32 protein-coding genes (1 of these 32 only partly in view) are annotated in these 57,671 nt (G+C 63.6%); 14 read left to right on the plus strand and 18 right to left on the minus strand.

The window, feature by feature from the left end:
• On the minus strand, window positions 1-339 hold a 339-nt coding region (locus tag Pla111_RS17115), incomplete at its 3' end, for an IS3 family transposase (RefSeq protein ID WP_197524713.1).
• Window positions 336-614, minus strand: a complete 279-nt coding sequence (locus tag Pla111_RS03635; protein ID WP_146571431.1) for a transposase — start codon at window positions 612-614, stop codon at window positions 336-338. The genes Pla111_RS03635 and Pla111_RS17115, both read right to left, overlap by 4 nt.
• On the opposite strand from Pla111_RS03635, the gene Pla111_RS03640 reads away from it, so the two are divergent.
• Entirely contained in the window at window positions 602-2,092 is a 1,491-nt protein-coding gene (locus tag Pla111_RS03640; protein ID WP_146571433.1) for a C-terminal helicase domain-containing protein, read from the plus strand. The genes Pla111_RS03635 and Pla111_RS03640 overlap by 13 nt on opposite strands.
• Window positions 2,093-2,256: 164 nt before the next feature.
• On the opposite strand, the gene Pla111_RS03645 is transcribed toward Pla111_RS03640, so the two are convergent.
• Window positions 2,257-2,541 carry a hypothetical protein gene (locus tag Pla111_RS03645; RefSeq protein WP_146571435.1) on the minus strand — a complete coding sequence of 95 codons (285 nt, stop codon included), beginning with the start codon at window positions 2,539-2,541 and terminating at the stop codon, window positions 2,257-2,259.
• A gap of 58 nt (window positions 2,542-2,599) precedes the next feature.
• The gene (locus tag Pla111_RS03650; RefSeq protein ID WP_146571437.1) at window positions 2,600-3,667 is read right to left on the minus strand and encodes an integrase core domain-containing protein; all 1,068 of its coding nucleotides are present in this window, start codon (window positions 3,665-3,667) and stop codon (window positions 2,600-2,602) included.
• A 335-nt stretch (window positions 3,668-4,002) separates the two neighbouring features.
• On the opposite strand from Pla111_RS03650, the gene Pla111_RS17120 reads away from it, so the two are divergent.
• From Pla111_RS17120 to Pla111_RS03665, 4 genes are all read left to right on the plus strand, one after another.
• Entirely contained in the window at window positions 4,003-4,263 is a 261-nt protein-coding gene (locus Pla111_RS17120) for a hypothetical protein (protein WP_231930633.1), read from the plus strand.
• A gap of 11 nt (window positions 4,264-4,274) precedes the next feature.
• The gene (locus Pla111_RS17125; RefSeq protein ID WP_261342113.1) at window positions 4,275-4,514 is read left to right on the plus strand and encodes an integrase core domain-containing protein; all 240 of its coding nucleotides are present in this window, start codon (window positions 4,275-4,277) and stop codon (window positions 4,512-4,514) included.
• Window positions 4,515-4,855: 341 nt separating this feature from the next.
• Complete coding sequence (locus Pla111_RS03660) at window positions 4,856-6,916, plus strand: SPFH domain-containing protein (RefSeq protein WP_391581005.1); 2,061 nt, start codon at window positions 4,856-4,858, stop codon at window positions 6,914-6,916.
• Between the two features lie 494 nt (window positions 6,917-7,410).
• Entirely contained in the window at window positions 7,411-8,433 is a 1,023-nt protein-coding gene (locus Pla111_RS03665) for an FHA domain-containing protein (RefSeq protein WP_146571443.1), read from the plus strand.
• A 174-nt stretch (window positions 8,434-8,607) separates the two neighbouring features.
• Here Pla111_RS03665 and Pla111_RS03670 read toward each other — a convergent pair whose 3' ends face one another.
• On the minus strand, window positions 8,608-11,454 hold the full coding sequence (locus Pla111_RS03670; RefSeq protein ID WP_146571445.1) for a protein kinase domain-containing protein: 2,847 nt from the start codon (window positions 11,452-11,454) through the stop codon (window positions 8,608-8,610).
• Between the two features lie 250 nt (window positions 11,455-11,704).
• Window positions 11,705-12,772: an integrase core domain-containing protein gene (locus tag Pla111_RS03675; protein WP_146571446.1), complete on the minus strand. Its 1,068-nt coding sequence runs from the start codon at window positions 12,770-12,772 to the stop codon at window positions 11,705-11,707.
• A 286-nt stretch (window positions 12,773-13,058) separates the two neighbouring features.
• Between Pla111_RS03675 and Pla111_RS03680 the strand changes: the two genes are divergently transcribed.
• The 9 genes from Pla111_RS03680 to Pla111_RS03720 all read left to right on the plus strand — a co-directional run bounded on the left by Pla111_RS03680 (window position 13,059) and on the right by Pla111_RS03720 (window position 31,169).
• Window positions 13,059-13,367: a hypothetical protein gene (locus tag Pla111_RS03680; protein ID WP_146571448.1), complete on the plus strand. Its 309-nt coding sequence runs from the start codon at window positions 13,059-13,061 to the stop codon at window positions 13,365-13,367.
• Between the two features lie 347 nt (window positions 13,368-13,714).
• Entirely contained in the window at window positions 13,715-15,220 is a 1,506-nt protein-coding gene (locus tag Pla111_RS03685; protein WP_231930647.1) for a hypothetical protein, read from the plus strand.
• A 213-nt stretch (window positions 15,221-15,433) separates the two neighbouring features.
• A complete protein-coding gene (locus Pla111_RS03690; protein ID WP_146571452.1) occupies window positions 15,434-16,678 on the plus strand; it encodes a metallophosphoesterase family protein in 1,245 nt (414 codons plus the stop codon).
• Between the two features lie 3 nt (window positions 16,679-16,681).
• Complete coding sequence (locus tag Pla111_RS03695) at window positions 16,682-20,197, plus strand: YhaN family protein (RefSeq protein ID WP_146571454.1); 3,516 nt, start codon at window positions 16,682-16,684, stop codon at window positions 20,195-20,197.
• 306 nt (window positions 20,198-20,503) lie between these two features.
• Window positions 20,504-23,974, plus strand: coding sequence for an AAA domain-containing protein (locus tag Pla111_RS03700; protein WP_146571455.1), 3,471 nt, complete (start codon window positions 20,504-20,506; stop codon window positions 23,972-23,974).
• Window positions 23,975-24,011: 37 nt separating this feature from the next.
• Window positions 24,012-25,259: a hypothetical protein gene (locus tag Pla111_RS03705; protein ID WP_146571457.1), complete on the plus strand. Its 1,248-nt coding sequence runs from the start codon at window positions 24,012-24,014 to the stop codon at window positions 25,257-25,259.
• Window positions 25,256-27,592: an AAA family ATPase gene (locus Pla111_RS03710; RefSeq protein ID WP_146571459.1), complete on the plus strand. Its 2,337-nt coding sequence runs from the start codon at window positions 25,256-25,258 to the stop codon at window positions 27,590-27,592. The genes Pla111_RS03705 and Pla111_RS03710 overlap by 4 nt, the downstream gene beginning before the upstream one ends.
• Complete coding sequence (locus Pla111_RS03715) at window positions 27,589-28,692, plus strand: DUF2357 domain-containing protein (protein WP_146571461.1); 1,104 nt, start codon at window positions 27,589-27,591, stop codon at window positions 28,690-28,692. Before Pla111_RS03710 ends, Pla111_RS03715 begins: the two co-directional genes overlap by 4 nt.
• Window positions 28,689-31,169 (plus strand): hypothetical protein, encoded by a 2,481-nt coding sequence (locus Pla111_RS03720; RefSeq protein WP_146571463.1) that lies wholly within the window; start codon window positions 28,689-28,691, stop codon window positions 31,167-31,169. Before Pla111_RS03715 ends, Pla111_RS03720 begins: the two co-directional genes overlap by 4 nt.
• Before the next feature lie 317 nt (window positions 31,170-31,486).
• Here Pla111_RS03720 and Pla111_RS03725 read toward each other — a convergent pair whose 3' ends face one another.
• The 12 genes from Pla111_RS03725 to Pla111_RS03780 form a co-directional block, all read right to left on the minus strand.
• Window positions 31,487-35,341 (minus strand): protein kinase domain-containing protein, encoded by a 3,855-nt coding sequence (locus tag Pla111_RS03725; protein WP_146571465.1) that lies wholly within the window; start codon window positions 35,339-35,341, stop codon window positions 31,487-31,489.
• Window positions 35,342-35,681: 340 nt separating this feature from the next.
• Entirely contained in the window at window positions 35,682-36,749 is a 1,068-nt protein-coding gene (locus Pla111_RS03730; RefSeq protein WP_146571467.1) for an integrase core domain-containing protein, read from the minus strand.
• A gap of 243 nt (window positions 36,750-36,992) precedes the next feature.
• Window positions 36,993-37,928 carry a sigma-54 factor interaction domain-containing protein gene (locus Pla111_RS17605; protein ID WP_391581006.1) on the minus strand — a complete coding sequence of 312 codons (936 nt, stop codon included), beginning with the start codon at window positions 37,926-37,928 and terminating at the stop codon, window positions 36,993-36,995.
• 138 nt (window positions 37,929-38,066) lie between these two features.
• The gene (locus Pla111_RS03740; protein WP_146571469.1) at window positions 38,067-38,984 is read right to left on the minus strand and encodes an ArdC family protein; all 918 of its coding nucleotides are present in this window, start codon (window positions 38,982-38,984) and stop codon (window positions 38,067-38,069) included.
• A 191-nt stretch (window positions 38,985-39,175) separates the two neighbouring features.
• Window positions 39,176-39,616 (minus strand): HD domain-containing protein, encoded by a 441-nt coding sequence (locus Pla111_RS03745; RefSeq protein ID WP_146571471.1) that lies wholly within the window; start codon window positions 39,614-39,616, stop codon window positions 39,176-39,178.
• Between the two features lie 45 nt (window positions 39,617-39,661).
• Complete coding sequence (locus tag Pla111_RS03750; protein WP_146571473.1) at window positions 39,662-41,308, minus strand: HEAT repeat domain-containing protein; 1,647 nt, start codon at window positions 41,306-41,308, stop codon at window positions 39,662-39,664.
• 111 nt (window positions 41,309-41,419) lie between these two features.
• A complete protein-coding gene (locus Pla111_RS03755; protein ID WP_146571475.1) occupies window positions 41,420-41,587 on the minus strand; it encodes an SEC-C metal-binding domain-containing protein in 168 nt (55 codons plus the stop codon).
• Between the two features lie 73 nt (window positions 41,588-41,660).
• Window positions 41,661-42,431 (minus strand): family 16 glycoside hydrolase, encoded by a 771-nt coding sequence (locus Pla111_RS03760; RefSeq protein ID WP_197524717.1) that lies wholly within the window; start codon window positions 42,429-42,431, stop codon window positions 41,661-41,663.
• Window positions 42,432-42,499: 68 nt separating this feature from the next.
• Complete coding sequence (locus tag Pla111_RS03765) at window positions 42,500-44,716, minus strand: glycoside hydrolase family 2 protein (protein ID WP_146571479.1); 2,217 nt, start codon at window positions 44,714-44,716, stop codon at window positions 42,500-42,502.
• Between the two features lie 343 nt (window positions 44,717-45,059).
• Window positions 45,060-46,127, minus strand: coding sequence for an integrase core domain-containing protein (locus tag Pla111_RS03770; RefSeq protein WP_146571481.1), 1,068 nt, complete (start codon window positions 46,125-46,127; stop codon window positions 45,060-45,062).
• A gap of 302 nt (window positions 46,128-46,429) precedes the next feature.
• Window positions 46,430-49,132: a hypothetical protein gene (locus Pla111_RS03775; RefSeq protein ID WP_146571483.1), complete on the minus strand. Its 2,703-nt coding sequence runs from the start codon at window positions 49,130-49,132 to the stop codon at window positions 46,430-46,432.
• 646 nt (window positions 49,133-49,778) lie between these two features.
• A protein-coding gene (locus tag Pla111_RS03780; RefSeq protein ID WP_197524718.1) for an SdrD B-like domain-containing protein crosses the window boundary here: on the minus strand, window positions 49,779-57,671 show its final stretch. Its footprint extends 9,246 nt past the window's final position; 7,893 of the gene's 17,139 nt are visible here — the last part of the coding sequence; the start codon falls outside the window, past its right edge — the gene reads right to left on this strand; its stop codon occupies window positions 49,779-49,781.

Consider the following 57,671-nt stretch of genomic DNA (forward strand, 5'->3'; position numbering starts at 1 on the left):
CTCGCTCCCGCTTAGCGATAAACGCAGCCGTTTGTGGCGTTTCTTGGGCACCTGCATCCCGTGCTCTCGCCACAGGCGTTCGACCCGCTTGTGGTTCACCTCGCGTCCCTGCCGACGCAGCGCCTCGTAAACCTGAGGGCTGCCCCAGCAAGGACGTTTCTCCGCGATGCTCCGCATCTCCGTGAGCAACTCCGCGTCGAGCGTCTGACGCTTCGACTGGTAACGCTGCGTCGCACGCGGCTGGCCCAGCACGCGACAGACCCTCCTCTGCGACGCCTTCTTGGGCCCCAAGAGGCGGCGGACCGAATCGACGGTCCGCCGCTTACACTCGGGGCTCACCAGTTTCCCTTGGCGGCTTCCTTCAAGATCTCCATGTCGAGCGCCTGATTGGCCACCAGCCGCTTCAGCCTCGCGTTCTCCTTCTCCAGCGAACGCATCTGCTTCGCCAGGTCGGGGGCCATGCCCCCGTACTTCTGACGCCAGCGGTAGTAGGTCTGCTCGGTGATCCCGAGCGTCTTGCAGATCTCGGGGACCTTCGCCCCTTTACCAAGAGCCACGTCCGCCTGACGCAGCTTCTCGATGATCTGCTCCGTCGTGTGCCTTGTCCGCTTCATCGAAAGAATCCTCCAAAAACCGGGGACCGCCCGGCACGAGATTCTCTCACTCAGAGTGGCTCTGTTTCAGGGGGGAAGACCATCTCAACCAATACGAGGTCCGAAAGCTTGTACGCGACGTCGAGCAAGACGTCACGACGCTCAAGTCGCTCTACGGCGAGACTGCGCCGCTAGCCGACGCGGACGGCAAACTCGAACGGTTGAAGGAGCTGCTTGAGAACGAGCTCCGCGGCAAGAAGGTGCTGGTCTTTAGCTCGTTCAAAGACACGGCAAGATACGTTCACCGCGTGCTTACGTCCGAAGCGTGTAGCGAATGGCACGAGCGTGCGGGCGGGCCGGTGGTTCGCAGGATCGATAGCGGCAACCACCCGGAGGAGCGCGGGCACATCCTGGGATTGTTCGCGCCCGTCGCCAGCGGCCTCGGCGATGTCGTCGGCGAACCGATCGACGTGCTGGTCAGCACCGACGTACTCTCCGAAGGGCAGAACCTTCAGGACTGCGGCGTCATCATCAACTACGACCTGACGTGGAACCCGATCCGGTTGGTGCAGCGCAACGGCCGCATCGACCGGCTTGGCACCGAGCACACAGAGATCGGCATCTATAACCTCTTCCCCGAGGCAGAGCTGGAGGACATGCTGCGGCTGATCGAGAGGCTGACCGATCGCATTTCGACGATCGATGACCTCGGCCTCTTGGACGCCAGCGTGTTGGGCGAAGTCGTTCACCCGCGGACTTTCAATACGCTACGCCGTGTCCGCGAAGAAGACGGCGCGGTCCTCGACGAAGAAGAGGCGCGGGCTGAGCTGGCGGGGCCGGAACTGCTCTTGAAGCAACTCAAGGAATCACTTAGTCGCGATGGCGGCGAAACGCCTGAGTCGCTTCCTAACGGGATCCATTCGGGACTTCGCCGGCAGAACTGTAACGGGTTGTTCTTTTATTTCCAGGCGCCACGCAGCGATGGTGAGGGCGTACGGCACTTTTGGCGGTATGTAGACGCATCGACGGGGGCCATTAGGGAGAACCGCTACGAAATCGCCCAACTGATCGCCTGCCGTCCCGATGAGCCGCGCTACATCGGCCCGCAAGAAGTCTTCAAGCTCCAACAGCAAGTCATCGAGCACATCCTCGCCGGCGATAAAGAAGCCGCCGCCAAAGCCGCGGCGCCGACGACCGTCGATCCGATCCAACAAGTGGTCGCCGAACAGCTCAAAGATTTTCTACGCAAGCAGTCGGTGGACCGCGAAACGGCGAAGGCAGCTATCCGCTTCTTGTCGCAGCCCGTGGGGAAGTCAATTCACGCGAAACTTCGGTCTTCTCTCGATACGTGGCGTGAGAGCCAAGAGGACGACGCTCTCTGTGGCGCAATCAAAGCTTTAGCGGACGAGTTTTCAAGAGAAAGCCGGTACGGTAGCAAGAGCTCCGGGCTTCACCGTGACCAGCTCACGCTGATTTGTTTTGAGTACCTCTCCAGTTGAAGAAGGAAGGAATTGGCCAGGTTCTGTGGGATGGGCCAAGGGCTGATATCCGCTGGACCTTTGGTGAGTCGGCTACGGAGTGTATATTGGAACAAGAATTAAACTTGTTTAACCAATGGCCAACGTCCGACTAGGACTGGCGACAGCAGAGCCGCGGCTGCGGACTACGGCCCACCTAGGTCCGGAACCTCATATCGCGGCCGCATCACCGCTTCGTACTCCGCCCGATTTGCCCGGTGCACAGCGAGGCATTCTTCGATGAAGCGGCGACGCTCTGGCTTGGGGAGCCCGCGGAACGTTTGATAGCCGTCGCGGAGCGTGCTGACGACGTGCCGAATGACTGCGAGATCAGACTCTGCGACGTGGCAGTCGCGATCGATGATCTGGCGGACGATCGGATGGGCGTCGCGCTTCCTGGATTGGAGTATCTCGTAGGTGTCATCGGTCATCTCCGGGACACCCTGCCACACTGTGGCGGAGATGCCAAGCCTTTCTTACGCAAGGCCCTCAGGCTACCCGCCGCTCGTAGTGTTTGAGTACGCCGGCGAGCCGCTCTTCGCAGACCAGCGCCTGCAAGTCGTCGGGCGGGTCATCCAAGTCGGACCAGACGCCGACGAGCGGCTTGTTATCCTTCCGAGAATGCGGGCGTCGCTCGTTGTAGAAGCGGACGTATTCCTCCACGAGGTAGTCGAGGTGCCGTAGGCCGAAGGCGATGAAGCGGTTGAGGCACTCCCCCTTGATCGAGCCGATCCACCTCTCGATAAAGGCGTTCTGGTTCGGCGCGCGCGTAGCGGTCGCCTGTACCGCGACGTCGGCGGCTTCGAAGACGCCGTCGAACGCCTCGCGATACTTGAAGTCCTTGTCGCGCACCAGGTGCTCGATCGGTAGCTCGGCTGCGTCAGCTTGCTGCAGCATCGCCACGGCCTGCGTCTTCATCCAGGCGTCGTCCGGATGGAACGTTGCCGGCGAACAGATTACCCGCCGGCTGCGGACATGCAGGAAGGCCAAGACGTACACTTGCTTGAGGCCGGTCGCCGTGATGACCGGTTTGGTGAAGAAATCGACCTGCCAGAGCGTCTCGGCATGGATCTTGATGAACTCGTCCCAGGTCCCCTTGCCGCGCTGCGGGCCGGGATGGATGCCCTCTTCCTTGAGGATCGTCCGGACGGTGGTGCGGCCGACGCACTGGATGCGGAGCTTTTTGAGCTCGCCGACAATCCGACCGTACCCCCAAGTGTTCTCTTTGGCGAGCCGGACCACTAGCTGACGCAGCGTCTCGGGCGTCCCCTTGCGGCCCATCTTCTTGGCCGGCTTCTCTCCCTGGCTTACCCTCCTGCGCCACCGCTGATAGGTTCGGGGGCTGACGATCGTGATCAGGTCGAGAACCCCTTTGCCGATGGCTTCTCCCAAGGTCAACAGCCGTGCCTGCTCCTCGTTGGTGAGGAAGACACGCGACTTCTCGACGCGCTTGCGGAGCATCTCGTTCTCCGCCTTGAGGAACTCGACGTGGCGACGGAGTTGCTGCTCGGTCGAGCCGGCCAAGAGGAACAATAGCGGCGAGAACCAGCTCGTCATCGGTAGGCCACCCGTGCAGGAAACGCGTCGTTTCCAGGGCGACAACCTTTCCGAACCCCTGGTGTTGCCCGATTCTCGGCGCCGATTCAGGACCCGCAAGCGCCTACGGGTGGCGGCCGCGAATTTTGCTAATACTTGCTAACAGATGACAATCGTTGCCAACGATTGCAAGAGGTTGGGCGAAGTAGTAGGCTGCGTCTGATCCTACAAAACAAGCGTTTTCAGCTGGACGCGGGTTGTGCCTCATAACCTCGAGGTCGTCGCTGAAGGACCATTGCCGCGACTTAATTCTGCTGTCGGCGACCCCGCATCAAGGGGACCACTACCGCTTCTACATGCTGATGAAGCTGCTCGACCCGGCCATGTTCTCGTCGCCAGAGTACATGCTGGAGAACCGGCACCGACTCAACTCGATCATCTTCAGGCGCACCAAAGCCGACGCCTGCCGACCCGACGGTTCGACGCTCTTCGCTCGCCGCTCGGTGCACACCGAGTCGTTCATCATGTCGGAACCGGAGAGAGAGTTCTACAACGAACTCAACGTCTACCTGACCGGGGCTGCCAGTACACCTCGGACGACTACCAGAAGACGTTAAAGACGCTCGAGATCGAGTGCTCGATGAGCCACACGGGCGACTGCTACGATAACGCCGTGATGGAGCGGTTCTTCTGGAGCCTCAAGCACGAGTGGACCAACCACCGGGCGTACGCCACGCTCGACGACGCGCGGCTCAGCGTCTTCCGCTACATTGAGGCGTTCTACAACCCACGACGCCGACACCAGACGCTCGGCTACAAGTCCCCCGATCAGTTCGAAGCCGAACACGCCCCGGCACAAGCGGCGTAATTCAAGCTGGCCCCCCCGCTGTCCGAAAGTACTGGGCTACCGCACGGGGTGTTCTTGACTTGGCTGTCCACACGGTGGCGATTTCGAGAAGATTGGCAAATCGTGCCGGGTGCCTTGCGGGCTTTTTCCCAGCCCTACCTGGTCGCAAAGCCCCACTTGCGTCCGTATACTTTGCGGACACGCCGATGGGGGGCGGACGCCCTCGTATTTGCCCTTTTGCGGAGGGCAATAAGACGAAGAGACTTGCGAATAGCAGAATGCACCTTCGTCAGTAGCTTCAGCTACGGAATCTGCGGACTAGCTCGCCGTATAAGTAGCCAACTTCAATCAGGAACCGGGCTATGTCGACCGTGTCAAAATGCGACAACTGCGGTGCTGGCGTCGGCCACGCCGACAACTACTGTCAAAACTGCAGGCATCCCGTAGGTAAGGTCGCTTGTCGGGCGTGCGGGCGGAGCAACCCCCGTGCAGGGAAGTTTTGCGGGCACTGCAGCGCCTCCATCGGAGCAGACGGATCGCAGTCCTCCGACGTCAAGGTGGATAGGCGTCGAAGTGGTGTCTGGTCGCGGAGAAAGGGGGACTTTGCCGTCCTTCTTGAAGCAGAGCATCTCGATCGAGTGTTCACTCGGGGCGTGACGGTCGAAGAAGGGACTGTCGGGCTGTTCTTCCAGCACGGCGCCTACGCCGATTGTCTTGGGCCTGGAAAGCACACGACAGAGAATCTCCCCGAGAAACTCCTGACCCATCTCAAGCTTGACCAGCCGAGCGAGGTCGTCCTTATCGATGACGGCGACTTCGAAGTTGGTATCAGGATGCCGGAGGCGAGAGCGGCTGACGACACGCTTATCGAGCCCTTCCTTGTCGCCACTGTACGCCTTCACGATCCGCTGCAACTATACACCAACTTCATCCGCGGAAGCTCCTTGATCACGGAGCTAGACCTAGCCGAGCATCTTGGACGCCAACTCTTCAACACGTTCAGCGGGTTCCTTCAGGAGCACACCTCGAAAGACCTCCGGGGCAGGGATGGGCTCTCCAGCAAACTGGAATCGGGCCTCCGAACGAGTCTTGAACGCTCGTGCAAGCGGATCGGTCTTGAGTTCGTCGCCATCGAGCATGTTGAGTTTAGCGGCGCCGTAAATGACGACATACTTGCTAAGCGAGCGGACGTTAGGCGCCGCGGCGAAGAGTTTGAAGTTGACAAGCTAGACCACCGCCTGGAAGCGGAAGTCCGAGAGTACGGCTTCGAACGCGAAACGCAGCGCCTAGCCCTCGAGCGTGAGTTTGCGAATCTCTACGGAGGAGACAAACGCGAAGAGCTGCTCCGCGAAGATTCCTTCCGCGAATTCGTCGACGATGTTGAGTTCAAAGCAGGCGTTAGAGGGCTCTTGCGACAGAGCGAACGCGATGAGCTTGAAACGCGGCACCGACAATTCCGTGAAGACAAGGAGCTCGCCCGCGAACAACTCTTATCCCTACTGGGGTTCCAGCGGAAGCGAGATCGGCTCCAAGCGGAGTTCGACTACAAAAGCGACTGGCTCGACAAGAAAACGGATCTCGACGAGCGGCAACGGGAACTGATGCGAAAACGCCTGGCCGAAGAGTTGCAGGACCGGCTTAGCACCGAAAGGGCGGAGTACGAAGCCACTCTGCAACGCGAAGACCTGCAGCACGCAGCTGCTCTCGCCAGACAGAGCGCCGACGCCAACGCCGGTTTGTCGCAGAAGATTGCCGAGGATGGGGCGGCATTGTCCCACAAGGTGGCGACCGACAAGGCCGAGCACGACACAGACAGAGCAGCGGCTGAACTGGCGCTCGACGTCCTCTCCAAAGCCAAACGGCTGAAGCAGGAGCAGAAGGACGCCGATGCGGATCGGGAGATCCGCGTATCAGACGCCGAATCGGCGCGTGAGCAACTGCGGTTGAAGGCGATCGGAGAACTGTCGCCAACCGCATTGATGGCAGCTTCGCCGGCGGAGACCGCCAAGCTGATCGCGGACACGATCCGCACCGATACGCTCGCGAAGAGCGGGCTAAACGAGTCGCAGCTCTTGGCGATCGTCGCCGAGAACAGCCCGGCGGCGGCGGCGGCGCTTAGCGATAAGTTTAGGTCGGAGGGCCGTGAAGAACTGCTCAAGCAGATAAACGCTGAGCTTAAGCAGTCAACGGAGACCCAGCTTCAATCGGCTCACTCGTATGCCGTCATGATCAAGGAACTTGCCGAGAAATCGCTAGAGACCCAACGCGACGCCACGTCGTCCGTTGCGAAGGGGGCGGCGTCGCCACCCCCTGTTGTATACCCCCCAATCGGTATGCCTCACGCAACAGCCCTCGTCTGCGGCCACTGCTCGGCCGGCGGCCAATCAGGCCGCTTCTGCCGACAGTGCGGGGGAGCCATCTAGCACCGTCCGGTGAGCAAGGTCACCATCCGGATCAGGTTGAGGCGGAACTCTTATCGGAGCTATGCGTCGTGCGTGCGGACGAACCGACAAAGCCCTGCCCCCAATGCGCGGAACCATTGGGACCTGACGAGTTGAGGCTGTGGCTGGAAGCACTCCCTACAGCGAAGTTTTGCCTTTGGTGTAGGCAGCGACTCACTCACGGGAATGACCCGCGGCCTCCCGCCTCGGAGTCCGTCGGACAGCCCCAATCGGTTCCTCGACTTCATGTGCGAACTTCAAAAGAGCTTCGCTGCGGCGATGGCGCAATTCTTGACCTACGGGTTGATGGTGCGCCACCAGGGGCCGTAGCCGTGAGGTTCGCAGTACAGGCCACGGATTCAGTGCGGCTTGCCATTCAAGCCCCTGAGATATTGGAGTTTGGCGCCGACCGCGTGGCGGAGTGGTCAACGTCCTACACACCACGGCGGAGTGGCCTTCATCAGCTTAAGTTCCTCTTGGACATTCTTAGCCTCGAAGGTGTGCTGGCATTAGAAGGCTCTTGCCAGCTGACCGTTCTCGACAGGCCAACCGCCCGCCCCTCGGTACACATTCAGAAAATAAACATCAACAACCGCATCGTCGTGGATGACGGAGATATTGGAATCCAAGAAACCACGCCGACGTCGAGCTTCGTCTACGGCGACTTTGCCGAAGTCGCACTTCGTCCGCGGAACAGAGCGTCTAGGCTAAGGATCAAAGAGCTGGCCGACGACGTTGGGTCGTCTCATTCGAACTTGGATCGTATCTCGTTGTGCTTTGACGGCGTTAGCGGGCCACGCACAGTTTGCGTTGTCGCAGGGACACAGTTGCGGCTAGGCCGTCAAAAAAGCAAAGGGGAGATTGACGCAAACGATATTGTGATTAGGCCGATGGACAGAGGCGACTGCACCCGCATAAGCAGGCAACACGCCGTCGTGACGTTCGCTGATGGTGGCGCGATATTCTCAAATACTGATAGTTGCAAGAACGGATCGGTTGTTTCTGGCGCGAAGCTCGGGCCGGCTGAAAGCACACGGTTGAGTTCGAACGCCCAAATCTCCCTGGCCGGGGCGGTTGCGATTGCGGCACGGGTGCGACCACCGGCCGCGTACTTCCGACTTTCCGACTACACCCACCTTGTCGATGGAAGGCAGAGCCGTTCCAACACAATCCTCGGACGACATCAGTCGTTGGTCCTGCGGCGCGAAGATTCGGCATCTGATGAGGAGTATGTTCTGTTTCAAAGAGTGCTGACGATAGGGCGCGGGCCCCATTCCGACATACGGATCGCCCATCGCTCCGTAGCAATCAGGCACTGCTATCTGCATTTTCTAAACGGGCAGTTTTGGATCGAACCGGTGCAGGTCTTTAGCAACACCGCCGTCAACGGTATACATCCAAGGCTAGACCAGCTGGTTGGAGTTGATGCGAATACGCATCTGACTATAGGTGAGGTAGAGGTTGAGGTGACGAGCTTGCAGCAGCCATCAGTTACTTGAGTCGCGTATTGTGCCAGCTGGATCGCGTCGCAGTTCGCTGCTGTCACGCGGATCGCTTTGGGGTGCCGCGCGCTGATAGATGCCTCCCGACCGAAGGCCCTCTTACGCTTGCATGGAAAAGGCCCCGGTGCCGCCGGGTGCGACTCGGTGGACTGCCGTAGTTGCTGCGAATAGTCATTGAGGCGGCCCGTCGGCGCCGCAAGGAGTTCCAAGCTCGCGCATGTACAGAGAGTCTGTCGGGTCGTGGCGTAGGTCTCGCCATTCTGCGTAGTCCGGGAAGTCAAAGCCTTGGCCGTCAGGTAGCCCTAGCCCTAGCCCTACCCATCCCTGGCCGTCCATGATCCTGTAACGTGATACTATGGCCGCGCCCAACCGAGCCTTGCATGCGTCGTACTCGGCTTTAGTTCGAGGACGGAAAGGGCACCGGGTAGGCGAGGGAGCGTCTCCGTCGTAGTAACGCTTGTACAAGTCGGACCTGCGATAGCATTCAGCAAAGCCAATTAGAAGCATGGCCCACTTATTCCAGCCGTGCTGGGTGTGCCCAAGAGGAAATCGGCCGCGAAGATACTTCGTGAAATCTCCTCTCACATGCTGGCTGCTGTCAGTGTACGCGGTGCACTTTGCGAATAGCGCGTGCTCGTTTGCCAGGAACGCCAAGAGGTCGCGGCAGATACGGTCTCGCTCGAAGGCCTCTTCTATGAGTACTCGCATTTCCGCGATTGGAGGATAGAGCTGACCAAGGTCGGTCACTCGAGCTAGGGCGGATCGAGCTGTCTCGTAAGAGCCTGCCTTCAACGCTGAGCGCGCTCTTAAGAGCGGTAGCCTTGCCGCCGCTTCAGTTAAAGATTGCACAACTCGCCGCGCCAGCAGTGCTTCATGGGCCTCGGGCCGCGCGTCCAGATACGACTCAACTGCACTGTGAAGCGACGCTATCTGTGCAGTGACCGTGTCTAGCGATATTGATCCGATTGGCAGCCTTGCCAGACAGGTCATCGCCGCTTCGCGGCTCTCTGGAAACGCGTAGTAGCAGCCGAGCTGGTCGGCAAGGCAGATCCAGTGCACGATTGCATCGCTGTCTACGCCAGCTGTTGGCATCTTCGCCAGCAGTTGCAGAAGGGATGCGACACCCCATCCGTCTTCTTGCTTAGCGGCTCGAGTGTACAGCACTAGGGCTCGAGTAAGGTCGCGCTCAACACCCCGGCCTTCCTCGTACAGCGTGCCCAGCATTTGCTCGGCTGCAGAATCTCCTCGAGCAACGGCAAGGCGGAGCCACTCAATTGCTCCTGATGGATCGACCTTTGTGCCATCCCCACGTAGCAGGCGGTTTGCGACTCGCGTCATCGCGAGGGTGTCACCCGACTCGGCCGCGGCTATGTCGCTCTGCAGCTCGACACGAAGCTTCAATCGAGCAACGCTACCGTCGTTCGGGTTGAGCTTCAGATACTCGTCGACGGTGGCGAGAGGCACCGCCTCGATCCCGTCCTTGAGCTTGACCTTGATCTCTTCCCCCAGTGCGTCCCGCCGCGTCAGCTTGTCGCCGGCGTCACTGAGCAGCGTTGCGGCGCGGTCGGTACGAAGGGGGAGCGGAATAGCCTCCAGCAGCTTGACCGCCTTGGCGAAGTGGTGCTTGGCGACCGCGGCATCTGCTTCGTCACAGATCGAGTCGTGGTGCGTTCGGAGCGTCGCCAACTCTTGCTCAAGCTCGCGACGAAGCTCTTCACAGCGTTGTCGTCGACTCCGTAAGCGAGGGTGGTCCGGTTCGGTTTGCGGCTCCAGCAACTGGATCGCTTCCACGTAGTGGTGCGTGCCGCGCAGCGACTCCGCCTCGGTCCGTAAGCCGTCGAGGAAGCCGGCTCTTTCCTCGACCAAAGTCAGGAGGTCTGCGCCACACCAGCCGCAATACTTCTCCCAGCAGCAGTTGTCTTGCATGCAGCTGAGGCAGCGCTCGACGAGGTGCACGCCGCAAGAGCTGCAGTGGCGACGTTCGGTTGGGTTTACGTGGCCGCAGCTTCGGCAGGTGCCAGCATCGAGCCGCCCGCTGGCGATCGGTGTTCCAGATTGCAGTGCATCCGCTAGTTCGCGCGCCGACCCCGTTCGCTGTTCAGGGTCGTCTTCTAGCGCCCGCTCCAGCGCTTCCCGATACAACCGGGCGACGCGCTTTAAGTTGATCGTGCGCGGGGTCTTTCCCGTGAGCAGGAAGTAGGCGGTGGCGGCGATGCTGTAGACGTCGCTGCGGGCGTCCGCCTTGGACGCATCGCGACGCTGTTCGGGAGCGACGTAGTCGGGGGTCCCCAGCCCGATCCCCTCCCTCGTGTGCGCGACCTCGGATCCCTCGATCCGCACCAGCCCGAAATCGGCGAGCTTCGGCTCACCGCCGGCCGTGAGCAGGACGTTCGCCGGCTTGATGTCTCGGTGGATGACGCCGTTGTCGTGTGCGTGCTGCGCCGCCAAGCAGAGCTTCTCGATCAGCGTTAGGGCTTCTCGTTCCTCGAACGGCCCCGCATCGGCCAGTGATCCCCCTTCGACATACTCCAACGCCAGCAGCGGTCCCTGCGCGTCTCGGCCGTACTCGTACATCGTCAGGATGTGTTGGTGGCCTCCCAGCTTCGCGAGCGCTTTGGCCTCGGACTCGAACCGTGCGAGCGCTCGCCGGCTCTCCCGCTGCACCCGTTTAAGCGCAACCAAGCGACCGGTGCTCCGATCCCGCGCCTTGTACACCACCCCCATCCCGCCGCGGCCAAGCTCTTCGAGTACCTCGTACCTCGCCGGCGTGTCGATCCGCGGCAGGCCGGCAAGCCACTCACGGTCTACCGGTCCCGCCTCGCTGTCCGACAGCGACGAGTCGTCCCCCCTTGTTTCCGTCGCCTTGTCTCCGAGGCTCCTGTCGTAGGGGACGCCCGCCGGCTCGGAGGGAACGAGCGACTCCCCAACCGCCGTCTCCGCGTCGCCCACCAATGAGTCCGGTCCGCACCGCGGGCAATCCCCACCGCTGTGCTCTTGCTGGCAGGATGCGCAGATCATTGAGGCGATATCCGAAATACAGACCCAGGCCTATTTGCGGAAAGAATTCGACGCGGGAAGGGGTATCTTGGCACGTCCCGTTCAACAAGGTTGTCACTTGATGAACCTCCGACGATTGAAGTCTGATTCGGCGGTTGAGCCGCGTTCTCGACGTTGGTGATTGTCACGAATCACGCGGGCTTTGTCAGCAGCGCGAGACAGAGAATCGCGAAGAGCGCGGAATTGAGCCGAGGCACCGTTGCGTAACTTTTTAGGCCGCCGTTCGTTCGTAGTGCTTGAGCACGCCGCCGAGCCACTCGCGGCATACGAGCTCTTCGCCGCTGTTCGGCGGATCATCGACCTCCGGCCAGACGCCGAGCAGAGGCTTGTTCTTCTTCCGCTGATGCGGACGCGCTTGGTGATAATAATCTAGGTAGGAAGTAACAACGTGATCGAGATGCCCCAAGCCGAAGATGATGAACCGGATGAGGCACTCGCCACGGATCGAGCCGATCCAGCGTTCGATGAAGGCAATCTGATTCGGCGCACGTGGTGCGGTCGGCTCAACGGAGACGCCCGCGTCTGAGAAAGCCTGATCGAAGCGTTTCGAGTACTTCAAGTCGAGGTCTCGGATTAGGTAGCGAACCGGCAACTCCCTCCCACGCGCCTGCTCCAGCATAGACTCCGCTTGAGCCGTAACCCACGTATCATCGGCCTTGAGCGTCGCGGGCGAGCAGATCATCCGCCGCGAGTTGACGTGCAAGAACGCCAGCACGTAAGCCTGCCGCAACCCGGTGCTGGTCATGACCATCTTGCTAAAGAAATCGCACTGCCACAGGGTCTCGGCGTGGATCTTGATGAACTCGTCCCATGTCCCTGGGCCGCGCTTGGGGCCTGGATGGATCCCTTCTTCCTTGAGGATGGTCCTCACCGTCGTACGGCCGACGCAGTGGATCCGCAGCTTCCGAAGCTCGCCCACAATCCGACCGTATCCCCACTGGTTCTGCTTGGCGAGACGAACGACGATCTGGCGGATCGTCTCCGACGTTCCCTTCCGGCCCATCTTCTTGGTGGGAGGTTTTCCCTGGCTTCTCCGCTCAAGCCAGCGGCGGTACGTTCGGGGATGCACGATCGACACCAGCTTCAGCGCGTCCGAGCCGATGCCGTCACCCAGCTCTAGCAACCGCTGCCGCTCATCATCGGTGAGGAAGATCCGACTCAGGGGCACGCGAGCCCGGGTCAGCTCCAGCTCGGCCTTCAGGAAGAGGATCTGCTGGCGAAGCTGCTCGTCGTTTGACCGGGCGAAGAGGAAGAAGAGCGGCGAGAACCAGAGCGGCATCGAGGCAGCCTCCTTGCAAGAAGAGCGGCAGATCCGGGGTGACAACCTTTCTGCACCCCTGGGGTTGGCCCGATTCTCACTCGTTCGGCCTGAGGTGCAAGCATCTAATCGCGTCACCGGGCAGGCCACTCATCTCGGCCGCGCTTGCTACCCCGCGCCGTTACCTCTTTTGCATTCGCACTTCTGCGTGTGTTTGCGTGGACTTGCGACGATTTGCCTACGTTTGCAAACGCTTTAAGGCGGTAGTACGATTCCGTAAGTCCTGTCCTAGTAAGGCAGTTGCGACTTGGGAAAAGAGGCTCTCATAACCTCGAGGTCGTCGCTCGTTGGCGTAGCGGCCGGTGAACTCGATCGCACCGCAGTCGATGAGCGCCTCGTACACCCCTTCGTTATCCCGGTAGGTTTTGACAGCGAACTCGCCGTCGGCGAGGGGCTCATCGACCTAGCCCTCGTCCAGCTGGAGGAGCAGGGCGTGGTCGAGCGTGACGAGCTTGATTCCAAACTCGCCGACGGAGAAGCCGACTTAGTGATCCGGTGGGCGGAGGGGGGAGAGCACGCCAGTGTGAGCGACCTGCGATTCAGAGATATGGAGTGACCGCCGGTTGGGTCCGCGCGCCACGCCAATCCGGCTTGCTGGTTTGGCCGCTTGTTCTGTTTGCTGCGGACCCCTGACCGCCTCTCCCGCGCCCGGCGGCCTCCCCGCCGTCATCCGGCGGGTCCTCGCTTTGAAGTCTTCACCATGTTTGCGTTGCTAACCCTGTGATGAGATCGTCCGCTACGCGGCCGCCGAAGCGAATGGCTTCGGTCCTTGGAGACCCCGAGACGGCTCGGCTCACGACCTGCGCATCGCGTCGAGGGTCGCGCCGAACCGGCTTCGGCAGACGACTTGACCAACCGGGTACAATCGCCGCGGACATCCCGATCCCGATGGAGCGTCGATCCATGGACGAAGCAGGCGATTCCCCGCTGGCGGAGTTGATCGCGCGGCTGGGGGAGTTGGCGGCCAAGGACGCCGTGTGGCGCGACCTGCTGGGCCGGGTCGGGGCGGAGCTGATGGCGATCGCCGCGGAGGCGCCGGTGGCCCCGCCGAAAGAAGCCGAACGGTCCGCCCCGTCCCCAGCACACCGCGGCGACGTCGTGCCGGCCGAGCAGGCGGTCCGGATGCTCACCATCGGTGGGCCGGTCGAAACGGCCGAAGCGCTAGGGACCGTCGAGGCGCCGCCGGCGCCAGCGCCCCGTTTCGACCTGGGGCTCTTCGAGCGTCGCTGCCGCCTTAAGGCCGAAGCGTGTGACTGGGCCGAGCGTCGGCGGCGGCTGATCGACGAGGGCGCCGACTTCCGCAGCGAGGTGCAGCCGCGTGACAGCGAGCTGCTGGAATCGGCGGTGGCCTTGCCCGACTGCTTCCTCTGGATGGCCTCACCCGACGCCCCTGCGGCAAGCCCGGGCGCCTACGAGCTGCTCGCCCGCAACTTCGAGACGCTCGCCGACGTGCTGCAGCACGCCCGCGAGGCCGAAGAGCAGTCCGACGCCCACCCGGCGTCGTTCGAGCGGGCCGTTGATTTGCTCGCCGAGGCGCAGTCCGCGGTGCGTGCGGCGGTGGCCGCGACGGCGCGCGACCGCGACGACTACGACCAGAAGGGGGTCCACCTCTGGCTAAGGGAAACAACCAGCAGCCGCCAACTGTTTGTCGCCCGCCACATGCGGATCGACGACCCGGCGTCGCCGGAGGCTTGGTCCGACCTGGCTAGTCGCGTCGAGGCGGCAACGGCCGAGGCGGACCAGCAGCGCCGCGCCGCCTCGCAGCGCCGCAAGCTGCTCGGCAAGGTCCGCCACAAGGCGTCGCTGATCCAGTCGGGCGAGGACCTCGACGCCTCCTGGCGGGTGCTGGTCGACTCGGTCGAGACGCTCCTGGCGGGCGGCCTGGCCCCGAGCGACCGCCAGCTCCGCGAGTCGCTGACCGGCGTGCTCGAAGAAGCCCCCGACTGGGCGACCGAATCGGAGGCGGTCCGGCTCGTCGCGCGGGAGATCGACCGCCAGCTCGCGGCGCGACCCGAACCGCGTGAGGCGTCTCGGCCGGAGTACAACGAAGCGGTCGAACAGCTCCGGTCGATGCTCGGCGGCAAGGCGGTGGTGATGATCGGGGGCGACCGCCGTCCCGACGCCGAGGCGAGGCTCCGAGAGGCGTTGGGGCTGGGGCGGCTCGACTGGCTGGCGACGCGGCCGCACGAGTCGGTCCAGCGGTTCGAGCCCTACGTCGCGCGCCCGGACGTGGCGGTCGTGGTGCAGATGATCCTCTACTCGAGCCATGCCTTCGGCGACATCGACGAGCTCTGCCGCCGGCTCGGCAAGCCGTTTGTCCGCCTGACCGGCGGCTACAACCCGAACCAGTTCGCCACGCGTGTGCTGGCCCAGTGCAGCGAACGGCTCGCCACGGCCACGGCCAGTTGATGCTAGCCGCATACCGAAGCCGGCTTCGCTTCTCCCCGGGGGGTTTCGCCCCGGGCGAGGCGTCCTCGGTGACGGTTCCCTTCGTCTCGGTTCCCTTCGTCTCGGGTCCCTTCGTCTCGGGTCCCTTCAGCCGTTACACGACAAAGCGGCGCTTGCACGGGGTAGCCGCAACCGTTCTGATGGGGTGTGCAGTTGTACCCTGTCGCGCACGAGATGTTCACCTTCCTCCACGCCGCCGACATCCACCTGGACAGCCCGCTACGGGGGCTGGACCGATACGAGGGCGCGCCGGTTGAGGAGATCCGCCAGGCGACCCGCCGGGCCCTTCAGAACCTGGTCGATCTGGCGCTGGAGGAGGAGGTCAATTTTGTCGTGCTGGCGGGCGACCTCTACGACGGAGACTGGCCCGACTTCGACACGGGCTTGTTCTTCGTCGGCCAGATGCGTCGGCTGCGCGAGTCAGGCGTTCCGGTCTTCGGGGTGCTCGGCAACCACGACGCGGCGAGCAAGATCACCCGCCGTTTGCCACTCCCCGAGAACGTCTGCTTCTTCCAGACAACCGCGGCCGAGACACGCCGGGTCGATGGCCTGGACGTCGCCATCCACGGCCAGAGCTTCGCGAGTCAGTGCACGACCGATGACCTCGCGAAGAGCTACCCCGCGGCGCTTCCGGGCTGCTTCAACCTCGGCGTGCTGCACACGAGCATGACCGGACGGGAGGGGCACGACCGCTACGCCCCCTGCACCGAAAGCTGCCTTCGGGACAGCGGCTACGACTACTGGGCGCTGGGCCACATCCACCAGCGTGAGGTGTTGCCGGGCAGCCGCCCGACGATCGCGTATCCGGGCAACATCCAGGGGCGGCACATCCGCGAGACCGGGCCGAAGGGGTGCCTAGTCGTACGCGTCGATGATGCGAACGAGGCGAAGACCGAGTTTCACCCGCTCGATGTGCTGCGGTGGGAAGTCGCCCGGGTGGCGCTGGACGACGTGGCGAGCGAGGCCGAAGCGCTCGACCGGGTGGGCGACACGCTCGGGCGACTGGTCGAGGAGGCAGACGGACGGCTGGTGGCCGCGAGGGTGTTGCTGACGGGGGCCACCCCGCTGGCTTCGGCGCTGGCCGCGAACCCGAGGCACTGGACGGCGAGCGTCCGCGCGCGAGCGGTCGATGTCGGTGGGAGTGGGCTTTGGGTCGAGAAGGTCACGAGCCAAGCCGAGCCGCCGCGCGGGAGCGAGGCGGGCGCCGACGACAGCACCCCCGTGTCCGAGGTGGCGGCGATCGCCCAGGAGCTGTTGGGGGATGCGTCGGTGGCCCAGAGCCTCGGGATCGACTTCGAAGACCTCCGCCGCAAACTCCCCCCGGAGCTGCGGGAGACGGTGCGGACGGAGGACGCGGATTGGTGGCGAGGCGTGCTGCACGAAGCGCAGGCCCGGCTTTTCGCGGAGTTGAGGGGGTAGCGCGTGCGACTGAAAGAGCTCCGCCTGATCGCCTGCGGCCCGTTCACCGGCGGCGCCCTCGAGCTGCAGCCGGGGCTCAACCTCCTGTACGGCCCCAACGAGGCGGGAAAAAGTTCCGCGTTGCGAGCGGTGCGCGCCCTGCTGTTCGGTTTCGAGGAACGAACGAGCGACAACTTCGTGCACAGCCACCCGCAGCTACGGGTCGGCGGCGTGTTGGTCGATGGGCAGGGGCGCCGCTTGGAGTGCGTCCGCCGCAAGGGTCGGCGCGCGACGCTGCGCGACGGCGACGACGATCGGCCGATCGACGAGGGGGAGCTGCGGTCGATGCTCGGCGGCGTGAACGAAGAGTTCTTTACGTCGGTGTTCGGAATCGACCACCAGCGGCTCCGCGAGGGGGGCGAGGAGGTCGTCCGAGGGGAGGGCCGTGTGGCGGAGTTGCTGTTCTCGGCGGGGGGCGTCGCGCACCTGCGAGAGAAGCAAGAATCGCTTCAAAACGCTGCGAAGGACCTGTTCAAGCCGACCGGCCGCAACCCACGGGTCAACGCGGCGCTCGCCGAGGCGAAATCGCTCGGCGACCAGGTCCGGGAGCTCCAGCATTCCCCGGAGCGGTGGGCGCGTCACGACGCCGAACGCCGTCGCCTGGGGGAGAAAGAGACAGAGCTGAAACAACGCCTTGTCGAGGTGGAAGCGGCCAGGTCGCGCCTGGAGCGGATCCGCGACGCGAAGGAACTGATCGGGGGTTGGAAGGACCGGCGAGCGCAACTGGCCCAGCTAAGTGACGTCGTCGTCCTCGCCGACGACGCCGAACAGCGTTTCCGTGAAGAGAACGAGAGGCGGACAATCGCCGCCGCGGCGAAGGCGGACGCCGATAAGCGGATATCGGAGCTCGCGTCGGCGCTGGAGAAGCTCGACATCCCGAAGGAATTGCTGAGCGAAGAAACGCGGATCGATGCGCTTTATCGGCGTCTGGGCAGCCACGAGAAGGCGACGGAAGACCGGGGCGTGCTGGCGGGCCAGCAACGCGCCGCCCGTCGCGCCGCGAAGCGGGCCGTCGAGAAACTCGGTTGGGACCTGTCGGTCGATGACGCCAAGGGGCGTCGGGTCTCGGATGAGAAGAAGGCGCGGGTCAGAGCGCTCTCGAGCCGACACGGAGAGGTGACCCAGGGCAAGAGCCGGCAAGAGCTCTCGCTCCGACGCGCCGAGGGGAAGCTCGCCGAGGTGAAGCAAGCCCTGGCGGCCGCAGAGAACCCCGCGGACCCCGTTGCCCTCCGAGCCGCGGTCGCCTCGGCCGTGGCCCTGCTCGAGGTGGAAGTCGGCCTCGCCGGCCGGCGAGAAGAAGCGGAGCGCCTCCGGCGGGGGGCGGAGGAAGCGCTCACGCGGCTCCCGCATTTTAGTGGTTCGCTCGAGGGAGCGCGCCGGTTAGAGGTCCCTGAAGAAGAAACCGTCGATGAGTTCGACCAGTCACGACGCGACCTCGCAAGCTCCGCCGGCGCGTTGGCCGAGCAAGGCGAGGCGAACCAGACCGAGCGGGACGGGGTCGCTGAGAAACTGCGAGCGCTGGAGCTTCAGGAATCGGTCCCGACTGAAGGGGAGTTGACGGCGGCCCGAACAACCCGCGACCGGGGCTTGCGTCTAGCGGTGCAGGCGCTGGCGGGGGCGAAGCCCGACGCGGAGGCGTCGGAGGCGTTCGTGGGAGAGGTCGGTGAGGGAGAGGACTTGGCGACCGCCCTGGAGCCGAGCGTACGCCGAGCGGACGACGTATCGGACCGACTCCGCCGTGAGGCGAGTCGTGTCGCCGAGAAGTCGCAACTCTTGGCCCGCCTGCGTTCACTGGACGCGAAGGGGGAGCAGCTAGAGGCGAAGCTAGCGAGCGTCAAGGAGCGACGAGGCGATTGGGACGGCGATTGGGAGAGCCGCTGGAAGGCGTCAGGCGTCACCCCGCTCTCGCCCCCGGAGATGCGCGGATGGCTCCGGAGCCTCAAGGAGCTGATCGGGCTGTCCGACGGGCTGGCCACGGCGACCAGTCAATTAGAAGGGGACGAGAGACGCGTGGACGCCGCGGTGCGAGAGCTCCGCGGGGCGCTCGGGCGGCAGGGGGTCGAGGTCTCGGGCGACGTGACGCTTGCTCGACTCGTCGAGGCGACGCAGAGCCGAGTCGGCGAGGCGACCGAGAAACGCCATCGCTACGCGGAGCTCGAATCGGATTCGGCGCGGGCTGCGGATGAGGTCGAGCAGGCGCGGCAGGAGCTGCAGACGGCGGACGAAGCGTTGCGGCGATGGAGGAAGGACTGGGCCGACGCGCTCGCCCCGTTGTCCCTGGACGGCGACGCGGCGCCCGAGCAGGCCGAGGCGGTGCTTGCGAACCTCGACGAGCTGTTCCGCCACCTCGACGACGCCGATGGCTTCGGAACGCGGATCTGGGGGATCGACAAGACGGCGACCGAATTTGTCGAGGCGGCGAAGGAGATGGCGAGGCAAGCCGCCCCGGACCTGCTGGAACTCGGCGCCGAGGAGTTGGTGACAACGCTCAACCGAAGACTGCACGCGGCCAAGCAGACCCGTCAGCAGGCGGATTCGCTCGCCGAGCGGCTGCAACGCGAGAGGGAATCCGCGGCGGAAGCCGAGCGGGAAGTGGGCGAGAGCACCGCGGCGCTCGAGGCGATGGTCGCGGAGGCCGGCTGCGAGGGCCTCGAGAGCTTGCGTCCCGCGATCGAAGCCTCGCGGCAGAAGAAGAGGCTCGAGACCGACGTCGCCGAGCGGGAGCGGGAGTTGACGCCGCTGTGCGGGGGCAAGCCGCTCGCGGAGTTCGTGGCGGAGGTCGAGCGAGAAGACGCCGACCGGCTGCCGACGCAGGTCCAAGAGCTCGGGGAGGAGATAGCCGAGCTGCGTGACGATCTCGAGGCGACGATTGCGGCGCGCCAGCGCGAGGCGTCGGAGCTCGCGAAGTACGACGGGTCGGCAGCGGCGGCCGACAAGGCGGAGGAGCGTCTGGCGATTCTCGCCAGAGTGGAAGCCGACGTCCGCGAGTACGTTGTCGCCATCGCCGCCGAGAGGCTGCTGCAACGCGCCGTCGAGCGCTACCAGGAGAGATCTCAGGGGCCCGTCCTCGCGGGGGCGTCGGAGTACTTCCGGCTGCTCACCCGCGATTCCTTCGAGTCGCTGAAGACCGACTACGACGAGTCGGGGCGAGAGGTTTTGGTCGGCGTGCGGAGCGACGGCGGCGTTCTGTCGGTCGCTGGGATGAGCGAGGGAACGCGCGACCAGCTCTACCTGGCGCTCCGCCTGGGGACGCTCGACCACTGGTTCGAGAGCCACGAGCCGATCCCCTTCATCGTCGACGACGTCCTGCTCACGTTCGACGACGACCGGGCGACGGCGGCGTTGCGGGCGCTGGTCTCCCTGGCCACGCGGGCTCAGGTGCTCCTGTTCACCCACCACGAGCACATCGTGTCGATCGTTCGTGACTCGGAGTTTGCCGGCGCCGTCTCGATCACGCCGATGCCGGGAGCGAGCGGGTGACTCGGCTCAGCTGCGGCAAGGCGGAGAACACGGTCCGCAGCGTCGTGACGCCTGATGGTCTCGTCGATGAGGAACGGTCGTCACCCGGCTGGCGAGAGCGGGGCGAGCAAGGGAGCCATTCGCCGACTCCCGGGATTGGGCGACGCCGCAGCGGCGGCGCCGGGCGGCCCCGGGCGCTCGGAGGGAGGTTGAGCGTAAAGCGGAGTAGACCTGCCCCTTTTGGTATGATCTCGGCTGCATCGACGCCCCGCCCCCGGAGGCGGGGCGGAGCCGCTTGTGAGGAAATGATGGGCGAGACGACCCTCGGTGAGTGATGACGACCAAGAGCGAATTGTCGGCCTGCTCCAGCAGAGCCGACTCGGACTGAGCTCGCGTGACGTCGCGAGGCGGAGCGGGCTGCGCGCCAGCGACGTCAACAGGTGCCTGCTCGCTTTGCAGTCGCAGGGGCGGGTGGAGAGACGCGGCGCGAAGTGGAGGAGCACCGCGTCGATTCAGCTCGGGGCGGGACGCATCACCCCCGCCGCGAAGCCCGAGCAGCCGACGGCGCCCAACCGCCGTGCCGCCTCGGAAACGCTCTGGAAGCCGGGGGCCCAAGGCGGATCGACGAACGGGGAAGCGCAGCAATCCCGGTTCGTCAAGCCGACGATCGACATCGGGGCTTCTCGGTGGTCGGACTTCCGCCGCCTTTGCCTGTACTACGCCGAGTGCGTGCGTCTCGACCAGCGGTCTTCGATCCACGCCAAGTCCGACGAGGAGAACGAAGGGATCGTCTGCCTGGACGGTGGGTTGATCAACTCGGGTTCCCTCGTGGTGCGCACGAGCGAATCGTGGCGGCGGTTCATGCAGGAAGCGGCCACCTCGGAGTACCTGTTCATCGGCTACCCGCTGCATCGCTACCAATGGAGGGACTCCCATAGCGGTCAGACGATCGACTTCGTTTCCCCGGTCTTCGTTGTTCCCTGCAGGTTTGAGATCAGCGGGCTCAATCTCCACCTGGAGCTTTTGGGGGCCCCGAGAATCAACGAGGGGTGGCTCGAAAGGCGATTGAAGAACGCCGACGAACGTCGGGCATTCTTGACGCTGATGGGGAACGCCAGCGCGAGCGGCGACGACGAAGCGGAGGAGTGGCTCGACTGGAGGCAGGGGGCCCAGCTGCTATCCCACTACTACGGCGACTGGCTGGCGGAGCCGCTCGACCCCGCGAGGTTGGGGTCGTTCCCACCGCTGAAGGAGCTGCCCCGGGACGGGCTCTACAATCGCGCCGGCCTGCTCGTGCCCCGGAAGTGGCGGTACACCAACAAACTCCACGGCGAGCTGATCGCCCTGGCCCACGAGATCCCCGACGACCAACTGGACGAGACCGCCCTCCGCACGGTGTTCCCCCATGGCGAACCCGCGCGGCGGGGGCCGGGGGAGGAGGGAGGAGCCGAGGCGGACGGCTCGGCGTTGACGACCGCCACGCCCTTGATGCTCAACGCGGAACAGTTCGCCGCGCTGGACGCCTCGGCGACCGAGCTGCTTTCCGTCGTGGTCGGGCCGCCGGGGACCGGGAAGTCTCGCGTCGTGGCGGCGACGCTCGCCCGCCAGGCGGTCGCGGGGCGCCACGCCCTATTCGCCAGTCGCAACCACCAAGCGCTCGAAGCGGTGACGCCAACCGTCAACGCGATCACCGACCCCTGGCCGCTGATGCTACGACTGGCGCGGCCCTGGGGTGCGGCGGTGGACCACTCGATGCAGACCGCCCTAGCGACGCTGGTGTCATCGGATCAGGGGGCGGACGAGCGACGGGCGGAGCAGCTTCGGCGTCGGCTCGCCGACAAACTAGTGCAGCGCCGCAAACTGTCGGGTCAACTCGACGAAGCGATCCGCATCCGGGGCGACATCTCGGTTGAATTGTTCGATTGGGAAGACGCCATCAACGCGGTGCCCGAAGCGATCCGGTCGGGGTTCCGTGTGCAGCCCGACGCGCCCTCTAAGGACGAGCTGCAGGCCTGCGTCAACCGGGTGCGTCCGCCGGGGCCCGCGCAGCTTTCGCTGCGGTGGTTCGTGGCGTGGGCCCGTTTCCGGCTGACCTGGCGCCGATCGCTCGCCGCCGCCAGGAGTCTCGACGGACGGTTGCGGAGCCTGTTCGACGCCGGAGGGAGACTCCCACCGGCCCCCAGCGGAGAGTCTCACGAGCTGTGCGACTACTTTACGAAGTGCCTCGCGTTCTGGCGGCCCGTCGTTGAGGCCAACGAGCAGGCAGCCAAGCTCACGCAGCTCAGAGCCTCGCTCGCGGGGCTTCCGGACCTGGACGCGTTGTGTCGGGAGCTACACCGATTGACGTTGGAGGTCGTCCGGCTTACCGATGATCTCTGCCGAGAAGTGGCCATCTCGACCGGCGCCGGGATCTCGAATGAAGAGCGACGCGACCTTGATGAGGTGCTCAAGGCGATTGCCAACCAGAGTGCGATCGATGACGATGCCGCGAAGAGGCAGTGGGAGCGAGCGCTGCGTAAGGCAATCCCAATCCTGCTGCGTCACTTCCCCTTGATGGCGACCACTAACCTGTCGGTCCAGCGTGATTTCTCGTTGGTGCCCGGAGCGTTCGATCTGCTGGTTGTCGACGAGGCGAGTCAATGCGACGTCGCCTCGGTCATTCCACTGCTATTCCGCTCGCGGCGGGTCATGGTGGTGGGCGACCCCATGCAGCTGCAGCACGTCACATCACTCTCCGCGGCAACCGACCGGTTGTTGCGCCAGCAGTTTCGCGTCGACTCCGATAGCCTGCAGAGATTCAGCTACCGAGCGACTTCATTGTTCTCTCTCGCGAACACGTCGCCCTCGGTCTGTCAGCGAACTACGCTGAGGCAACACCACAGGTGCCACCCCAACATCGCCGAGTACTGCAGCGACTCGTTCTACAAGGGCAACTGGATCGTGCTCACAGAGGAACGTGGCGACCGGGGGATGCAGTGGACACAGGTTCCGGACGACAGTCAGCCGGCGCCTGGTGGGGGCGCCACTAGCAAAGCCCAGATGGACGCCATCACCGCCGAGCTCAAGCGACTCGGTTCCGAAGGATACGAAGGTACCGTCGGCGTGGTGACTCCTTTCCGGAGACAAGCAGACTTGCTGCGTGACCGCCTCTACCAGTCGCTCGACAAGTCCCTAATTGAGCGTTGGCGTCTACTCGTCAACACGGCGGACGGGTTCCAGGGGGACGAGAGGGACACCGTGCTTCTGAGCTTGGTCGCGGGACCCAACCTCACGAGCGGTTCTCACGGATTCCTGGCGTCGGGCCCAAATCGCTTCAACGTCGCGGTGAGCCGGGCCAAGCGGCTGCTGCATGTCTTCGGAGACAAGTCATGGGCCTCCGCATGCAGCATTAGCCACCTCCGCCTGCTGGCCGAGGCTTGCGATCGCGTAGCAGTCACGCCGTCGAAGTACGACCCCGACAACTTCCGCACGGACCTGGTCGGACCCGTTTGGGAGCCCGCTCTCGCGGAGGCCATGCGTGAAGCAGGGCTTCCCTTCTTCCAGCAGTACCCCGCTTGCGGGCGCTACCTCGACTTTGCGTTGCTTCGGGAAGGCCTCAAGCTCGACGTCGAGGTGGATGGCGAAGCCTATCACCGTAGCGCTTCCGGCGGATATGTGATGCAGGACATCCGCCGGGACCAGATGCTGATTTCGGCGGGCTGGACGGTTAAACGCTTCTGGGTGTACGAGCTCCGTGAGGATATGCCGCGGTGTGTTAGAGAGATCGCGGAGTGCTACGGGGCTAGCCAAACTGCCTGATTAACCTAGACATCCAGCCCGATTAGAATATACGGGCATGTACAGCTATCCTGAGTTACCGCCCGCCTGGCCCCAGCCCTCCCCCCCTGCAGGGGAGTCGGACGGGGGCGCGCCCTCCGAGTCCGCTCAGCCGAATCCCGAGCTGCCTTCTCGATGGTGGCCGCTACTGCTGGGGGTCATCGGGGTCGCCGCCGTCGCGTTGCAAAGCTCGTCCATCTTGACGCTGCTAGACTCCGGACGAGAGCGGGCGGAGTTCGACGCGCGGGTGGCGGCCTGGGAGGAATCCACGTCGAGCCGACAAGACGCTCTTCAAGAGTGGTCAAAGATCGAAGACGAGGTGAGAACACGCGTCGAACAGCTGCGTGCTCAGACGCAACAGCTAGCCGAGTTGCGAGACACCGTCGCCTCCGAGCACGAGCAGTTGGCCAAGACCGCGGCTTCCGAGGCGAAGAGCGTTGAGATCTTGCGGAAGGAACGCGACGCGGTGACGGCGAGCCTCGAAGCGGCTCAGGAGTCGCTGAGGTCCACCGAGAGCCAGCAGAGCTCGCTCCAGTCTCAGCTCAGCGTGATCCGGGGGCGGGTCGAAGAAGCAGAAAAGCAGAACGCTTCTCTGATGACGCAGGGTCGGTCAATCCAAAACGCCTTGCGACGCGTCAAGGCGACCCAGGAAACGGCGGAGAAGACCCTGCAGAACGAAGAGGGGCGCTTGGCTGCGACGGAGGCTCGGGTCACTGCAACGCTCAAGGAACTGGAGCGACTTGAGGCGATCTTGTCCGAAAGGGCCAGCACGCTCGCCACCTTCAAGCAACAGGAAGCAGAGGCCGAGGCGGCGACCGAGCGCGCCGACAAAGCCCGCGAGCTGCTGGCATCGGTTGAGCGAAAGCTGGTGCAGCTGGGCAGCGAGCGAGAAGCGGCAACCGAGGCGCTGACGGCGCTGCGTACCGAGGCGGAGGGCCTGTCGGCGACGACGGAGCGAGAAGCGGGTCGCTTGAACAGGCTCAAGGGCCAGATCGAGTCGGCGGAGAAAGAGCTAACCGCGAGACGTGCAGCGGAGGAACAAACAGCGCGGCGGCTCGCCGAGATGACCGACACGCTAGCGGAAACCACCCGGACGGCGACCGAGGCATTGCGGAAGATCACGGGCTCGGCGTCCGAGACGATCGTCGAGCTGTCCGAGAGGGCCGATGAAGCCAAGCGGGCGATCGAGCGGCTTCGCGGGACGCTCTCTCCGCCGGTCGCCCCACCCGAACCGCCGCGCAGCGGCGAGCTGGGAGGCGAGCCATGATGACCGGTATGGCCGCCGTCGCCATGGGGATGGTCGCGACGGTACTGTCTCTGTTCCTCGCGGGGATCGCCTACGGGCATCACCGGAGGCAGTCCCTACGCTTTTGGCGTCTCGAGAAGAGGTTGCCAGACGCCGTTCGTTACGAGGACCTTCAGTCGCGTGTCGCCGCGTTGGAGGCGGAGCACGAATCGCTCCGGGACCGCCTCTTTGACGCCAACGAGACGCTCAACGAAGCCGCCCGGAAGCAGGAGTGGATGGAGACGATCCGCGAAGAGATCGCTTCGTTGGAGCAGCAGAGGGAGGAAGTCGCACGCATCCAGAACGAGCTTGAAACGAAGCAGGTCACCCTCGCGGAGCTGCACGAGCAGTTGCTGAGAGAAGAGACAGCCTGCCGTGAGGCCAAGAAGACCGTCGAGCAGCTCCGCGACGACGAGCATAAGCTCACCAAACAGCTCGAAGAGCTGCGAGGCGAGAAGGATAAACTTGAAGCGATCAAGCGGGAGGTCGCCGATCTAGAGAAGGCGAAGGCCCGCGCCGAGGAAGAAATCGAGAAGGTCAAAAAGAGGGGCGACGAGCTGCGGGAAGACCTCGAGTTGGAACTTCGTCGTCAGAAGGCCTCCCAGGAGGCCGAGCTGGCCGAGCTGAAGCGGCTCGCAGACCAAGAGATCGCGGATCTGGAGAAGGCGAAAGCCCACGCTCTGGAGGAAATCGAGAAAGTCAAAAAGAAAGGCGCAGAGCTTCGAGAAGACCTCGAGTTAGAACTTCGTCGACAGAAGGCCTCCCAGGAGGCCGAGCTGGCCGAGCTGAAGCGGCTCGCGGACCAAGAGATCGCGAATCAGGCGCAGGAAGCGAAGCGACAGAAGGCCGAGTTGCAGTCCGAGTTGGACGCCCTAAGGCGGCAGCGCGACCTAGCCGCCGAGGAGCAGGAAGCCAGGCAGAAGCAGGTCGATGACTTCGAGCAGCGGTTGGCCGACCTCAGGAAGGAGCAGCAAGAGCTGAAGCAGCAGCGGAAGCAGCTCAACAACGAGGTCAGCGAGCTGGAAGGTCGCAGGTCCGCCCTGCAGGGCCAAATCCCAACGCTCGAGTCGGCGTTCTCGCAACTCTCGTCGTCGCTGGAGCGTCACTCGGCGGGGCCCGACCTCGCTAAGAGCGAGCTGTGGAGCCCCGTCCTCAACTCGGGCAGCGAGAAACCCGCTTGCCCTTCGGAACGCGACGCCCTGGAGGCTGTCTCAACGGCGCTGACCGAGCGGGGGCTTCGGTTCGACGCCCGGACGCTCCACGCGTTCCACACCGCGCTGAAATCGACCGGCAGCTCGCCGCTAGTGACCTTGGCCGGCGTCAGCGGCACGGGGAAGAGCGAGTTGCCGCGCTGCTACGCCGACGCGTTAGGGATCAACTTTCTGGGGCTCGCCGTGCAGCCTCGCTGGGATAGCCCGCAAGACCTGTTCGGATTCTACGACTACTTGGAGCAGCGGTTCCGGCCGACGGAACTAACACGCGCCTTGTTGCAGATGGACCCCATCGGCCCTCAGCAGGGACGTGGCTGGGGGTGTCCGGACGAGTATGCCGACGCGCTTCTGGAAGGGCAGATGCTGCTGGTTCTGTTAGACGAGATGAACCTAGCGCGGGTCGAGTACTATTTCAGCGAGTTCCTTAGCAAGCTCGAGACTAGACGCGGTATCGACTGGAATAACGCGGGGCAGCGTCAACGGGCGGAGATCGTGCTCGACGTTTCTGGCCGGACATCCGCTCAACAGCCGCTCCGGCTGTTCGTTGGCCAGAACGTCTTGTTCGTCGGCACAATGAACGAAGATGAATCGACCCAAGCGCTATCCGACAAGGTGATCGACCGGTCGAACGTGCTGCGGTTCGGGAGCCCCCGCGAGGTGACCCCGCTGCACGCGCGGAACGGCGCCGCCCGAGCCGGGGATCGCCTCCTGCACGAGCACTGGAAGAGCTGGTGCAAGACGATGCACGACCTGAGCGACAACGACAAAGACCGACTGCTGAAGTGGGTGCAGCGCATCCGCGGGGCGTTGGACGGCGTCGGCCGACCGTTCGCCTACCGGGTCGCCAACGCCATTCTTGAGTACGCCGCCAACTACCCGGACGTCCGAAACAGGATTGAATACGCCCTCGCCGACCAGATCGAGCAGCGTGTCTTACCGAAGCTCATCGGCCTCGACATGCACCAGCCCGGCAGCGCCAAGGCGCTCAACGAGATCTCGGCGGTGTTGGACGAACTCGAGGACGCGAATCTGAAGGAACAGCTGGCGCGAAACCAGCGAGAGGACTATTTTCAATGGACCGGCCTCGATAGGACGGCGCTGTGACGACTTCGCTGGACGAATTGCCAGTTCCTGAGCAATCGCGTCTGCTCGACGTGCTGGAGCGTTACGCCGACCTCGTCGACGAGATCCGGCTGACGGTTGCGGGGCGTCACAGCGGGCGATTGGCCTGGGAAGGGATGGCGGACCGGCGGGCGGTCTGCGCTTGGGCGAGACTCCTCAGAAGATGGCGGCACGCGGTCCGACCGGACCGGCCGCCGCACTCCCTGGTCGTTCGTCTGTCGAAGGACCTGCCGGAGTTGTTGCGACAGGTGACCGCCTCACCGAAACGCGTGCTGCGGCGAGAGCGAGAACGCGAACCGCTTCATCGTCTGCGCGAATTCGACTCGACCTGCATGCGGTGGGTCTGCCGGCAACCCGGCGTCACTCTCGCGGAGAAGGCCGGCCACCAACGGAGCCTGCTCGCGGTACGACGGTTTGAGAGCATCAACACGCTTGAGAACCGCGTGGTGTTCACCCTGGCGCGACGCAGCGTGCGGCTCTGCCGCGACTACCTGAGGCAACACGAGAGCAGCTTCCCCAACCACGAGAGAGTCTTGGGCGTTCGGTCGCTGTTGCGCCAGTGTCGCCGCCTCCTGGAAGATCCGACCTTCGTTGAGGTGGCGCAGCTGGAAAGCATCCCGACGCCGAACTACGTCTTGTTGCACGACGACCGCTATCACCTGCTCTGGCGGTTGTTCTTGCTGGTGATGCGGCGGCAGCGTCGGCGGCAGGTTCTGTGGTTGAACCGACGCTCCCTGCTCCGGGAGATGCTCGTCGTCGCCGCCAACGAGCACCTTTCCAGAAGTGTGAGCCGCCCGCAACGCAAGGCGGGCCTCCGTTACGACGCCGTGCTGCTGCCGAGCGCCAACGGCGGCGGCTTCCTTGACGCCGCCTGCCAGCCTCCGTTCTGGGACGGCCGGGCAGAATCGTCCGGGTCGCAGACTGGCTGGGAGGTGATCGACGCAGCAGATGACACGTTCCTAATCAGATGCGGAAGGGGAGTCGGGCGATCGCAGCGGTGGCTGGTGGAGCGCGCGCTTCCCACCGACCTGATGCGCCGCTGCGACGAAGAGCTGCGGGCCTTCTTGCGGGAGGTCCGATGAGCACGCCCCTTCCGCCCGCCGAATTCACGGGGGTGAGCCTCGGCTCTCGGCACTGGTGGGCTTGCGACCTGGGTCCGACCGGCGGGATTAGGCACCGGCTCGCGGCGCTCGACGGATACTCGCCGCCAAGCCTGCTCCTGCCGCGGTACGTGGGGGAACCGCTGCGCTTCGACGCTTGGCACCCGACTCACCCTCGCGGTTGCGGGGGATCCGGAACCCTGGAATCCGCGGTGCAAGCGACCGCGGGCGTCGGGCGTTTCCCGCTCGCGGCTGCGTGGAGCGGTAGGCGTGTTCCCGACGCTGCCTGGGGGTGGGACTCGATACCCGAGGAGCCGGTGCAGGTTGAGCCGATCGACGCGGTAGCGGCGGCGTGCCGCTCGGTCGTCGCTCGGTACGGGCGGGCCAAGACGGCCGTCGTTATCCCGAACGACTTCCAGCAGAGTGAGCAGCAGCGGACGCTCGACGAGATCAGCCAGGTTCACCCCGCCACCCAGCTGCTTTGGTTGCCCGTCGCGGCGGCGCTCGCGTGGCTTGAGGGGTTTCGCCGTCAGAAGTGGGCCGACTTGGCCCGAAGAACGCTTGGCGAGCTCGTGGTTGTGCATTGTGATTGGGGTCAGCTCCAGTGCTCGCGGCTTGAGCTGCGCTCGGTAGAGCGACGCAACGCGGTCCCGGTCGTGCCTGCTCGGAGACGTCCGGTCGTCGCAGACAACGCGGTCTGCGGTTTCGGCTGGACGCTTGTCGAGTCGGGCGGAGAACTCGCTTCTCACTGGGGGAGGGTCTTCGCTTCGGACCTGAGCCAACCGTTGGAGTCACTCTTCGGCGACGGGATCGCCGCCTACCAATCTCACCCGCGTTCGGAGTGGCTTCAGAGGCTCAACGGCTGGTCGGTGCCGCAACAACCGGTTGCGGCAGCGCTAGAGGAGCTCGTTGGGTACTTGGAAGACCTGCCCGTGGCGCTCTTCGGTGTCGTGGTGGTGGGCGACTTCGCCGACCTAGTGGGAAGAGAGCTCGGACGTGCCGTTCAATCGGGGAGGATACGCGTCCAAAAACCGGTCGCGGTGCACAGCGGAGCGGAGGGGGAGCGTTTTCTCGCGCACGGGGCAGCGGTGCACCTCGCTCGCCAGGCGGCGGACGAGGTCAGCTACTACGATTCGCTCCCCGAGTTGGAGCTGTTCGTGGATCGACGCGGCGCGTACGAGTGGGTAAGCCTCCTCGGCGACGCGGAGCATTTCGTCCGGGGAGGGGTGCCCTGGGAGCTTGAGGAGCCGATCGTCGGCTTCGAACTGCGGCGCGGCTCGTCTCGGGTCAAACTCGTACTCGCCCACGAAGAGTACCGGGGCGTCCGAGAGCTGGTCAGCAGCTTCGAAGAAAGCCATGAGCAGCGAACCCCAGTGACGCTGCATGTCACGTGCACGCCGGCTCAAGGCAACGCAAAGCTGAGGCTGGTGACGTCGCCGCCGCCTGGCGCTGAATGCCGGGAGGTGCTCGCGAACTGGCGGCGGATGGTCACCAAGACAGACGCCCAGAATCAGCCGGTCGGGAAGGACGAGTACCTGAGGAGTCAGCCGCGGGCGTTTCCGGAGCTGATGCCGAGGCTCTCGAGCGAGGACAAATGGAGACTGGCCCGCCCGCGACTGCAAGAACTAGTCAGGAGGGTCGAGGAGGAGGGGACGGCAAGGGTGCTCGCGGAGCGGCGTTGGCTCCTCGACGACGTCAAGTCGCGGTTGATGCAGAAAGACCAGAAGAAGTACCCGCAAGACGCGACCGCCATCGGTTCGGACTTCCGAGCTCCAATCGAGTCGCAACAGGACGATCTCCAGCGTGGCGCCGAGTGTCTGCTCGACATCTGGCGTGCTCACAACAGCGACAGCTCAATCGGCGTTCCGCTTGTTGTTCGGGCGCTTGGCTACCTCTCGGTCGACAGCCGTGAGTTTGAAGAGTGGCTGGTTTCCTCCGGAGTCTCGTACGGACGAGACTCCCAGGCCATAGAGCATACCTGCGGCTTAACCCTCCGACAGCCCGAGTACGTCGCGCGGTTCCTCAACCAGATCTTCGCCTACCCAGCGGTCTCTCCGGGGGCGAATCGGTTAAAGGCGGTGTCGCAGATACTGCGTTACCGAGCGGACGCGACGGCGGAGCTAACATCAGCAAAGGCGACTGAGATTATAGAGACATGCCTTAGGCTTTTTCGCTTAGGCGTAGCGAGTGATGCATCCTCATTTGCGTTTCGATGGAGCTGTTTAATAATCGTATACCTCTTGAGACGACGGATGTTCGACTACGACTTCCTCGATCCCTCGAGCGATCTAGCAGTCCGAGCGAAAGATCTTTTCGGCGAAGCTATTGTTAGGTGCGAAACTGGCCACCTACGGCCTATGCGGGGCTCGGTTAATCTCCCCGCCGCCTTCGAGCAGATGATCGCTTATATCGACCGCAAGGGCTCGGGAGACATCCTCATGGCAGCAGAGGATGCGTAGCGGTCTGGTAAATGTCGTCTTTCGGAGCACCGCCGGGAATCGCGGGACGAGCTGGGGCTGATAGCGGTGAAAGCGTCTTCTGGGCAGGCGGCGAAGCACGTGTATCCATCTTCTCTGACCCGAAGGAGGTGCTAACGCACCCACGGCTCGACGGTGCGACTGTCTTTGGTCACAGCTCTCTGCCGGGCCACTCCAATTGACGTCTGCCGACCGCCACGGCACACCGCTGGCGGTGATCGTCCCGGCGCCCAACGAGCACGACCTGCGTTCCCTGCTGCCGCAGGTGCTACCGCCTCGCGTAGCCACGCGTAGAGACGCTACTCCGATTCGGTCGTTACGGCTTCTAACACTCTCGCCATGTCGGCGTGATCGACGCCACGCTTGCGCACCTCGTCAAACTCTGCGCGGAGGGCTGCGTCGAACTCTGGCTTGTTCGTCGCTTCGGCTCTCAGCTCCCGGTACAGGTCCCGACTTTCGTCGAATTGCCCCGCTAGCAGCCGGCTCAGCGCCAAGTTCTGCCGTATCCACGTCTGGCCAGGGTCGATCTGAATCCCTCGTTCTGACTTTTCCCGAGCCGCGTCGTACCGCCGTCGCAGGATCTCGATCCATCCGAGATTACCGTAGGCCCTAGCCACTAAATCTGCATCGGTGGCGTCGAGCTCTGTTGCGCTGGCTGTTGGCCCGTAAAGGTCGAGGATGGCTTCTAGCGCCGCGGTAGCGCTGGAGAGGTCCTCTAAATCCAGCAGTTGCATTGCGAGGTTGTTCAGCAACGTGGCGCAGGCTAGCCGCTTCTCGTCGACTCCCCCTTCCTGCTCCGAAAGCGAGCGGAAGTCGGCGCCAATCTCAGACGCCGCCCTAAAGTTCAACTCAACCGCGCCGGGCTTGGAACGCCAACGCTCGTCGCCAGCGATGAGCGCCTCGGAGTAGCACTCAACCGCGCGACTGGGGTCCCCACGCTCGTCGGCGACCCCCGCGGACCATTCGCAAATCGAAGCCAGGTGCTGTCGGTAGCGAGGAACCTCCGGATTCTCGGCCAGCATTCTTCTCAAACGCGTAACGGCCTCGCCAGTCATTTCGTCTACCGACTCGGTGCGTCCCAGGTGCCGCCGGAGGACCGCGAGATTGAAGAGATCGGTGACCATCGATTCCTGGTACGTCAGGACAGCCGGGTTCTCCTCCGCGATCGGACGCAGGATCTCCAAGCTACGCTCGAGGAGAACGATCGTCTCTTCAAACTCGCGTTCGCTTGCCAAGAGCCCAGCTAGCTCGGAATAGGTCTGTGCGAGCGAGGGAAGCCAGTGCTGCTTCCATCCCGTTTCGAGCGACGGGTCGGCTTCCTCGTGGATCGCAAAGAAGTCTTGCATCTCCTCCAACACGCTGATGGCTTGATTGAACCAGCGTTTGGCTTCGACACGGTCTCTGAAGACCTGGCTCTCGAGTATCCCCGCGTTGAGCGCGACGATTCCGGCGAGCGGAGGAAGCAATTGCTCTCGTGTCACGTCGACAGCGAGCTCTTCATCGCCTCGCCGAAGTCGGAGTGACGACTCATCGCCGAGCGAGCGATTGGCGAAGGCTTTTTCGAGCTCTTCTGTCGAAAGGACCACCTGTCCATCGGTACTCATCAACCAGTCGCCCGGCTTGATACCGGCCTCGTGGGCGGAAGAGTGCCGCAAGACCGCCTTCACCCGAAGTCCTGCGGGCCCGCCGGATTCTGGCGGATCAAAGAACAAGCCGAGCATGGCGAGGCCGGCCGATGGTTCGGTGACCTTCTCCCACGCTCGTGCGTAGGTTGCACGCGCCTCCTCAGCTTGGCCGCAACCCCGCTGCAGAGTCGCCAGCATGTTCATTCCGCCGATCAGGGTGTCCATGCGGCCTGCCGACTCGGGGTCCCGATCGACGAGGACTTTAAACAAGCCAATGGCTCGCGACATGTTCGCCAACGCCGCGTCGTTCTCGCCAAGGTCTCTCTGCTCGATCGCCATATCCCAAAGCACGGTGGCCAAGCGGTCGGTCGCCTCGAGCGAGTCGGATTCCTCGTGCCTGCTCTCCCAGTACTCGAGAGACCTCGTGTAGTACTTCAGGGCGTCGCGTTTTTGGCCGATCATGCCCTCGATAGAGCCGACGTTTTGGTAAGCGTCTGCCAGCGACTCGTCGAGCACGCCGCTCTGCTCGTTTCCGTCGAGAAGCGACCGGTAGAACTCGAGCGCATCCTCCAGCAGCCTCTTGCGGAGCGGCTGCATCCCCGGCAGGTCCATCAACTCTTCCTCGCTGACGCGAGTGAGGAACCTGTCGACCGTTCCACGAGCAACCTTCAGGCTGTCCTCCGCCCTTTCTCTCTCGAGCGAGATGTGGCGAACGTAGACCGCACCGCCGATGGCGAGGCAACAGAGAAACCCCGCGACGAGGTTCGCCGCAACGCGGTTTCGCCGGTAGGCCAACTCGACGCGACGGAGCAGCGACGGCCGCTTGTAGGCGAGCGGCTCGTCTCGTTGAAACCGCCGGATGTCCTCCGCCAGACTCGCGGCGTCGGCGTAGCGATCGGTCAGCTCTGGCTCCAGGCCGCCGAGGAGAATTGTCTCGAGCTCCCAGGGGAGGCGGACGTTGACCGACGATGGGCGACGCGGCCGGTCGCCCTGGATCTTGTGCTGCCGGACGCTGTCGGCGCTCTCGCTGTCGTGGTCGTAGATCCGGGCCTGCGTGTACAGCTCGTAGAAGGTGGCGCAAAGAGAATAGATGTCGCTGCGGGGTCCCACCTCGTCTTCCGCCGCCGATGCCCTCAGCTGCTCGGGCGACATGTAGGCCGGGGTGCCGAGCGTTACGCCCGCCGACGTGACCAGCGTACGCTCGGCATGGTCGTGGCGGGCCACACCGAAGTCCATGAGCTTGACGCGGTCACCGTCCGACAGCATCAGGTTCGATGGCTTGATGTCCCGGTGGATCAGCCCGGACGCGTGGACGTCGGCTAACGCCGCCGCGGCTTGAGCAAACCAATCGGTCACCCGCGATAACGTACGCTCCGTTGAGCCCCGCTCTTGGAAGACCTCCTCAAGCGTCGCGCCGTCGATCCACTCCATCGCGATGTAGTTCTTTACAGCCGCTCCTTCGCTAAAATCCTTGTACCAAGGTTCGGCAGACAGAGAGAACGCTTTCGGGGGCGACCAGACGTCTTCCCCGTAGCCGTACACCGCGACGACGCCGGGGCTCTCGACCCGGGCGAGGAATGCCGCCTCCTGGCGGAAGCGGCTCTTGACCACGTCCGACGCCCCGTCGCGGAGCACCTTGATCGCCACCGGCCGTCCCGTGCTGAGTTGTCGCCCCTTGTGGACGACGCCGTACGCCCCGGCGCCGACAGGGGCGCCCAGCAAGTAATCGCCAACCAGAACGCCCCGCACTTCTTCGGGCGCCAAGCTCGCGAGCAGCTTGCGAAAGTTCTTCCCCTGCACCTCCGATTTTCCGAGGAGGCGTTGAAACGCCTGCAGCACTTCCTGCGCACTGTCGCTTGAGGTGATCGACTCTCCGGAACGGTTGACGTAGTGGACATCGAGTTTGTCCGTCAGACCGTTGTAGACCCAGGCGTCTTGGCGACCGGCGTCCATTCGCCACGGCGCAGCGGGGCGGTCGGAGTCGACCAAAGCCTTGTAGGCGTCGTTGGCCGCGCAGACCTCTAGCAGCGGTTGGATGGCGTCGGCCGCTTCTCGCCACCACGCCGCATCGCTGGGATGGTCGTGCGCGATGCGGTTCCGGAGACCGATCGGCAGCGCGAGCGCTGCGCCGAACTTCGGGGAGTTGCTCAGACTCTGCTTACCGATTTTCGCGAGACGCCCGAGACCGTGAACGGCCTCGTTGTCCAATTGAGCGTCGAGGCACTCGATGACGCGACTCAGACGAGACACGCGTGACAGTCTCGCACGGACGTCCGGCGAGCCTTCCCGAAGGACGACGCGACGGGACTTTTGGATGGTCGAGAGGACCCAGTTCCAGCTTCCCCAAGACGGCTTCTGCAACGCGGAGACGGGACCGAAGAGGTCGCTCGAAACGACTCCTGCCGCATCCCACTCTTGCAGCGCACCGAGGGCTAGTAGCCTGAAGTCAAACTCCAAGACGCTTAGCGCGGCCCTGACGAACTGCTCAGGGTCATCGCGGCTCGCAGCGAGCTCTTGGTATCGGTGCATTCGAGCAGAGAAGTGCTATGGGACGACAGACAACAACGGTCCGTAGGGCCAAGGGTTAATCGACGTAATATAGAGAGGGATCGCGGGCTCGCGAGTCGATGGAGCTGTGCGCTGACGCCTCAGCCTCTTCGAGCAACGGCGATGAAGGGCGAACCGGCCTTCTGCACGCTGGCGCCTGCCGCGATTCGCTGGCAGGGATGGGCTCGGAAGGCGGCAACGCTGCTACTCGATGACATTGCTCTAGCGCACGTGCGAACGACTCGCGGCGAGCGACTTGGTCGTCGCGGTCGGGGGGGAGAATCAGAGACGCCTCCGAAGCAGCGATCGTCATACTTTCGCATCAGGCCGCCTTTCGCTCGTAGTGCTTCAGCACGCCGCCGAGCCATTCTCGGCAGACGATCTCGTCGCCGCTCTCGGGCGGGTCATCGACCTCAGGCCAGACGCCGAGTAGGGGTTTGTTGCCCAGGCGCTGGTGAGGACGCGCCTGGTGATAATAATCGAGGTAGCAAGAGACGAGATGATCGAGGTGCCCCAGACCGAACGTGATAAACCGGTTGAGACACTCACCCCGGATCGATCCGATCCAACGCTCGACGAAGGCGTTCTGATTCGGCGCCCGCGGCGCCGTTGGCTCAACCGAGACACCCGCGTCAGCGAAGACCTGATCGAACCGTTTCGAGTACTTGAAATCGAGGTCTCGGACCAAGTAGCGGACCGGCAGGTCCATGCCGCGCGCCTGCTGAAGCATCGACTCGGCCTGCGCCGTGACCCAACCGTCGTCGGCCTTGAGCGTAGCCGGCGAGCAGATGACCCGCCGCGAGTTGACGTGCAGGAAGGCGAGCACGTAGGCCTGCCGAAGCCCCGTGCTCGTCATGACCATCTTGCTGAAGAAATCACATTGCCAGAGGGTCTCGGCGTGGATCTTGATGAAGTCGTCCCAGGTCCCCGGGCCACGCTTCGGTCCGGGGTGCAGGCCCTCTTCTTTGAGGATTGTACGGACCGTCGTGCGGCCAACGCAGCGGATGCGTAGCTTCCGTAGCTCGCCAACAATACGGCCGTACCCCCACTGGTTCTGTTTGGCGAGCCGAACGACGATCTGACGGATCGCCTCGGACTTCCCCTTCCTGCCCATCTTTTTCGCAGGCGGCTTCCCCTGGCTTCTCCGCTCCAGCCAGCGCCGGTAGGTTCGGGGATGCACGATGGAGACCACTTTCAGCGCGTCCGAGCCCATGCCGTCACCCAGCTCTAGCAGCCGCTGCCGCTCGTCCTCCTTGAGGAAGATCCGGCTCTGTGGCACGCGAGTCCGGGTCATCTCCAGCTCGGCCTTCAGGAACAGTATGTGCCGCCTGAGTTGCTCTTCGTTGGAGCGGGCGAACAGGAAGAACAACGGGCTGAACCAGGGCGGCATGGGGGCGGCTTCCTCACGATTCTCGGGCGATTCCGGGGTGACAACCTTTCTGAACCCCTGGGGTTGGCTCGATTCTCCACCGGCTCGACCCGCCGGCAAGCGACTACTAGTTTGCGCGGCCAGAAATGCTAATGCTTGCTAATCGATGACAACCGTTGCCAATGGTTGCAAGCCTCCCAAGCTAGTAGTAATCTCCCTAAAGCGTTAGAAGCGAGGAGGTTACAGCAGGTGGCTCATCGAGGCTCATAACCTCGAGGTCGTCGCCCGATGACACGGAGATGCATTACTGGGAGGCTGGAGGACGCGAAGCAATTTGGCTTGAAACTCCAGATCACATTCGCCAACCTCGTCGAGAAAAAGCGTTCCGCCATCGGCCTCCGCGAAGGCTCCAACCCGATCGGCTGCCGCGCCAGTGAATGAACCCTTCTGGTGGCCGAAAAGCTCTGACTCCAATAGTTCCCGAGCTATGGCAGCACAATTGATCGCTACGAAGGGGCCTTCCGCACGCGGGCTAGCGCGGTGAATTGCCTGGGCAAACATCTCTTTGCCGACGCCACTTTCGCCCAGCAAGAGGATGGGAACTCCGCGTATAGCTGCCCGTTTCGAACGCCCTGCAGCAGTGCGTATCTCTTTGCTAGTGCCTACAATCTCCTCGAAACCCGCCACCTCGCCGGGACTCTTCGCAGCGAGGTGCTGTAGCTTCATGTCCGCATGGGCATATAGATCCGGCAGAAAGTCCACTGCCAGATCGAACGGAACATCTGTCTTCCACGCCTTCCCTTGGTAGGTCTGATAAAACGTGGCTGGATACTTGCTCTTTCCGAGCAGCAACCAGATTGCCGCCATAGCGGGTGTGCCGGGGCTCAGGTGTAGCGCCAGTTCATGGGTTTTCAGCGCGCCTTGATCGCGCAGTGGCTCCAGGACGCCACTGACGGCACGGAAAATACTCTCGTAGTCCGTGGGGGCTTTGATTTCTACTTGCTTCACCTCCACAGAATGCCCGGTCCAATTCGCATAGCGTTTGGACCAGTCGGCCTTGAAGGTTGACAGGATCAGAACCTTGTCGAAGGGCTCTAAGTCCAGGAGCGTCTTGATAGGACCGCCCTCGTTTGGATGACTTTCGCCGCCGACGGTAGCAAGAATCTGATCTTTGACGCCGGCTGGCTGACATGCAGCCATCGGCCGCAAGTCGTTATGCCCAAGCCACGTTACGAGTAACCTTTTCCGCATGCCACATTCCCATTTGTGCAATCGACAAACGGAATTGTACCGTCACGGACGCCGCACCGGAAGCATCGCTGACGAAGGCTTCTTGAATCAGGCGACCTCGAATGAGACTCCCAAGATATGATCCGCCGCCCGCTGCCCCTGCCCGGCAGCTTGGACGACCAGCTTTTTGTCGTCCTTGAGCTTTTTCCGCCAGCCGTCGATGTACGCGGCGGATTGCTCGATCGTCGGCGGGCTGATCCCGGCTGAGGCGCACAGGAACGCCGATCCCATCTCAGCGACCAGCTCTTCCTTTGAGTAGTCCGGCGATCCGAATGGAGCTGGTGATTCATCGAGGCCGCGATTCAGCCGTGACTTGTGCCCAGTCGAATGCGCCAGCTCGTGGAAAAGGGTTGCGTAGTACGACTCGCGCGAGTCAAAGCGATCTGGCGATGCGATACGCACCGTGTCGATCTTCGGCAGGTACATCGCTGCTGAGCCAGTGTGCATCACGAGTGGTCCGCCCGTGTAGCTCGTGACGATTCGGTCGGCTTCTACGATCGGAACGAAGGGCTCGGATTCGATCTCGCCGGTCGCTTGATCGGGGGCCTCGATCCCGTCGCACTGCTCGGCGTTGAAGACGTTGTAGTGCCGCAGAACGGGAATGGTGATTTCGTCGCCGCTCTCTTTGTCCTTCGTCGCCGCTTGCTTCCAGAACACGACGAGCGTTGACTTCTCGCCCTTCTTGACTTTGCCTTCCTGCTTGGTGACCTGATTGAACGTCGCCCAGTAGTCCGACTCGTACCCGTGCGCCCAGCTCGTCATCGCCAGCAGGAAGACGTTGATCCCGCGGTAGTTCTTGCCAGACGAAAGGCTCTTGGGCATTCCATCACCATTGGCCGATCGCTTGATCGGCTGCCGCCAGGGCGCCACGCCCGTCTCCAGCAGTTCCAGGATTCGGCTGGTGACCTCCTGGTAGATGTCCCGCCTAGGCTTCCTCGTGTTCTTGTTCCTATCGCCCCGGGCCACACCGACCTACCCGCAGGGCGGCGGCGCTGTTGGCGATGATGGTGATCGCTTGCATGGTTCCGTTCCTTGCTACTCAAGTTACTTTTCTCCTGAGTGCCATAGGTGGGAACGCCGAGTCAAGCGTTTTGTTTGTGGCGGTGGTTGTCGGGCTGCATCCGAGGGGGCGAGGCTCGTCACCGGGGGCGTCGAGATCAGTCGTCTAGCAATCGCAGCAGCCCGCGGGCGTACTTGCGGATCTGATTCGTGGTGGGGTTGTCCGCCAGGTTGCTCAGCATGTCGGCGACCTTGACGCCTCTGGCCAGGTCGTTCGCAGCGACCCGCTCGAGGTTCTCCTCGTACGACAAGCCCTCTTGCTTGGTGAGGGCTTCGACCGCGGCGACGACCTCTTCGGGCATGCCTTGTTCGATCAACACGTTGCGTGTGAGTTCCGTATCTTCCAGCACGTCGTGCAGCCAAGCGGCGGCCTGGGATTCTGGCGACTTCGGGGCACGCGAGGCGACCGCGGCGGGGTGCTCGATGTACGGGGTGACGCCGTCTCGACGGAACTGACCCTCGTGGGCTCGGGTTGCGATCGTGCGTGCGAGATCCACGATTTCGTGGGAGGGTTCTTGGCTGGAGCTATCGGTCGGCATGGGTGCGCCTTTGGTTCTCGCTTTATGCTGTTGTCGATCCGTTCGTCAATCATCCGTACGGCCGAATTCGTCTGGCAGGAGGAACGGTAGTCTCGCTCGCAGTTCCGCCGCAAAGCTCTCGGGCAGCATGGCTTTTGCCTCCCTGTACGCATTGGTCAGGGCGTCCTGCTCCGATAGAGACGGTTGGGTGAACACGCGATTGCTGTCGAGCCACCTGCGGGCGAGCTCCTCACTCTGCTCGCTGACCAACTGATCGTTGAGCGTGAATGCCCGAATCAGCCAGGGCAAGCTCTTCCATTTTCCCATCTCGTAGAACAAACGAAGGCAAGTTCTTCTGCCGTTGTCTGTCGGCGAACGCGTCAATACGCTCCAGAGTTGCTCGCCCTCGACGATGGCTGCATGCGCCTGCAGGGACCTCGCCGCCTGTTTCGCAACGCCCGGGCTCTCGTCGGCCAGCCAGCCCACGAGTTCGTGGATCACCTGGTCTCCGAGCAGACGAGCCAAGCCAGAGATGGCGACACGCCGAAATCGCGGGCGGTCATGAGAGCAGTACTCTCGGAGTAGTTGTGCGTCCTGGTCTTCACAGCACTCCGAAAGCCCCATCAGCGCGGCGAGGTTCTCCGGTTCTTCCTGCAGGCTAGCGAGGTACTGCTCGCGGATATTCGTAAGCCCTTGCGTCTTCAGCTCAAACCGCGCCAGATCGCGTACCCCCGCGCTCCGGTCATAGGCGGCCTGCTTCCAAACCATTTCTGCCTCCGCTCTGCTTGACGCAGCCCATGCGATGTAGGCCTCGCGACGAACCGGGGCGAAGCTATCGCTGAGCAAGCGATCGATGAGCGGGCTGTCCGTGGCCAGTGTTAACAGCTTGCGAGCGGACCAGAGCCGCACGACCGCGTCTTCCGCATCGATGCCAAGCTTAGCGACGCGTTCGCTGTGCGATCCAGGCAGCTCGAAGCTCCGCTTTACGAACCGTCGGATCGTGATGCGGTCCCCTGATGCGATCAGCGAGCGAAGACGCCCGTCATGCTCTGGCTCCAGGAGCTGGGAGAACGTTGCGTCCGTGATATGGGAAAGGTCGTTCCGGCCGAACTCCGGCAGGTGAGCGACGAGATCGAGGTTGTTGAACCAGTACTGGGAATAGGAGTATCCGAGACGCTCCTTCACAGCGCGCTGCGCAAGCCGGCTGATTGCCGTGACCCAATCATTTTGACGGATGAGCAGGTACGGGACTTCGGCGCCATCCGACATCTGGGCGAGCAGTTTGACGGCCTCCTCCCGCACGTACCCGTTGCGGTGAAAGCTGAGGAGCCCGAGCAACCCCGCTGAGAGGCCTCCGTCTTGGGTCCTGGCCAGCTTGCGCACCGACCCCTTCCTGAGGTGACTCCACTCTTGGCCGGCGTACCAGCCGTACTCCCAGTTGAACGCGTCAGCCAGCTGGAGCAAGTCAAGCGGCGCGACGTCCGCCATGATCGAAGCGATCGCCTCGGTTGCCGACTCCCTCACCACAGGCTCTTTCGAGAACAAGAAGCGGCAGATGCAGGGGATTGAGGCGGGCTCGCTGTAGACGGCCAGCTCCACAATGCGTGCAACGATGTCGCCGCCTTGACGCGACCTGCCAAACCAGCCCGACTTCTGGTCGAGCTCGTAGAGTTCTTGGGTCAACTGAGCGGCTTTGTCCGACAGCTTTCGCATGTCTGCTTTCGTTATCCCTTGATACAAGCGGGGCCCAACACCCAGGCCAGGTGCGGGCCTCGCGAGGGACCGTTTACGCTTCCCTAAAAGTAGTGGTCTCGGTTCACCCCGTCAAAATCGGCCCCGCTTCAGGCAGCACCGCTTGAAGCGCTTGCGGCTGCCGCACGGGCAGAGGTCGTTGCGGCCGAGCTTCTCTTCCAGCAGCTTCTCGCCGTGAACGACCCGGACGCCGACCTTCACCTGCGTCTCCGACGGGAACCCCCGCCTACGCTTGCTCATCGGCTCGAAAGCAGCGGTCGTTGTTTTGAGAGCGTGGCATGGCGCACCTCCTACTGCGTTGGCTGGGGATCGATCATCGCACAGAAGACCGTTCGGCGCGGCCGTAGGTTCGGGGCCTCGCTCTGATAGCGTGGGAACAAGATCGACGTTCTTTAGTGAGCTTGGCTGTTGATCCAGTGTGGCACCCGCCGTTCAGTTCGACCGACACGAAGCGGGCGTTCCGCGTCTTGGCACCTTCCTGATCGAACTGAGGAGCGGTGAACACGATCCGCAGCGTCTGCCATCGTCCGGGGACGCCCGCGGCGTTTGCCAGCGGGGGAACGCCCTCGTCGATGTACGTGATTCCCTTGCCGTTCTTGGCGTAGACCCAGTGGGGATAGACGCCGCCGCAATCGGTGCCCGATAGCTGATCCTTGCCTCGGCTGTCGTAGAGTTGGACCTCGTAGCGTTGCTGGAGCTTCACGCCCGAGTTTGAGTCTTTGCCGAGCAGGAACTCCAGCGAGACTTCGCAGTCCCCGAATTCACGGATCGAGTTCAGGTTGTTGGCGTCTCCGTAGGCAAACTTCCTGACAGCGGCGACCACGCCGGCGCCCGGGGTGGTCTCGAGCCGGTTGGTTTGGGGGTCGAGCCGAACGTCTGCGCATTCGGTAAGGTTCTTGCCGACCTCGGCGATGCCGACGGCCCCTTCCTCACCGATCAGAACGATCCAATCGTGACCGACAGCCGGCTCAATCTGCCTTGTGGCGACAGTCCGTACGGTGGCTTCCTCAGAAGCCGGCGTGACCCCGAGGGACGGCCTGATGAGCAGAGAGCAACAGAAGACTGCAACGAAGATCGGTTTCATGTTCATGACGGGTCTTTGAGAGCCTGCGAGCTAGGCCATCGGGGGCGCGGAAGTCACGATGATTCGGACTAGTCTTCCAGCGATTCGTGGATTCTCGCTAGCTCGTCCGCTGGGATCTTGATGACCTTCCGATCGTAGGTCATCAGGCCATTGATCTCTCCCTCGACGTCGGTCGTTTGGGTATAGACGCCCGCGGCGATGCCTTTCGAGCGGAGCTCGGCCAGCCGATTGATCGAGTCGACGAAGCGACGCTTGTACTCCGCCCGGTCTTTCGGGAGACCCCCATAACCCCAATTGCGGCCACTGTTGACCCATAAGTGGTCTTTGACGGCGTACCCGTGGCCCCCGAACTCACCGACGACTTTGACGAAATCGCCGTAGCGCCGCTTGTCGAAGGGAAACTTGGGTGCCGGGTAGGAGTGGAAATCGACGACATCGCCAACCGGCCAGAAATTGCCGCCGCTGGCGATGTTCACCAAACGACTCGGGTCCCGCGCGACGGTCCACTCGCCGACCTCGGTGGTGCGGTGCTGGCCCCAGGCTTCGTTGAAGGGAACCCAGACGACGATCGACGGATGGTTCTCGAGCGTATCGACCATCGACTCGAACTCGTCCATGAACTGCTGGTGCTGGTCGTCTGGCCAGTCGGCGTCTTTGGGGTCGGGCTTGAGGAAGGTCCAAGAGGGACTGGCCCCGCCGCTGACTTGGTCCTGCCACACGAGCATCCCCAGACGGTCACAGTGGTAGTAGTAACGGCGTGGCTCGACCTTGATGTGCTTGCGGATCATGTTGAAGCCCGCCTCTTTCAGGAAACGGATGTCGTAAAGCATCGCCTCGTCCGAGGGCGGGGTTAGCAGGCCATCGGGCCACCATCCCTGATCCAGCGGCCCCCAGTGGAAAATCTCTTCGCCGTTGAGCGTGAACCGCAGGTGGCCTTCGTCATCGCGCTGTTTGCCGACCGTTCGGATGCCGGCGTAAGACTTAACGCGGTCGAGAACCTCACCATTGTCGCCGGATAGGACGATCTCCAACGTATAGAGGTGTGGCGACGAGGGGGACCAGAGTTTCGCGTCCGGGACCACCAGCGTGAGCTTGCTGCCGTCGTTCGCGACGTTTGCGACCTTTTTGTCGCCATCGAACACCGTCACTTCAACGCGACTCGGCTTCTTGCCACCTGCGGCGTCAACGACGCAGCGGATCTCTCCCTTCGCAGCGTCGGTCGATAAGTGCAGGTCTTCCACGTAGGTCGCGCCGGTATCCTCGAGCCAAACCGTCTGCCAGATGCCCGATACTTGGGTGTACCAGATCCCTTCGGGCTGCTTCACTTGCTTGCCGCGGAGCTGCCACGCTTCGGTGTCGTCCTCGATCCGGACGACGAGTTCGTTCTCTCCGTCCTGCAGTGCCTCGGTGACGTCAAATGAGAACGGGGTGTTACCCCCCTGGTGGGTTCCAACGGAGACGCCGTTGACGAAAGCCTCGCAGCGGTAGTCGACGGCCTCGAAGTTGAGCAGCGTTCGGCTCGCTTCCTTTTGGGCGTGACGGAAGGCTCGGCGGTACCAGAGTGCCTCGTCCTTGAAGAGCAGTCTCTGTACGCCGCCGAGCTTTGACTCCAATGCAAACGGCACGAGCAGCTTGCCGTCCCAAGCTTCGGGCTTCTCGGCGTCTCGCGAAGTGACGGCATAGTCCCAATGGCCGTTGAGGTTGATCCAGTTGTCGCGTTCGAGCTGCGGACGCGGGTACTCGGTCCACGCATTCTCGGCCGTCACCTTTTCGCCCCACTCGGTGATGAGCTCGGATTCAAACGGCTTCTTGTCGCCGCTCGGCCGCGGAAGCTTGGGCACTGAATCAGCGCTGACAAGATGCGCATCAATGAACTGTCCCCGGCTGGACTGCTGGCAATGAACGGCCAGCGTATTGGTGCCCTTTCGCAACGCGGCGGCGGCTTTCGCGTCGAGTCGAATCAATTGGTAGTCGGTCGTGTAACCTTCGAGCTCGGCGATGAGTTGACCGTTCAGGTAGACCTGGGCCTCGTCGTCGTGGTGAATCAGCAGGACCGGGTTCTTGACGCCGGATTCGAGTTGATACGCCTTACGCATCCAGATGTCGTCGCTGTACCAAGTCGTTCCGACGCGTGCCCCGGGCGTACTCGGGTTGCCCAATCCGGCGTCGGCTTCCTTCCAAGACGAGTCATCGAAGGACTGCCCGAACCATTCGGATTGCGGCTCCTCCGTCACGTAGCGCCAATGATCAACTAATTCGACCGCGTCTGCGTGCGATGGAACCATCAGCACGCAGATCGCAGCCCAAGCAGCTGTGGAATGGCGATTTATGGCACGGACAAGCACTGCCGCGTTAACAACCAGGGGGCTAAACCACCGTGGGGTCCGTCTGAAATTCATCGCAGGCACTTCTAAGTAGTTTGATTCACAAGGTGTAAGATCTGGCGAGCGGCGTCCCGTTCAACAAGGTTGTCACTCAAAATCGACCGGTGATTGTCGGTCGATATTGTTCCCGAAGCCGTGATCGAAGGTAACCGATCGTCACGAATCATGCACGGCTCCGCAGCGGCGCATGGCTGGAAAGCGTGAAGGCACGCAACGTCTCGATAGTCGTTGTCTCTTCAACCCGTCAGGCCGCTTCGCGTTCGTAGTGCTTCAACACGCCGCCAAGCCACTGACGACATACGATCTCTTCGCCTTCCTCTGGCGGATCATCGACCTCGGGCCAGACTCCGAGCAGCGGCTTGTTCTCCTTCCGCTGGTGAGGACGGCAGGCGTGATAATAATCGCAATAGGAAGAGACAAGATGGTCGAAGTGACCGAGGCCGAAGACGATGAAACGGTTCAGGCACTCAGCCCGAATCGAGCCGATCCAGCGCTCGACGAAGGCGTTCTGATTCGGCGCTCGTGGCGCTGTGGGTTCAACCGAAGCGCCGTTGTCGGCAAAGACCAGATCGAATCGTTTGGAGTACTTGAAGTCGCGGTCTCGGATGAGGTAGCGGACCGGCAGCTCCATCCCACGGGCCTGCTCGAGCATCGACTCCGCTTGCTCCGTTACCCACTTGTCGTCGGCCTTGAGCGTCGCGGGCGAGCAGATCACCAGCCGCGAGTTGACGTGCAAGAACGCCAGCACGTAGGCCTGTCGCAATCCGGTGCTTGTCATCACCAACTTCGAGAAAAAATCGCACTGCCAGAGGGTCTCGGCGTGGATCTTGATGAAGTCGTCCCAGGTGCCGGGGCCTCGCTGCGGGCCCGGGTGGATGCCCTCCTCCTTGAGGATCTTTCTTACGGTCGTTCTACCTACGCACTGGATACGGAGCTTCTTTAGTTCTCCGACGATTCTACCGTAGCCCCAGCCCGTCTCTTTGGCCAAGCGGACGACGATTTCTCGGACCGACTCCGGGGTTCCTTTACGCCCCATCTTCTTGATCGGCTTCTTGCCGTTTCTTACTTCTCTCTGCCACCTCTGGTAAGTTCTTGGGCTGACGATGGTGATGACTTCGAGAACTCCTCTTCCTATGGCCCCTCCCAGCTTCAGTAGCCGCTCTCGCTCGTCGTTGTCGAGGAAGATGCGATTCTTGGGAATCCGCTTGCGGAGCATCTCGTTCTCCGCTTTGAGAAACTCGATCTGTTTGCGGAGCTGGTCTTCGGTAGAACCGGCCAAGAGGAACAGTAGCGGCGAGAAGAAGCTCGACATCGTGAGCGCCTTTCAGAGCGAGAAAAGCAGGGTGACAACCTTCGCGCACCCCAGGTGCCCGTCTGATTCTCTGCGCTCAGAAGTGGGCCGCAAGCGACTACGGGTTTTGAATGCAAGAGTTGCAATAGTCGCTATTCGATGACAACCGTTGCTACGACTTGCAAGCGAATTCGCTCCGTAGTAGATTCCGTTTCAGCCTACTAACGAAGAGTTTTCAGCGCGCGGGGTTCGGTCTCTCATAACCTCGAGGTCGTCGGTGTCTGGTGAAAGTATTCGCAATAGCAAGCAACGGAAGTCGTCGGTCAGACGCAGCGCCGTTCCGCGTGACCGCGCGGCGGTCTCCCCAGGCGTCGTCGAAGAGACCGGCCAACCGCCGCGATTAACAGCAGCACTGCGGTATTTGGCTCGGGCACGGCGCGGCTCGCCGCAGCTTCGCTGACGGGACCGGGAGCCACCTGACCGTAGTTGCTGCGCCAAGCAAAGTAGTCGATGAGATCGACCACTCCATCGAAATTGCTGTCGGCCGGCAGCCCAAGGCCGGCCTGACCCTGCGTGTCGCGCCAGACCGTGTAGTCGGCGGCGTCGACAACGCCGTCAGCATTGTAATCTCCCGCGAGCGCCGGGACCACGGCCAGCGTAAGCGCTGTCGGCTCGTAGAATAGACGCCAATCGAGCCGCGTGCTGATCGTCGGGAACACGGTGTTCGTCAGCAGATTAGCAAAGCCAACCACCGGAATGAAACCGGCGCGGACGATTGCGAACGTGTCGCTCAGACTGGGAGGAAAGCCGCCCAACGAGGCGATGTCGAGCGAGCCGTTGAAGTCGGCCGTGCCGGCCACGTTCAGCTCATCGTACTGACCGCCTGCTGTACCGCCAATATCGATGGCGAGCACGCCACCGGCGAGTTGCGTATAGCCGAGCGTCACGTCGGTGGTCCCAATGGTATTGCCGCCCGGGGCCAATGTCCCGCCGGAGTTGATTAGCTCGCCATCGAAGGTGTCCACCTGGAGCGTGCCGCCCGTGAAATTAAGACCAAAGCCAAAACCACCGGGAGTCGGCGGCGCAAACTGCTCGATGGTCTGGGCGGACAACACGCCATCCGTCAGATCGACCGTGGCCTGTCCCCAGACCTGAAGCGTGCCGCCGACATCGAGCCGCGCGTTGTTGACCATCGCAAGAGTGCCGACTCCGCCAGTAGCGCCAGGCAGGCAGCAGCCGGCCGACGGCGTCGGCGCGCTGCCGACCGTGACCGTGTCAACCGTCCAATGCGCATTGTCCAGCACCAGCCGCCCTTCGGAAGTTGGCCGAGGCGCGATGGCGCCGGCAACCGAGCTCACCGAGCCGTTGGCGATGGTCAGCATCGGCTGACCGTAGTAGGGGCCAACCGCGACGTCCAAAGCCAGATCCAGTTGATTGCCGGCCAGGTCGAGCTCCACATCCCCCTGGCGAGCGCTCAGCGACTGATAAGCGTACGCCCCCGTGGGCTGGGGTGGAAAGAAAACGCCGTTCGTCACGCCGCTCAGGTCCGTGGCGCGACTGAAGACCAGGTGTTCGCTGGGCTGCGGCGCTCCGCCGCTTGCGGTCTGCCACCTCAATGGATCGTCGAACAAGCCGCCCGCGGCGTCGTTCCACCGCGCTTCGTTCGGCAGCGGAACGATGAGCTCCGATATCTGCGTTGACCAGCGATCGACGGAACTGACGTACTCCTGGCTCGTCCAGAAGATGCTGGGATCCGCCGGATCGACGGTTGTCGAGCTGTAGTCTCCCCAGCGGTTGCGGTTCAGGGAGTCTAGTCGCAGATAGTCGTCGACACCCGCCCGCAGCAACATGGGTTGATCGAAGGTCGTCAGTCCGCCGACTGTTCTGCCGACCATTGCGTAGCTGCTGGCGAACTCGGTTGCGCTCGTCCCGGTTACGCCGATTACCACGTCGCCGAACTCGTTGACCGCGATCGATGGGAACGTCAGGGATCGCGAAGCGGGGTCCACGATGATCTGGCTCTCCAGCACGGCGTTTGTCGCGGCGTCCACACGCACATACCGCACCGACGCCAGTCCGCCATTGTCGACGGACTGCACGCCATAAAGTTGCCCGTTGTGTAGCACCGTGTTTGCGCTGAAGCGACCGTCGTTGGCTTCGATATTCTGCTTGGGGCCCGGCTGGTCGACGGTGGGCGGGGCCGCTAGGCCGGGCACGCCAACCACGCCGACGTTCGTCACCGACGGCGCGCCGGGCGAAACGACCTCCGCGCGATACAACTCGCCCGTGCCAAAATCGTGCATCAGCACCGGAAGGCTAGTGTTGAGAGCTAGCAGGTTGCTCGCGTCCACAGCAAGCTGCGGCGACAGGGCGTTGGTCCCCGACGGCCGCGGCACGTCTTGGAGTTGCTGCAAGCCCACGATGCTGGGTGTCGATTGGAGCAGGCCAAACTTCGGCAACACGAGGAACGACATCCTCGTCTGCGGCGCCGTGAGCGGAGACATGTTCGCCGACAGGAACACGGCTTCGGGGTTGTAGCCGATCATCGGAAAATCGGCCCAGTTGCTGTCGTCGGCGTCGGAATCGATTTTGAAACCGGTCCACGGCTGCGTCGGATCGGACGAGTTAGAGACCGCGAACAGGAAATTGTTAGCGCCGCCCCCGTTGTCCACGGCCACCGCATACCAGCGCCGCGCGTGCGGGTCATAAACCACCCGCGGGTCGAAGGCGCCGCTGCCGCCGGTCGGCGTCTGCCCGGCGTTGTTCCAAAACTGGTTTAGCGTGCTGGTCTGCACCCGCACGCCATCGCTCTTGCGATAGACGCTGAAGCGTCCGTTGATTAGTTCGACGAAGTGATCCACCCCCGCGGCGCCCATCGTGTCGGGCGTGCGGAAATTGCTATCGACCAGAAACGTGCTCCCGGTGAAGTTCTGACCGATCGCCACGGGATAGAGCTGCGCGAACGCGGCGGCTGGCCAGGTCAGCAAGACGCACAACGTAGCGAGGACGCACTGTCGGCGAGACATGCGACGACCTCCCAAGAAGACCGTCCCGATCCGCCGCTGCCGACCAGAACCTACGCGTGTCGACGGGCGAGGGACTGACGGCGTTATAACCGATGGAGCGTGCGATTAAAATCAAATTCCAGCAAGGATTTCGCGCGAAGTGGCCCACGACGCCCTGTCCTTGACGCCATCGCTAGCTCGTCACTATTCGTAGTCCTTATCAAGGTTAACGGCTGAAGAACCTCTGGTGATGAAATACTGACGCGTTAGTCGCCTCGCAGCTCTAATCACGGAGGATCTTCAAGAATCGAAGCGGCTTTGCCAGCAGGGCAGGGCGGCTGGACTGACGACGGATTCGAGGCGAGACTTTCGGCCGGAGCGTGTCAGGCCGCCATACGTTCGTAGTGCTTGAGCACGCCGCCGAGCCAGCAAGGTACAAAACTCAGCCGACACGAAACACCACGCGTTTTAGACAAATTCGAGTGCTCGGTCGAGCACTCTCGGCCGAGATCTTCGGTCGTGGCCGAGGTAAGTAAGGTGGTTTAGCAAGCGGATAGGGAGTCGAGACGGAGGGAACGCGGCAGCCGTGGCAGGTCGCCTTTGTGAGGGCGGTGGGCTAGTAAAACCGACGGTGCAACCTGACGATCGACTACCTCGGCGCAGAGAATTATGTCTCGCTACCCCAATCCGACAGCGCACGATCGAAGGTAAGCCCTCGCAAAGTCGAATAGGCGCCATCCGCGGACGATTCTTCCGTCTTGCGCTGACGCTTGGTCGGTGATTGCGGATCATCGACCGAGGCGTCAAGTATTGCCATCGCTGACCAGTCGTTCTGAATCAGAAGGAGATTTCTGTTGAAGGCCGAGGTCGATGTCTTCTTGCTTTGGGCCGTAAGTTGCGAACGTATTATTGGGGTAATCGAACCCTCTGCGTGGACATCTTGCGCGATCGCGAACGCGAGGTCAGCGATCGAATCACCTGAGATGAGCGACGCGGTCAGCGTGTCGCCGAAGTCGGAAAACACAAGGTCATCGACGGGACTGCCGGAAGTCGTCGAATCGTAGATGAGGGTGTCGGAGTCACCGTCGTCAACAACCGTTAAGGGGCTCAGTGAGAAGGGTCCCCCGATGGAGCCGGTGCCAACGCCCGCGGCGATCAGGGCCTGGCGGAACGCGCGGTCACGTGTCGTCGAAGCCCAAACGTCACGGATTTCGAGCCAGGCCGAGAGGTGGGTTGAATCGACACCAACGTTGTCGTAGGCGGTTACTCCGGAGACGACGATATCTTCTTCGTTGTCGTCGGCGTTGATCGTGTCGGCGTCGTCGCCACCGATTAACACGTCGCGCCCGGGACCACCGAGGAACAGCCGCTGGAGCCCGATGTCGAGCCCTACGCCGTCGGCCCCGGTACCACCGTGGAGGATGTCGTCGCCGGCGCCCCCTTCGAGCCAGTCATTGCCCCCTTGCCCAATCAAGAAGTCGTTCCCATCCCCGCCAAAGATCTTGTCCCCGGCGGCGCCACCGACAAGGAGGTTGTCTTTCACATTGCCGGTCAGGACATTGCGAACCGTAAGGCTGCCGATGATGTTCTCGAACTCGATGTCACTCGAAATGTCGATCGGTAAGGTGATGGTAAGCGCCGAGATGTCGATGGTATCGACGCCGCCCGCGGTTGCCTGACCTGCGGAGACAATTCCGTTGAATTCGGTGAGTGTCACCCCAGTAAAGCCGGGCGTCAGCACGTAGCGGTCGTCGCCGGGGCCGCCGTACAAATCGTCGGAGTCATTGCCGCCGGCGAGTACGTCGGCGCCGCGTCCCCCGTACAAGGTGTCGTTACCGCCGAGCCCCGAGAGGTTATTGCCGAGTTGGTCGCCGACGATCACGTCTGCTTGGTTGCTGCCAATGACATCGCGAAAGCGAACAATCGACGAGGCCCCGGTCGCCGTGTGGGGGCCTATCGCCGGCGTGACGAGCGGGTCGTCGCTGAGGTTTACCTGGATGCCTACGGTATATGCCGAGTAATCGAGCGTGTTTCTGCCGCCGCCTCCGTCGAGGGTCGCCCCCGCCGGGAGTGTGGCCACCCCTACAAAGTTGACGAGGTCGTCGTCGCTTCCCGACAGCACATTCTCGAAGGCGTTGGCCGCGGTGAGCACGTTGCCGGTCGAAGGGAACGTCACGGAGAGCGCCCCGGTCGCCACGTTGAAGACCAGGTTGGTCGTCACCTGGCTGAGGTCGAGTGTGTCGGATTCCAAGGGGGGGCCGGTGTCGGCGACCGAGTCGCTGCCGTCGCCATCGCGGACGACGACCGTGTCGTCGCCGTTGCCGCCGTCGAGGTTCAGGTCGTCGCCGTGGCCGCCGATCAAGAGATCGTCACCATCGCCCCCCAGGAACCCTGTGGCGCCGTCGTCGCCGTCGCCACCCAGCAAGGTGTCGTTCCCGCCACGTCCGTCGAGCAAGGGGTCGTCGCCGAGGCCGCCGTCGAGGACGTTCGCACCCCCATCGCCGGTGAGCGAGTCACCCCCCTGGCCGCCGGTGACGTTCTCGAACTCCGCGACGCCGCCGGGCGCCCCGGTCGCTGCGCCCGTCGTCAGGTTGACGGTGACGCCGGTCGTGTAAGCCGAGTAGCCGAGCAGGTCGATGCCCGGGCCCGCCTCGATTCGGCCCCCGGGGGGGAGCGTTGCACCGTCGGCGAACCGGAAAACATCGTCGGCCTGCCCGCCAAGGATGAGTTCGAAGTCGCTCCCGGCATGTGTCACCGTGTTCGGACCGGACGTGACGACGAGGCTGCCGACGAGGGCGTCGAGTGACGTAGTAACCGCGGAGAAGTCGACCGTATCGAAACCACCGGAGTCGGCGATCGTCGCGTCCCCCCAGTTGTCGTGGAACACAATGCGGTCGTCGTCGGCGCCCCCGTCGGCCAGGTCGGCGACCCCAGGGCCGACGTGGAGGATGTCGTTGCCGGCGCCGCCGCGGACATCGTCACTGCCGTCGAGTGCGGTGAGGACATTGTTAGCGGCGTTGCCGAACAGCAGGTCATCGTGCAAAGTGCCGACGACGTTCTCAAGGTTCATCTCCTCGCCAGCCACGGCGACCGAGACCTGCCGCCCCCCGCCGCCGGCGTGCAGGGCAATCTGGTTGGCGGGGAGCGCCCCCGACAGGTCGACCGTCACCCCCACGTCGAGCGTCGAGAAATCGAGGGTGTCGGTCCCCGACAGGGGGCCGGCGCCCTCGTTGATGGTGTCCAGTTCGGGCAGCGCGGTCGTCACGGGGCCGAACAGGTACGTGTCGTCGCCGTCGCCGCCGGCGAGCGTGTCGTCGCCCGCGCCGCCGACAAGCAAGTCACCCGAAACGCCGCCGGTGAGGGTGTCGTTCCCTCCCAACCCGACAAGCGTGACGGGGCCCGAGAATGCCGCCGCGGTGATCGTATTGTTCGAAGCCCCGCCGGTGAGGGCGCCGCGCTCGATGCTCGCGAGCGTATCGACCCCCTGGCCGGTGAGCAACGTGTTGGTGAGCACCTGGTTCGTGTTGACCGTTTGGCGGACCTCGTCGGTCCCCTCGCCGCCGTGGATAAAGTCGTCATCCACACCGCCGCCGACCACGCCGAGCATCGGGTCGGCGCCCCACAGCACGTCGTCTTCCTCTTGGCCGAACAGCCGGTCGGAGCCCCCTTGGCCATAGATCGTATCGCGGCGTGTGCCGACGCTGATGACCGTTGGGTCGGTGACCAGGTTGTCGCCACGTACGATGTCGTCCCCCGCCTGAGCGAAGATGCGGTCGTCGCCGTCCGGCAGCGGGGTCGGTTCGTAGTTCGCGAACTCGACGCCGGCCACGGTCTGCCCGGGGCCAACCTGAACGGTCACGCGACGGTCGGCCGCGGTGAAGGACGTTTGACCGACGTTCGCCAGCGCCGCCGACAGGTCTGCCTGGTCGACCACGCCGTTGCCGTTGAAGTCGCCCTGCGCCCAACCCGCCGCTAGCCCGCTCCCCAGCAGGTCCCACTCGGCGACCCTCGCCAGGTCCGCCAGGTCGTGGAGGCCGTCTTGGTTGGTGTCGCCCGGCTGGCTCAAGCCTGCGGCCGACGGCACGGTTTGGCGCCACCCGTCGACCAGCACCTCGCCCACCGTGTAAATGCCCGGAGCGACGTCGTCGAACCAGAACAGCCCGCGCTCGCTGATTGGATCGACCTCGCCGTCCTGGTTGACGTCCATGCTCATCGTGACGGTCGATGTCACCAGGGCGCCGCTCGCGTCGTACAACTCGATCACCCAGCCATCCAGGCCCACCTCGCCCGGGTCGCGCTTGCCGTCGGCGTTGGCGTCGTGCCACTTCTGGCCGTGAACCGACGCTACGCGAGTGGACTGGTTGCCGAAGTCGACCTCGAAGTACGACTCTTGCCGCCCGAGGGTGATCTCCCAGTTGGTTGTTCCCGGGGCGGGGGACAAGACCCCGCCCATGCCGAAGCCGCCGATGGAGGTTTGCGTCCAACCCGGCTGCTGCGTCTCGGAGACCGTGTACGTTGCCGACTCGAGGTCGGTGAACCAGTAGGCACCCGTGGCGTCGGTCGTGGTCGTCAGCACGTCGTTCAGATCGATGAGGCCGTCGTGATTGAAATCCGCGCCGGTGAGCGTAATGGTCCAGCCGGCGAGACCCACCTCGGCGGCGCCGCGGAGGCCGTCGCCATCCGTGTCGTGGAACTTCGTGCCGTGGATCTCCCCGGTCGCTCCGAGCGGTGTCAGCCCGTAGCAATCCTGCGGGAACATCGCGTGGTCGGTCAACTCGGCGCCGGTCAGGGGGATGCTCCACACGGCGCCCTTGTCGATCGCACCCTCGAACTCTTGGCCACCCCACAAGAGCCGATCTGTCGCTTCGATACCGATGGGTGCACCGACCGCGACCGAGTCAACGAACGCACCATCGACATAGAGCGACAAGTCCACCCCGGAGCCGATGACCGCGACGTGGGACCATACCCCGGCCGGCATCGGGAACGCCGTGCTAGCCGCGATCACCGACCCGCCGGAGAGCGTCTGAAGCCTCACGAGCCCGTTGGCCCAGCGAACACGGAAATCGAATCCCGAAGCGAGTCCCTGGGTTTCGACAATCACGCCCCCGAGGCCTTGGCTCGGCTGCACTAACGCCTCGACGGTGAACTCGGAGAGGCTCAAGTCGCCGGTCATCGTGGTCGAGACCCAAGCTCCGGGCGAGACAACAACTGCGCTGCCGACTTGGCCGGATGTGTAGGTCACGTTCACCGGGCCGGCCGGTACGAGGTCGTCGCCCGCGGCGCCGACGTTCTGCGTGAACCCGGCCGCCGTATCGATCAGGTCGTTCTCGAAGTTCCAAAACGCGACGAGCCCGGCCGTCGCGGCTGCGGCGGGTTCGGTCGCCGGGAGGGCCGCGTCGCCATTGTTCGCGAAATCGACCCCCACGACACCCTGTCCCGGGGCGACCGTCACGACATGGTAGCCAGGAACCGCCGGGTAGACCTGCTGGTAGCCTGCGGGGACCGACTCACGCACCTGCCACGTGCCCGCCGGCACGCTTTGGATCGTGTAGCCCCCGTCGGCGCCGGTCACGGCAAACGGCTCCAACGCCGGGTTGTGCGAGCCATCGCTGTCCAGGTCGACGTAGATTGTCACCCCCTGCATCGGTGTCGCGAGGTCGTCCGGCAGGCGGTTGCCGTTCTCGTCGAAGACCTTGACCCCAGAGATGGACCCAGTCTGTTGCTCGTTCGGTGCGTTGCCGAAGTCGATTCCTTCACGGGTTTCACCGATGGCGAGGGAGAGTGCGTAGAAACCCGATTCGGGGAAGGTCGGGTGGAACCCATCGACCGGCGTCTCGCGAATCACCACTTCGCCGGCTGGCAGCCCGTCGAGCCAGTAGTGCCCGTCGGAGGTGACTTCAACGAACGACTTGCCGTAGTTGTTTCGCCACACCGCGTAGTCTTCGCCGTCGACGTCCCCGTCGCCATCGCCGTCGGCGCCCTTCGGCGTCGTGCCCGGGACGTAAACGGCCAGCGCGTCGCGCCACACGGTGTAGTCAGCGGCGTTGACGGACCCGTCGCCGTTGTAGTCGCCAAGCGGCGGTGTGGTGGTCGTTACCGAATGCGTCACCGACGTTGGTTCGCCCAGGTCGAATGCACCGTTGCTGTTGAGGTCGGCATAGATCACCACGCCGTTGAGCCCCTCTTCGCCGGGGTCGCGGACGCCGTTGCCGTTGGCGTCGAGCCACTTTTGCCCGTGAACCGAGGCCGCCGGGGCGTTGCCAAAGTCGATCCCCTCACGGACTTCGCCGATTGCAAGCGTGAGCGAGTAGGCCCCGCCAATGGGCGTCGTCGGTGTGAGGCCGGGGTACGGCGCCTCGCGCACCGTGACCGATCCCGCCGGAAGGTCCTGCAGCCAGTAGTGGCCGGTCGAAGCGACAACGGCCGCGGTTTGGCCGTAATTCTGTTGCCACACCGCGTAGTCGAGCGCATCGACAACGCCGTCTCCATTGCCGTCGGCTCTCAAGTCGCCCGGCACGCCGCCGTCGAGCGAGTCGCGCCACACGGTGTAGTCGGCGGCGTTGACGGACCCGTCGCCGTTGTAGTCGCCCGGTTGCGGGAGGGTCGACGCTACGGAGTGCGTCACCGACGTCGGCTCGCCTGGGTCGAGCTCCCCGTTGTTGTTGAGGTCGGCATAAATCAGCACGCCGTCGAGCCCCTCTTCGCTGGGGTCGCGGAATCCGTTGCCGTTGGCGTCGAGCCACTTTTGTCCGTGGACCGAGGCCGCCGGGGCGTTGCCGAAGTCGTAGCCCTCCACCACCTGGCCCGACGTGAGGTCAACCATCCAAATACCGCTTCCGGCGACGATCGGCGTTGGGAAGGTCGGCGTTAGACCATCGGTGACGACCTCGCGGATCACCAGGGGCGAACTCCCCGGTGGCAGCCCATTAAGCACGTACTGCCCGGTCTCGTCGATCCCTTGGGTATTGGGGTCGTCGAGCTGAGTGATCGTCTTCGGCTCGCCTCGGTCGAGGAGGCCGTTGTTGTTGAGATCGGCGTAGATAACGACCCCCGCCAGGCCCGGCTCGGGTCCCCCGGGGACATCGGCGTTGCGCTGTCCGTCGCCGTTGCGGTCGAGGAACTTGAGCCCCGTGACCGTTGCCGGGCGGTAGTTGCCGAAGTTTTCGGTCGTGACCCCACCCGCCACGGCGGCGACCGTCACGGCGACCGTGTCGCCCGCGCGGAAGAGGTTCGGCGCCCCGCCGTTGACCGTGGCGCCGTTGATGACGATCGACCAATCGTTGAGGCGGCCGCAGATCCCTTCGATATTGTCGCGCACTTCGAGCGTCCACTGACCCGTCGCCGACTCGCCAATAAGCGACGCAAGCGATTCTGCGGGCAGGAAGGCCGAGACCGACGGGTTCGCAGAGATGTCGGCGATCGCGACCGTCGCGGCGTCGCTCAACGTGATCCCGGCGAAGTTCTGCACCGAGCCCCCGACGCCGTCGAGCAGAGTCACCCGGGCGCCCGACGGGGCGATCAGGTCGATCGCCAGGTCGCTGCGCAGGGCGTGGTCGATGTCGAACGTCACCGAAACGCTTGTTACGGCGCCCGGGACGGCGCTCTGGGCGTCGGAGCGGAGAGCCGTGTAGCCGTCGTCCGGCAGTACGACAAACGTGCCGGGCTCGGTGAGCCGCGGCGAGCTTTGCAACCACCCGGCGAGCGCCACCTCGCGCACCGCATAAACCCCCGAGGGGAGGCCGGTGAACTCGTAGAACCCGCGCTCGTTGGGGGTGAACCGTTCGTCGGCCTCGTCGATCGTGAACCCGTCGTCGAGGTTCGACAGCGGGTTGTCGTCGCCGTCGTTGTCGATCCCGTCCGAGCCGCTCCCGTCGAGGTCGATCGCAAAGGTGTGTGTGGAAGCGACAACGGCGCCGCTCTCGTCGAGTAGCTCGATCACCCAATTGTCGAGCCCCGGTTCGCCGGCGTCGAAGACGCCGTCCCCGTTGACGTCGTGCCACTTGCGGCCCTGGATCGTCGCGCCGTTAAAGCGGTTGCCAAAGTCGTACCCGGTCGCTTCGTCGCTGTCGGCGAGCGTCAGCGTCGCTCCGCCCGCGGTCTGCACCCAGTCCACCTGCGAGTCTTCCGAAAGGCCGTAGTCGCCCGGTTCGAGGCTGGAGAAGGCGTAGGCGCCGCCTGCGTCGGTAACGGCCGAGTCGATCACTTCCCCGTCGGGATCGAGCAGGTTGATCGTCCACCCCGCCAGCACGGGCTCGCCGGCGTCGCGGACGCCGTCGCCGTTGAGGTCGTTGAACTTCTCGCCAGCGACACTGGCGTTGGTCGGTGGGAGCGTGACGATGACTTCGGTCGATTCGCACGATTCGAGGAAGAAACCGCCGAGGCTCTGCGTGGCGGGGACGCTGGCCAGGATGTGGGCGAGCCCAGCGTCGGCGGTGCCGCCGTAGATCTCGTCCGGGCCTCCGCCGGCGCAGATGAAGTCGTCTCCCGGGCCCCCCTCGATGTACTCGGAGTAGAGGGCCGAGACCTCCGCGACGCGGTGGCCGACGATCGCGTCGTC

Origin of the sequence: Botrimarina hoheduenensis (assembly GCF_007859815.1) — a bacterium.
In the GTDB taxonomy this organism is placed as follows: Bacteria; Planctomycetota; Planctomycetia; order Pirellulales; family Lacipirellulaceae; genus Botrimarina; species Botrimarina hoheduenensis.

Bases quoted from the DNA above. Each gene is read 5' to 3' on its own strand.
- Pla111_RS03635 (WP_146571431.1), bottom strand. From the start codon at position 614: ATGAAGCGGACAAGGCACACGACGGAGCAGATCATCGAGAAGCTGCGT.
- Pla111_RS03645 (WP_146571435.1), bottom strand. From the start codon at position 2,541: ATGACCGATGACACCTACGAGATACTCCAATCCAGGAAGCGCGACGCC.
- Pla111_RS03650 (WP_146571437.1), bottom strand. From the start codon at position 3,667: ATGACGAGCTGGTTCTCGCCGCTATTGTTCCTCTTGGCCGGCTCGACC.
- Pla111_RS17120 (WP_231930633.1), top strand. From the start codon at position 4,003: ATGCTGATGAAGCTGCTCGACCCGGCCATGTTCTCGTCGCCAGAGTAC.
- Pla111_RS03660 (WP_391581005.1), top strand. From the start codon at position 4,856: ATGTCGACCGTGTCAAAATGCGACAACTGCGGTGCTGGCGTCGGCCAC.
- Pla111_RS03670 (WP_146571445.1), bottom strand. From the start codon at position 11,454: ATGATCTGCGCATCCTGCCAGCAAGAGCACAGCGGTGGGGATTGCCCG.
- Pla111_RS03675 (WP_146571446.1), bottom strand. From the start codon at position 12,772: ATGCCGCTCTGGTTCTCGCCGCTCTTCTTCCTCTTCGCCCGGTCAAAC.
- Pla111_RS03685 (WP_231930647.1), top strand. From the start codon at position 13,715: ATGGACGAAGCAGGCGATTCCCCGCTGGCGGAGTTGATCGCGCGGCTG.
- Pla111_RS03690 (WP_146571452.1), top strand. From the start codon at position 15,434: ATGTTCACCTTCCTCCACGCCGCCGACATCCACCTGGACAGCCCGCTA.
- Pla111_RS03705 (WP_146571457.1), top strand. From the start codon at position 24,012: ATGTACAGCTATCCTGAGTTACCGCCCGCCTGGCCCCAGCCCTCCCCC.
- Pla111_RS03710 (WP_146571459.1), top strand. From the start codon at position 25,256: ATGATGACCGGTATGGCCGCCGTCGCCATGGGGATGGTCGCGACGGTA.
- Pla111_RS03720 (WP_146571463.1), top strand. From the start codon at position 28,689: ATGAGCACGCCCCTTCCGCCCGCCGAATTCACGGGGGTGAGCCTCGGC.
- Pla111_RS03725 (WP_146571465.1), bottom strand. From the start codon at position 35,341: ATGCACCGATACCAAGAGCTCGCTGCGAGCCGCGATGACCCTGAGCAG.
- Pla111_RS03730 (WP_146571467.1), bottom strand. From the start codon at position 36,749: ATGCCGCCCTGGTTCAGCCCGTTGTTCTTCCTGTTCGCCCGCTCCAAC.
- Pla111_RS17605 (WP_391581006.1), bottom strand. From the start codon at position 37,928: ATGGCTGCATGTCAGCCAGCCGGCGTCAAAGATCAGATTCTTGCTACC.
- Pla111_RS03745 (WP_146571471.1), bottom strand. From the start codon at position 39,616: ATGCCGACCGATAGCTCCAGCCAAGAACCCTCCCACGAAATCGTGGAT.
- Pla111_RS03750 (WP_146571473.1), bottom strand. From the start codon at position 41,308: ATGCGAAAGCTGTCGGACAAAGCCGCTCAGTTGACCCAAGAACTCTAC.
- Pla111_RS03755 (WP_146571475.1), bottom strand. From the start codon at position 41,587: ATGAGCAAGCGTAGGCGGGGGTTCCCGTCGGAGACGCAGGTGAAGGTC.
- Pla111_RS03760 (WP_197524717.1), bottom strand. From the start codon at position 42,431: ATGAAACCGATCTTCGTTGCAGTCTTCTGTTGCTCTCTGCTCATCAGG.
- Pla111_RS03765 (WP_146571479.1), bottom strand. From the start codon at position 44,716: ATGGTTCCATCGCACGCAGACGCGGTCGAATTAGTTGATCATTGGCGC.
- Pla111_RS03770 (WP_146571481.1), bottom strand. From the start codon at position 46,127: ATGTCGAGCTTCTTCTCGCCGCTACTGTTCCTCTTGGCCGGTTCTACC.
- Pla111_RS03775 (WP_146571483.1), bottom strand. From the start codon at position 49,132: ATGTCTCGCCGACAGTGCGTCCTCGCTACGTTGTGCGTCTTGCTGACC.